The following is a 46,946-nucleotide window of genomic DNA, read 5'->3' as shown; positions in this document are numbered from 1 at the left end:
TTCGCCGTCGCGGTATTCCACTTTACCGCACATCTCGCCGCATCGTGTTTCTTTCAAACGCATTGCGGCCGAAGGCCGATTACTACGCTCATTTCATATTGCAAAAGACTCAAAATTGACAATCAATGGTTAAATAAGTAAAACTGAGATTGCCTGTGTCGCTTCACTTGGAGAGGATGGTATCTGTCGCGTAAAGTCAGTGGCAAATTTCAATGGGATATGCGCTCCTATATTCAAACAAAGGAGAGCTGTGTCAAAGGAGGTCACATGATAGAAGAAATAATTAAGCGAAACTTGGAACATTGCTTTCGACCAAATTCAAACGTTAATTTGAAACGGAGCCTAAATAAGGCAAATAATTCAACCGGTACATATCCGAGCTTTAAGTTCTTAACCCAATCTACTGGCTTTAGCCAGGGTTATTTGGCCTTTCTCTACCTCAAATGTCGCCATCCATCGCTACTTTTAGCAATGGCAGTATTGCTTCTTCTCAGTGGATGTAATGTTTGGGATGCCGAGATATCCTGTCTAAAGGTGTTCGTGCAGGGTGATATTCAGAGAGTTGCACAAATAAGAGAGCAGCGGTTTCTGGGAAAGGTTCCTGAGGGGAGGGCTCATTGTCTCGGCGGAGATCATGCTGTGACCTTTAGCCAGAGCCCGTGGCAGGATTGGCCAAATTACTGGGCTACTGGTGATAGCTCGTCACTATCTCCTCATACTCTGTTAGATAAAACATTTTTTGGTCCCAACGCGCGTGGTCTTAACGGCGCCCTCTATGAATTGGAGTTGCAACGGATTGAGCTTATCAAATTCAACCTTTTCGACAATAGCGGAACCTACGAGGCCTATATCACAGGCCGTGATGGCACGGCGGGTCCAGTGCTGCAAGCCTGGCCAGAAATGCAGTTGCCTCCGAATCATCCTAATTATAAGGATATTGAGAGCAATCCGGAAAAGGTCTGTGGGGGTGAATTAATTCGTTTCCGTACCGTTACTGGAATCTGTAACGATATTTACAATCCATTGATGGGTTCAACTCATCAACTCTTTGCGCGTAACGTTCAGTTTGATACGACCTTTCCTGACCTGGATTTAAATGAAATAACTAAGAATCGCCATGGTAACCGATTAGGGCTATTGAAACCTGATCCACAGGTCATTAGTCGGAAACTGTTCACCCGCATGCAGTCTCAGCCTGACAAATGTCAAAGGGGCTATGGCTTGCCTGACAGCACAGCAGAGGCCGAGTGTGATTACAAAAAGGCGCTGACCTTTAATGTACTGGCGGTTTTCTGGATTCAATTCATGACCCACGATTGGTTCTCTCATGTGGATGAAGAACGCAATCAGCCACAGTGGATGACCGCTGGCTGCGCGACACAACTTGTCGACAACATCGAACAGCCATTGACGAGTGAGGATATCGAGAAGCTGGGCTGTCGGCCAGATGACAGGATCAATATCGCGCCTGTCGCTGACAACACGCCCCCCAGGTCATTTACGCATGACGGCCAGCCCTATTTCACCCGGACACCGAAGACAACACGCAACAATGTGACGGCTTGGTGGGATGCCTCGCAACTCTACGGCTATGATGAGCGGTCTAGCCAGCGAGTTAAGAGAGACCCCAAAGATTCAGCCAAATTGTTGTTGATGTCCGATAATGAAAGTGCGGGCGAAGTCGATAAATTAGGGTACTTGCCGACTTTTGAGTCAACCGATCCGATCAATCCGGAATGGTCAGGTCAAGAAGCTACCGCTTTTCCTGACAACTGGTCCATCGGACTGAGTTTCTTTCACAACGTCTTCGCGAGAGAGCACAATGCTTTTGTCGATGAATTTCGCAAGCTTGTCACCCAAACACCTGATGTAGACAGTGGCTTGAGAAATCCGGCAAAACCTGAGGTTGTTATCCGCTATCAAGATGTGACACCGGACGAGTTATTCAATGTCGCTCGATTGGTTATTTCTGCTGAGATCGCCAAGATCCACACCATCGAATGGACCACGCAACTGCTTTATAACGAACCGCTGTACCGGGGGATGAATGCCAACTGGCACGGTCTTTTCCACGAACATGCAGCTGTATCCGAGGTGCTGAGAGAAATTATTCGTCAACTCGACAACACGGATGATGTCAGGAAAGCAAATAGTTTCTACGCAGCTTTCTCTGGCGGGGCTGGCATTTTTGGGTTAGGCAATCATCGCTATGAAGGAACGCCATTCTATTCTTTGGTCGATCGCGGCAGGAAGGATATCTGGACACTCACCAGCAATGACGACATCAATGGGGGAGTCAATCATTTTGGTTCTCCCTTTAATTTTCCCGAAGAATTTGTCACGGTATACCGGTTGCATCCTTTGCTGCCGGACTTGATCGAGTACCGTGAGTGGAATAAGGATCCAAACGTCATCAAGCAAAAAATACCCATAATGGAGACCTTCAGGGGGAAAGCAACCGAGGTGATGCGACGGAAGGGCCTGGCAAATTGGGCGCTCAGTATGGGCCGCCAGCGAGCAGGAGAGTTGACGCTCCAGAACCATCCACAATTCTTGCAAAACCTGAAGATGCCGCACTTGCAGTCACCCACTCAGCAGGTCGATATCGCTGCGCTTGATCTCATTCGGGATCGGGAACGAGGCATTCCACGTTATAACGAGTTTCGCCGGCAGTATGGGCTGAAACAATTGACCAGCTTCGAAGATTTCATTGATTCGCATTTACCCAAGAACTCGTCCGTTCGGCGCGAGCAGGGACAGCTCGTGCAGACGCTGCGTGAGGTCTACGGGCAACATCAGTGCGATGAATCCAAGGTAATCACACAGGCTCAACTGAACGATGACAAATCGCCTATCAACGATTGCCTGGGGCATCCAGATGGCAGCTTCATTGACAACATCGAGGACGTCGATACAGTAGTCGGATGGTTAGCGGAGTTCAAACGGCCGCATGGTTTTGCTATTTCTGAAACCCAGTTTGTCGTGTTCATTCTCAATGCTTCGCGCAGGCTCTTTAGCGACCGGTTCCTCACCTCGAGTTTTCGCCCAGAATTCTATACCACCCTTGGGGTAGAGTGGGTGATGCACAATGGACCAGGCTCGGAAATAATAGAGCAGGGGATGTCCAATGGTCACAAACAACCAGTCTCTCCCATGAAGCGTGTTCTGTTGAGAGCATTACCGGAACTAGCAGGCGAACTCCAGGGTGTGGTCAATGTATTCGATCCCTGGGCGCGAGATCGTGGAGAATATTACAGTACCCAATGGAAAGCCAGATCAGATATGGTGGGGGACAAGGCGTTCGCTAAGTAAAGGTGGAGTAATGGCAGCACCGGCCACAGTTGAGCCGGTCAAGTTTTTGTAGATGAATTATGAAGCGCTTTTTCTCGCGTCCTCAATAATTGCCTCGCTTGCTTTCTCGCTGATCATGTAGATCGATGATACGATAAAGAAACCGGGTATCTTGGGGAAAATCGAAGCATCTACGATGCGCAAATTTCTCGTACCATAAACACGAAACCGGTTATCTACAACTGCCATCTGGTCGCTAGCAGGCCCCATCTGGCAGGTACAGGAAGCGTGATGTCCCCATGCTTGATCTTTAATGAATTGGCGGATATCTTCACGGCTCTTAACTTTCTGTCCTGGAAGAATTTCCTCGTCAATTAGATCTCCACAATGCCCGATAATGTTACGCACAGTTTCTACCCCGTCCACCACTGATTCCAGATCTTCTCCATTATCTGAACCTTCGAAAAAATAATGGAAATTAATTTTCGGAACATCGCGTGCATCGTTAGATCTCAATGTGACACAACCTTTTGTGTTATTAGTGTGAGCTTTAAGAATGGTCCAGGTAAAGATATTTTCTTCCTTGCCAATGTCTTGAGAGTACCCCGGATAGTAACCACAAAAATCACCGAGTAATCCAAAAATCAATAAATCTGGATCATCATCCGAATGTCTGGAAGAAGAGCGTTTGATTAGTGCAATCGTGGCACCATTAGTTGTATAGGGACCTTTGTCCTGAAGCCACAGGGCGTATTGCGGATCGGGTTCCTCTCCAAATTCAGGGGGGCGTAATTTCATGCCCTCAATTAAGGGAATATTCTCTTTGAGCCTCGTTACCACACCCACTTCATATCGATCCTGCAGATTTTTCCCTACGCCCGGTAGTTCCACTTTTACCGCTATCTTATGTTTTTCCAACTCTTCCCGAGGACCAATTCCGGAGAGCATGAGTAACTGCGGCGTATTGAAAGCGCCTGCTGAGATAATCACTTCTCGTTCTACATAAACTGTTTTCGTTTCGGAAGTAACCGCCTTTTCATGCTGGGGATCAGCTCGATATTGATGAGCACCCACGCGATATTCCACACCATAAGCTTTGTTATGCTCGTCGAGCAGCACGCGCTGCGCTAATGAGTGGGTTCTTAGTACCAAATTGTCAGGACATTGCTCATGAACCCGTAATAGATACTCCCTGGTTCCCATTCTCTTGCCGTATTGGGTAGTAATCGGAATGATGTATAGCCCTTCCGGGCTTCTGGAAATTAAACGCCAGTTGTTAGGATCAAAGCGGGTTCTAAGTTTCAGAATAGTTTGAATAATTCTTTTAAGAGGATTAGTGATGGTACGCCGGGATTCTTTCAATGCGGCTAACGTCAATTTTTTTAGCACCTTATCATTCCACAGCATTTCAGAATGAGCTTGGTTGACTGGCAACCAGCCTTCGAACCCATGGTGACTCCAAATTTTCCACCGAGGGACGTATTCGCAGCGCTCCAAGCGCTTGAAATACTTTTGCATATTCTCGCTATACCAGCTTGGATCATCCATCAGTTTTGCAATATAATCCCAGTCGCTATTGTGGGGATACATCAGAACCATGGCGTTATGCGCGGTACATCCGCCGAGCGTACCCGAGCGAGGGTAAAGTACCCCATCTTTTTCAGGGTCAGAGAGAAACTTACAATCTCGTTCCTGCTGGTTTTTGTTTTCATAATGACGTACGAAGTAGTCCCACCGGAGGGCTTCATTTTCAGAAGCACGCGCATGAAATGCCGGGACCTTATAATCACAAGGTTCGTCATCTCCTCCAGCTTCCAACAGCAGCACACGGAAACCTTCCAGAGCTAGGTTGCAGGCAAGCGGCCCTCCACCCGCACCGGAACCTATTACGACATAGTCAAATTTTTCGTAATCGTTACTATCAATCTGATTACACTCTAAAGAGTCAGGCTTAATCACAAATTATCTCCAGCAAAATTATCTCAAAAATCTTTGACGGATTTCCGAGGGGTAGCGTAACTGTGTCGATAAGCACCAAAATCTACTTCCTCCCAGTTAAAAGAGGAACTTTATTTGTAATATCCTGCAGACTTAATTCTCCATGCCTGAGGAGAGAAAACTGGTTAAAAAACCAAAGCAAGCCGAAGAACACGGTAAGTGCCCCCGCTCCAAGCAGGGGCACTTTTATTCACGAAAAATTACATGGTTTTAAGAAACTCAATTAAAGCCCGCTTGTCGCTCTCATTGAGTACTGCTCTACCTTCTTCTGCAGGCAGGTAATCTGTGCCGAAATAATGCCCCCGATTTACAACGAAGTCTGGGCATTTATTAACTTTTAATAAAGGATCAACTATACCGCTCAAAATTTCACGCAGTTCTTGGTCTGTAGTGCTCTCAGGATGTTCCTGTGCTTTCCACAAATCAAAGATATCCCATCCAATGGTCTTTACAAGATCCCACGAAAGAGAGAGTCGCTGGCCCCAGCTCATTTCCATATTGATATTGGAAACCAGATTCACCGGGATACCTTCAGGAAATGGGCCAAGCTCCAGTCCGTCGCCAATAGGAAGAATTCTTACATACCAAGGCAGATAACCTTTGGGTATCTTTAATTCGCTCCTTTCTGTGGTTCGATCGATAATGCCCGGTATTTCTTTGCCTGATCGAGTGCGATACGTTTTCCCCTCACAACTGTTTGCCGTTTTCGAGCCATAAACTTTCGAACCTTTTTCCTCATCATATGAATATAAGTCTTTTTGATCACAGTAGCGTTTTTCAGGCCAAAGCAACTGCTCTATGCTGATATCGAAGGATTCCATACGATCCTCTACTGAGCCTGAAGGATAAAACTTACCCAATGTGTTATTCAGAAGGAATGGTGCTGTAGACCAAATACTGGTCAGAGAAGGCGGCCGGATGTAACCGAGCCCTCCGGCTGGCATGACATAGTCCTTAGGTTCACGGGTAACCGGGTGATGAATTATGGTATTCCCTACTGGAGGCAGTTTTTTGTAGGAAGTAGACGAAAAATTATCCCAGGTATCTCCCTTGATTGCGTTAGTGGCTATGGAAGCGCAGATATTGGTTTCTAGCAGTGTAACCGGAACGCGCAAATCAGTAGAAAGGAAATTTTCATTGAGAAAATCTTCCTCCAATACGATCTTTGTCATTTTTTCTTTGAATTCGGAAGAGTTGGTCCAACTCCAATATTGATTCCAACAATTCAAGTAATTAGGGCCGACACATCCATTGTTTGGAAAAAACTTGAATGCTTCCTCCGGGAGCTTGCTCGAATGACAAGCGGCGCAGTTCTCAGCAAATACTTTCTTGCCGTGTTCCAGGATTTCTTCATCATCGGTCAAGTAGCGCTCGCCCTCAGGCGCTTTCTTTAGATAGTCTGGAGGAGTTGCAGCTAGAAAAAACAAAGCAGTGTCCAGCGTCTGTTGCTCTGTAGCCCGCCAATAGCTGGAATTTTGTTCTGCTGCTTTGATTGGGAAGGGAGTAAATGGCTTTCCTCCTACCAAAGGATTAATATGCTGTAGCCATTCCTCGCTGAATAAACCGATATTAACGAAGACACGATTCAATGCGCCTAGCGCACCCACTGAGTCTGAACCATCCTTGAGAACGCGCGGTGTCAGCACTTTACTAGGCTCTTTAAAAAATGCTCTGAGAGGGCTGTTAGGAGGCACTGCTTCAAAATGATTGAATTGTTTATTGTCTCTTTCACCACCGGTGATCTCTTCTTCACCCCAGCGTAAGGCATTCAGCATACGTGCAGGAAGATTATAAACAGCGTTCATAGTACGTGGATTATTGATATAGTCGGTGGAGATGAGCGAGGTATCCAATGCGCCTGGCCGATTAGTGTGAAGATGTTGGTAGGCGTAACTGGTTTTATCCGCTTCATAAGCGAATACCCGATCAAACCAGAAATATTGCGCGCCCGGATTGGAGTTGAGATTAGCCCACTCTGGATTTTCCGGGTCTTTGGGTGGGTTGGTTGGATTGGGTCCAACGTGACAGAATCCACAAGACATGCCCACCCGATAAGGTTTGACTAATTTGGGATCATTGTAGTATTCAGGATCAGAGTAGTATTTTTCTGGATTCCAGCGCTTCTTTGCTGTCTCATCGAAATCAGGATTTGGAAACAAACGAAGGCCTACAATACCCGTAGCATAGCCATAATAAGATCCTACAGGCACGGTTTTACCACGTGCGCCGATTTGGATGCCTGGATATTTCTGTTCGTTCTCGAAAGGATCAGGAGAACAATTCCGGTCACGTATATCCAGATACAAACCAAAGCGGTCAGGGCGTCCGACCAGTTTGCCCTGCGCATCGGTATTTTTCATAAAACACGGCTCATTGACCAGACCAAACCAATTCCACCGGTTGTCACGGCTATATCCCGGGTTTTTCTGGAGCTCAGGATGATTCGACAATACTTTCAATAGATCGAAGCTACCAAAGCTTTTAGCATTCATATAATCCCAGAACTTATCATTGCCGCCAGTCCAAACAATCCAATTGTTTCGACCTCTGATCACAGATTTGACGGCCTCATCCGGCGCTTGGGAGATACCAGGTACAAAAGGCTCTAGAGCGGCAACGACCTTATCAGCGTTCTGACTGATGCCATAATCCATATCCTTGAAATAATCTTCATCCGCCCCAGGAATGGTTTCTTCCGATCGATTCACACATTGTGCTTCATCCATAATTGATCCCGTCTTCGCATGACCACCTTTGATACATTCGGTTGCGATCCTTAAGGACTGTTCGTCAGAGCACCCGGAGAGAGATAAAGCTAGACCAAGTCCAAAGAAAAAGAGTATTTGGTTATATTTCTTCATAGGAACCTCCGAAAAAACCATTATTAAGAAGATTTGTACTGACTTATTCCTTTTGCAAATATCACTTGATTTGCTGCTCAACTAATAACAATTCCCTATCTTTGCTCTCTGTTTCAGTTCTTCATTGTCCTATAAAGTACTGAGTTATTGAAAAGCCAGTTTATACCTTGATGCTAATCGAACACCTCATCTCCGGTTGGTTCGAGGTGTGTAGTTTGATTCATTTCTTGACGGAATTTGGATAGCTCGTAATACATTCTAAATCGCGCCCTGTTCAGATTGCCTAATGGCCGATGCTCAGGGAGACAATGCCAAGGATTCATTTTCAGCCGCTTAGCAAACTCAAACTGCGCATCCGAATCAAATTTCTGCTTCGGGATATGCACTGTGGCAGCGGGAATAAACGGGGAAAGGTTTTCTGGCCAGCGTACCGAGCCGTCTTCAATTGGCATTAAATGAGGGTCAGTCTGTATTTGAATCATAAGATCAAACTCAACATCTTTCTCATTCAAAGTCTTGATCATATTCTCCCGTAGATAATTGAACGGAGGCGTACCAAAAGGCAGGCCGGGAATATACCTTTCAACGTCCTTTGTTTTTGGCACGAATGAATACATCATCGCCTGTCCTTCACCCAGCAGATAAGGCGTGCAACTCCAGTAACGCTGTCCTAATGGGTTATACTGAGTGGCAGTCCACAGGCTTTGCATAAAGAAGTCAAGCAAATGGGAGTCCTTCGGATTGAGGAAGTAATAAAGTGTCATATCTACCAGACTCCAGTATTGCAATTTGGCATTTTCTCGGGTGTTGGGTGTGACAAACGTCGCGCCACCGCTGGTGGTGATAAAATCCTGGGTAAATTTCTCCTCACTCATGAGTTTTTCACCCGGAACACCCATGAGCTTCACCGCCATACTCATAAAACCGACATCGTTAATATCAGCCGGCACATTTGGCCCAGGTCCGGAGTAGCGTATATAGGCCGGATAACTGCGTGGGTTGGCAAAAATGCCTTTGCGGCAATGTTCTGGCAGGTCATCTCGTATGGTCACCGTGGCACGCACAATGCCGTGTGTTTTGGTATTACCACCCCGCTCATATCCCCCCGGTTTGAAACGTCCGCGCATCTGATCCATCATAAGGTCGACAATTTTATTTAAGCTCTTTTCTTCATCTGGGTCGAATTTTTCCTCAGCCAGTTGCAAACCTTCGTTCTTGCGTCGTCGATTAATTAGAAACTGGATAAATCTTGAACTGGGTTCGCGAAAGAGATAGTCCCACTGCGGGCGGAACCAAGGCTCTAACCGGCGCTCAATACGGAGCAGCAGAATCAGCAAATGGTGAATAGCTTTGAGTATTCGGTTCTTGATCGTCGTCATGATGAGTGATCGCTCCCGTTAGCAGGTAAGGCTGAAATGTACTTTAGCGCACGCAGCCCAGGCATAAAGAAATATCCGCCGCCATGTACAGTAATAAACTGTGGCAAATTACAGGTTTTTTGCATCGGTCCGGATGGCTCGGGATGATTAAAATGATCGGTGCTTTCACCGCTCATTAGCGGTTCGCGATTCCCCAGCAAGGGATCTCTTTCCTGCTGCAGTCCACTAAATTTACTACTCATGGTCCAGGCATTCTGAACAAATTCAAATTGCCGCGATATGTTGGCGACCAGACAGATAAACTGCAGACCATGCTCGGCGACAGGGGCGTCCAGTTTGACGGCGTCTTCCGGCGCAAGGATGGGACCATAACTGCGGCCACGCCGCAACAAACGATGAAAACGAGAGGAAGCAACCAGGTCCTCCTCCGGCTTTTGCCCAAACCCCAGGATTTTAATCAGCCGGCTGATAAAGCCGGTTACACCTGGCGGTAAATCACCGGTACGTGGATTAGACCTGCGAATATGCGCGCTAATCGGACAATGATTTCCTGTTGGGTCCAAGTCATAGGTAAAATGGTTACCGTGATCCTTGCGTGAGATTCCTGGAATGTGCTCCGCAATCAATGGTGTGCCATTACGTTCTCTACCCACCATCGATGCGGCAAGTTGTTCGCGTTTTTCCGGCACGGATCCCGATACCTTGTCAAGAAACTGCCAAAAACCGGGAACATTCTGATCCAGTTGCCGAAGCACTAGATATGTTCCATTACGACTAAAATCCTTCAGCGTGGGATCATCTTCGGCATTAGGCAGACCCGTTGCGTACCTGTCTTTTCTGGGATCAATGAGCGGTCGTGCAGTATATTGTCCATATTCATTACGGTAGCCAAGCACCATCTCTCCAACCGCCAATAAATTAGAGTAACGATCGCGTTCATGTAAGTCCGTGCTTTGTCGGCATGTCCAGTCAATCGTTGGTTGACTGATGCCGTCTTCGAACCCGAAAGGTTCAATCCGTCCCATATCCGAGGTGGGCAAATGTCTTAATAACTGAAATGCCTGTGAGAAATGCTCATCTTCAACTGTTCTCCGCCAAGCTTCGAGGCCTCCCTTTTTGGCATAAAGTAGCAGCAAAATATGCGGCATCTCTGCTGAATTATTACCCCACTTCCAGTACTTTGGAGCATTGCGCCCGATATCCCCAAGACGGCGAGAACAATTTTCATTTCTGGTCATACCGTAGATGAACTCATCGGAAAAACCATTAATAATCGATTCACTCACTCCCAGTTTCTTTAAACCTTGCACAGAAAAAGCAATCTGCAGCGCCGTATCAGGTGGCGGATTTGTTTTGATGGCCCTGCTGACTGGCGCCATATCCAACCATCGCTTAGCCGCATCGACATTGGCAATACTCAGCAGCATGAAACAGGTATCGGTTAATTTTCCATACCCAAAGCGTAGCAACCCTTGCAGATCATCAAATTCAAAATCGCTTGATTTTTTCATTTTTATACTCCCTGCTAGATCAGACTGAGCCATTCACGGATTTCCGCATCATTCGATTGACGAATTTCCATACCTTGCCGGATACGACTGTTACGCGCTAAATCAACAGCTGTTAACCCTGGATAAGCCTTATACCAGACCTCTGTAGGTATTTGATGTCGCCTTTGCGTATATTTGAAGGCATGCTCACGCTGCGCACCTTCTTTAATAATCCATTTCGTAGTAGGGTAGCCTACAGCATTACTAAAGACGAGATTGAGACCCCAGCCCACCTTATTAATAAAATCGTCCATATAGCTTTCATGACTGCCATCGTAATTACTGGCAAAAAAAACTCTATGGTTATTATCCATGAACACCCAGCGCGCAAAATGGATGGTTTTTATTCGCGTGAGAAAACCCCGATTGTAAACGTGCCTGGCAAACCAGTCGGTCAGCAGGAGTATGAACTTGAAGGTCAACAAGCGAAACAGACCCGGTTTCACATCACCAAACACGCTATATTGATTACTGACATCCCAATCTTCCTGTGCTGAAAGTTCTTCTATATGCTTGTAGTCAGGCCGAATGAAGAGTTCGGGGTCAGAACGCTCCAGCATTCTTAAACGTAATGCAAAGAAAGGCGCGATAACCAATAGCAATGGGGATAAGAGAAGTAGGGTTAACGGGACTCCAATCTTATGCAGCAGATTGCGGACTTTCCACTCAGTGAGTGTCGGTTCTGGCGGGGATAGCGTAAGTCTGCCTTGATATTTTTCCATTTCGACATAAGACAAAAGCTTCTGCCGTAAGGTACGGATATTCTCCCGGCCAACATCATCAACAATTTTCTGTAAATAGGCAGACAAACTTTGATGTAACGCTGCCTCTTCATGTATTTGTTTGACAGTTCGACCGATCCAGTTAACATAATTAGCCTTGGGATTGATATTGTGTTCGTTCATCCATCCCAGCAGATTCTGATTTTCCTCAGAAAAATCTTCGCAATGAGAGAAGATTTTTCTTAAACCTGAGTCCGCATGGTCTGCGAGTTCGGCTAAAAAAGTATGTGTATCCCCATCAATGTCACCAAGAAAGGCAAGGGTGGGTCGCCACGGTCTTGGTCTTACGCCAAATTCTTTAATTTCGTGTGTCGTATTGGCTTCTATGATCACAAAGCGCGCAAAATGCAACCGATCAAACCTGCTGAATGGAATCAAGCTATTACCAGGGTCAGCATGACCCGGCACTTTGTTCATCGAGGCCAACAAGGCGCGCAGGTTTTTCAGCTGCCCAACACGCACCGTCGCAGCAATCATGAAAGTAGATTGAGGTGTCATGGTTTTCTATCTCAAGTAAACATTTAACGACTTCTTATTTAATATCGCTTCGTGTCAAGGCGAAATCCAGGACACGTGTTTTACCCCACCACACTTTCCCAAGATAAACACCGGGTTCGACTTCACGAATCTCATCGCGGATCACTTTGGCAATGAATGAAGTTTTAGAATAATCAATGACGATGGTATCTTTCCCATCAAGCCAGCTTTTGTCGCGATATACTTTTGCGACAATAAATGTCAGACCAAACGGTGTAATTTTGTTGACAAGAACACCTGCCTGGCCACCCGGGCAAAATAGATCAAACACTTTGCCTTGCCAAGCAAAGAGGTGTGCAAAGGCGGCTACGATTTTTGAGAAGATCGACCCTGCCAGAATTGCTGTGCCACGGGTATCACCCGCTGGAATATTTCCTGGTGTGGCATTGCGATAGATTTCATCTAATTCCTCGCGTGACTTACTCAACCAGGCTCTTACCGTATTATTCATTTCAGTTACTCCTTATAACTCTTACAGAATTGATCAAAGTCACAAAGTCAATAATATGAGTAACACTGCAATAGTTGCTGACTACAAATAACACTTGATTAGACCAGAAATTACGCTTCCTTGAAGAAAGCTAAAATAAGCAAAAACCTTAATTTGGTCTCAGGATAATGCTTAAAAAACAAGAGCAAGAAAGTTTGTAAATCGATGAAGTCGAACTTTGAAGTATCTCCTGTAACACTTCACACAGAACTTGCTTGGCTTGCATGATAATGCTAAGACATAACAAAGAGGCAGGCAATAATGCAATAGCATACAATTTCTATTTCTCAGTGCACGCTTTTGCAAGCACATGGCTGCGCTGCAATGCCTTGGTATGGAATATTCGGGTTAATGTGACCGAAGGCATTATCTGATTTTCATGGATTCGCTGAGTGTAGGGATGCAAAGTTCTATGAAACAATAGGCATAATCGCGTAAATAGTGATTCTGGCGAATCGAGATATGGGTCGTATTCTTTTCAAATAGATGCGAACCATCGAGTCTGACGAGCATAGCGTCCCGTTCTGGCACAAATGCTACCGATGCGATGATGCCTACACCCAGCCCAAGTGCGACATAAGTTTTAATTACATCGGCATCCAGAGCAGACATGGCGATATCGGGCACTACGCCCGCTTGGGAAAATGCATGATCAATCCGTGACCGTCCGGTAAAGCCGTGGTGATAGGTAATAATCGGGTATTCTGCGATGGCTTCGAGCGTAAGGGGATGGGCCGATTGCAGGGGATGGCCAGCAGGCACGATGATGGCATGGTGCCATGTGTAATAGGGAAAAGAGACTAAATCGACGGTGTTTTCCAGCGCTTCCGTCGCAATGCCGATGTCTGCCTGGCCGCCAAGCAGCATGGATACGATTTCACCCGGGCTGGATTGATGAAGCGCCAAGTGTACCTTGGGAAATATTTTCTTAAACTTTTCTACTACGGTTGGCAAGGCATATTGAGCCTGCGTGTGGGTTGTGGCGACAGTTAACTGGCCTTGATCGTGCTGACTGAACTGTTCGGCCAGGCGCTTGATATTTCGGGTATCCAGCAAGATACGTTCAACAATCTTGACCAGTTCTTTGCCCGGCTCAGTCAGTCCGGTCAGTCGCTTGCCTTTGCGGATAAATAATTCAATACCTAGCTCGTCTTCCAGGTCCTTGATATGCTTGCTGACGCCGGATTGCGAGGTAAACAAGGCATTGGCTACCTCCGTCAGATTGTAGTGCTGGCGAACGGTCTCACTGATGATGCGAAGTTGCTGGAAATTCAATGGTTAATTCCTTTGCTGATATTTGATTATGCTATCTTAGCCCGAATATTTCATAAATTCGCGTTAGTGTAATTGATGAGGAAACAGATCGAGACGGCGCGGTTTGATAAAAACCCGATCACCCTTTGCTAACTGTAATTCACGGAAACGTTCTTTGCTGATCTCGGCTTGGACAAGATTTCTGTCCTGATGATCTTCACGGGTCAGTTCCAGTCTCACTACCGGCCCAACTGAAAGAATATGACTGACACGCGCAGGCAATGCCGAGTCACCATTAAGGAACCGGTCGACTTCGATATCGTGCGGCCGCACATAGGCGACTGCGGCCAGATCTTCCGCTTCGGCGTGTTCGGGCGCATCAATTTCGATATCGCCAATCCAGGCACGGCCTTGATGTATCCGGCCATGGAACAGATTGACATGCCCCAGAAATTCGTACACAAACGGGTTGGCTGGCTGCTCATAGACTGCATCGGGTGTTCCAGCCTGCTCGATCCGCCCCTCGTTCATGACCACAACCCGATCGGATACTTCCAGTGCTTCTTCCTGATCATGGGTGACAAAAACACTGGTGATAGGCATCTCATCATGCAGTCTTCGCAGCCAGGAGCGTAATTCCTTGCGCACTTTGGCGTCGAGCGCGCCGAATGGCTCATCCAGCAGCAGTACTTTGGGTTCCACCGCTAAGGCGCGGGCCAAGGCAATACGCTGGCGCTGGCCGCCAGAGAGCTGGTGGGGATAACGGTCTGCCAGCCAGTCGAGTTGCACCAGTTTCAGCAGATGAGTGACGCGCTCATGGATTTCCTGATCTTTCAGGCGGCTATGCCGGGGGCGAACGCGCAGTCCAAAAGCGACGTTCTCAAAAATCGTCATGTTACGGAACAGCGCATAATGCTGGAATACAAAACCCACCTGCCGGTCACGAATATGCTGACGGGTTGCATCTTCGTCATTAAACAGCACTTGACCCGTGTCGGCTGTTTCCAGTCCTGCAATGACGCGCAGTAAGGTGGTCTTGCCCGATCCTGAAGGCCCCAGTAACGCAAGCAGTTCGCCTGCATGGATTTTCAGGTTGATGTCGCGCAATGCGGCAAATGAGCCAAATTGCTTGTGGAGATGGCGTATTTCAATGCTCATGGCTTAATTTTCCTTTTTGTGGGGTTACTTTTGATTCGACGAAAGTTTTGATGGCAAGCGTAATTAAGGCGAGCAACGCCAGGAGCGATGCGACTGCAAATGATGCCGCATAGCTGTATTCGTTGTAGAGAATTTCAACATGCAGCGGTAAAGTATTGGTATTGCCGCGAATATGTCCGGACACCACCGAAACCGCGCCGAATTCACCCATTGCGCGCGCATTGCACAGGATGATGCCGTATAACAGACCCCATTTAATGTTAGGGAGTGTGATGCGCCATAACGTCTGCCAGCCACTTGCGCCGAGTACCACAGCGGCTTCTTCCTCCTCCGTTCCCTGCGCCTGCATCAATGGGATCAGCTCACGGGCAATGAATGGCACCGTTACAAAAATCGTTGCGAGCACAATGCCGGGCACTGCAAAGATGATTTTGAGGTCATGTTCAATCAGCCAGGGTCCTAGCCAGCCTTGCAGACCGAACACCAGTACATAGATCAATCCGGCAACGACAGGTGATACCGAGAAGGGTAGATCAATCAGCGTGATCAGGATGTTCTTGCCATGGAATTCGAATTTGGCGATCGCCCAGGCAGCCGCCACGCCAAATACCAGGTTAAGCGGCACGGCAATCGCCGCGGCAGTCAGGGTAAGTTGAATCGCTGCAAGGGCATCTGGCTCCGTGATCGCGGCAAAATAGACATCCATTCCTTTCTTGAGCGCTTCGTAAAATACCGAAATCAGGGGCACGAACAGAAACAGCGCCAGAAACGTGAGCGCCAGCCCGATCAGCATCCAGCGCACCCAAGCTGGTTCCTGGGTAATGATCGCCTGCTGTTGTATTTTGATTGGGTGAGAAAGGGTTATCGTGGTCATTGAGGGTCTCTCAGGCTAATGCGTTGCGACGGCGGCTCCACCATTGCAACAGGTTGATAATGAGTAACAGAACAAAAGAGATGAGCAGCATGACGACCGCAATGGCGGTTGCGCCAGCATAGTCATACTGTTCCAGTTTGGTAATGATCAGAAGCGGCGTGATTTCCGAAATCATGGGCATATTGCCAGCGATGAATATGACCGATCCGTATTCTCCGATAGCGCGCGCAAATGCCAGCGCAAAACCTGTCATGAGTGCCGGAAAAATAGTCGGAAAAATGATCCGCAAGAAAGTCTGTAGCCGGTTCGCACCCAGCATGGCTGCCGCTTCTTCCAGTTCGGTCTCGATATCTTCCAGCACCGGTTGCACCGTGCGCACCACGAACGGCAGGCCAATAAACGTCAGCGCTACGTAGACGCCAAGAGGGGTAAAAGCCACCTTGATGCCGAGCGGCTCGAGGAATTGACCGATCCAGCCATTGCCGGCATATAGGGCCGTAAGGGCAATGCCTGCCACAGCAGTGGGCAGGGCAAACGGCAAGTCTATCAGGGCATCAACGATCCGTTTGCCAGGAAATTGATAACGAACCAGCACCCAGGCCACCAGCAACCCGAATGCGGCGTTGGTCAGGGCAGCGGCAAATGAGGCGCCAAATGTCAGTTGATAGGAAGCCAGCACACGCGGCGAAGTCACTGTGGCCCAGAACTGCGGCCAGGGCAATTCAGTAGTACGGATGAACGCGGCCGAGAGCGGGATCAGGACGATCAGGCTCAGATAGAGTAACGTAAATCCCAACGCCAGATTAAATCCTGGTAACACGCTATGCTGCTTGAATGTACTCACCTTATCACTCCTAAAGAATTCAATTTTTCTTATCTACTTAGGGCATTTGTACTCAATCCTGGTGCGGAATTTCTTGGGTCAATCGGGCGAAATCGTATGGATGGCCCGTGCTGGTTTGCTCAGATAATTTCCTTGCAGATAATCTGCCCCAGCACGTCTGGCGGCGGTTAGCTGATCAAATGTTTCAATATTCCACACCAGGATACTTGCTCCGAAATGGTGTATTCTCTTGATGAGGGCATCAACTGCATTATGATGTAACAGATCGTATGCCTCGATCCGCACGATATCCGGATACAAACTGCCTAGCTCCGGCATCAAACTGCTACTTGAATCACCATAACTAGCCGCAATCTGGTAGCCGCGTGAGCGATAGTTATTAATGACCCTGCGCAGTAATTCCTTGTAACGATTGATGATGGGGGGAATTTCAATCGTGACTCGAGAAGTTCTCACGCCAATCAGATTAAGAAAATCTTCAAACGCACGACCATGATCAATTTTAACGTTCTCCAGAAGACGTGGATGCACGCTTACAAACAATTTGTCTGAACTGGAAGTTTTATTGAAATAATTGAGGGCGTGAATTGCTCGGCATAAACGATCCAGGTTAACCAGTTGCTCATCATTGGCGGCCTGGGCAAAAATTTGCCAAGGTGAAAGTACAATTTCTCGATTCGACTCCGAACGGATATAGGCGGTATGTCCAATGGTTTTATTTTGAATCGTATTGACAATGGGCTGAAAAGCGCTGGTTAGCTTGCAATGATAGAAATGACCGCTTATCCAATCGTCTTCGGCACGTTCCAGCGGATAGTCTGTAGCCGATTGAATCAACTCAAATTCATCTTTAACAATGAAAGTATTGGGTGAGGAGGTGTACATGGAAAAACTCCTGTTAAATAAGGCGTTGATCTGCGCGGCAAGAGTCGTCTCTTTGATGGGGATGAGCATTCCAGTTGCTATTTCTGAATGATCAGCAGGGCTTGATTCGTTAGTAACGATTCATCCATTCAAATAACTCACCGAGTCGAGAGAACTTCTCTGCCACTTAACCCGAATATTTCATAAATTGGCACGTGTCCTCACTTGCCTTTTGATTAATAAGAAAGATTTTGCTCAGTCGGGTGTATGAACCACTACACCACTCCTTCTCAAAACTTCCCTATTAATCGAAATCCTGCGTGATCATCACGCCAATTTATGAAATATTCGGGTTAATGTTAATTTCTCAAAAGCTGTAGCAATGACAGCAACCTTCATCGATTTTTTCCTTGTTCAATAATTTATGTTTGAGTTCATGTGCGGAATGACGGCAATAGATCAGGGGAATACCTTTACGGCTGGCCTTGTTCTTCAGCGAGTTCGCCAAACTATGACTGACGTAGTCACACACCATGACAATCAGCCGCGTGTTACTGGAGAGTGAACGTTTGAGAAATCCTTTTTTGCGGCCGCTCCAGTGTTCGACATGGGTATGCCCTTGCGCAATCACTTGGCGTTTAAGCGACTCAACTTGATCTCCGCCTACAATTAATACACTCATGTTTTTTCCTTACATTACGTTTATCGCTCATATTGGGGATGTGCTTGCACAATATCCCCTGTCTGGTTATTTCAGATAGATTTGGTCAAATGTCCCGCCGTCATCAAAATGAACTGTCTGTGCATTTTTCCAGCTGCCGAACGCATCATCGATTTTGAACAGTTTGATGGCCGGGAATTGCTTGGCATACTTTGCGGCAATTTTTTCATCCGTTGGCCGGTAGAAATGTTTGGCGGCAATTTCCTGGCCTTCCTCCGAATAGAGATACTGGAGATAAGCTTCAGCGATCTTGCGTGTGCCTTTCTTGTCGACGATCTTGTCGACCAGGGTAACAACGGGTTCTGCCAGGACGCTGAAGGAAGGCACGACGATTTCAAATTTATCCTGACCATATTCCTTGAGCGCCAGAAATGCTTCGTTCTCCCAGGAAATGAGCACATCGCCAATGCCACGCTCTATGAATGTGGTCGCTGAACCCCGTGCACCGGAATCCAGTACCGGCACGTTCTTGATAATATCTGCGACAAATTCTTTTGCTTTGGCTTCACCAAATTGCTGTCTGCCGTATTCCCAGGCAGCGAGATAATTCCAGCGTGCGCCGCCGGATGTTTTAGGGTTAGGCGTGATTACTGAAAGACCTGGTCTGGCGAGATCGTTCCAGTCTTTGATGCCTTTCGGGTTTCCTTTGCGTACCAAAAAAATGATGGTTGAGGTATAAGGCGCGCTGTTACGGGGCAAACGTGTTTGCCAATTTTCTGGGAGCAGCTTCCCATGCGCTGCAATCGCATCAATATCGCCCGCCAATGCGAGCGTGACCACATCGGCATCCAGTCCATCGATCACGGAGCGGGCTTGCTTGCCGGAGCCGCCATGAGATTGCCGGATGGTGACTTTTTCTCCGGTCTGTGCTTGCCAGTGTTTGGTGAATGCAGGATTGAATTCCTGATAGAACTCGCGCGTTGGATCATAGGAAACATTCAATAATGTCTTGTCTGCAGATGCATGACTTCCCATCAGTAAGCTTGTTACCAACAGAGTGATTTTTAGCCATTTGTTTGTTTTCATATTTTTTCCTTTAATAGATAAGGTATGGGTTATTTGAACGCTTTATTTAAATGCGCGAATCGATACTTCAACATAGAAAAAGTTTGAACTGTCTCTATGTTCTCCAAGTGCCGCCAATTGCCTGTTTTTGGTGAATTCACCGTTTATAAAGTGCGAATACCCTATGGTGGTGTCGACCAGCGGTGCCAATTTGTAATTGATGCGGGCATTGATCGATTGCCCGATAAAATCTCCACTCTCTCCGGTCTTGTCGCGATTGTTGGGATTGGGAGTTGAAATGTTCAAAAGATTGTTGAGCCGATCGGTGTCACTGGCTAGCCAGAACCAGCTATAGCCCCCGTCGATGGAAATATCCTTGTGCGGAGAAAACTCAAATACCAGCTTGGGCGCTTTGACGTTCTCCATGATGAGATAGTCATCGGGTGACCAGGGACGTGCAAACCCGAAGAATCGTTCGAAACGATTGTCGACACGGTCGTTAGGATCACGGTCACCACTGACAAAGCCATAAAAGGCGCTGAGCCGCGGCTTCCAGTCATGTTTGAAGCTGTAGCCAAATTCAAGCAGGTAAGACCAGGCAGACTTTTTCACACCATTATCGCGGCCAAACTGATAGATGGCACCCAGATCGAAATCGATGTTGGTATTCGGCAACACGCCGTAAGCACGTATGGCTGGTGAATAGATATCGCGTTCAGCCTGCTTGCCATCTCGGGCATCTTGCTTGAGGCCCATGAAATAGGGCTGCAGCGTGATCACATCGGACCACTTGCGCCAATTTCCCACTGCACCGTAAAACCATTGACTTTTATTGCGGCCATCAAAATCATCGATGTCGCGGAGGATCGGTTGCATTCCCCAGGTATCGAGTTCCCAGTCATTGGCTTCTTGTCCGAACGTGACGCGAAAGCCTTCAAAATTGTTGGTGGTGTTACGCCACTGGTTGTTACCGAGCAAACGTCGGTCTACTGCTTCCCAGGACATACGGCCACCGCGAATTCTGATTGGGCGCTGATTCCCCAGATCATCCTGTCCCAGGGCGCCTTTAAAATACAGTTCACCATAGGTCTGAATCAGCTCATAGGGATTCCAGTCACGATTATCCCTTGGAAACTCACTGTTATAGCCCCGCGAATCCTGAAATTCGATCGCCATGCGAAACGGATCCACAATATTTCTGATGCCTAGATACGCACGGGTCCGCATCAGGAATTGGTGATCGGTTAGGAGATTGTTGCGCCGGATATCGCCATCACGCAGCTCATAGCGTGTACGGTGATCCAATCCGAGATCCAGCCAGTCGAGATCCTTGAAAGCTTCGATATCTGTCTTGGCCAGGTTACGCACATACCGGGGAGGATCAGACTCTGGGTGTGTGCTATAGCTGCGCGCACGCTGAAAATAAGTCGTTTTCCGGGGTGCTTCGGGTTTGGCTGCTGCAGGTTGCGCAGTCGGTTGCGTAACTGGCTGCATTGCTGGTTGCTCTTTGGGTTTAGTCGCCCACTTGTAGGGATCCTCGCTGCCTGCTTGAGTGACTTGCAGGGCGACCTGCTGGGTAGCTCGAGTATCCTCAGGTAGTAAAGAGCGTTCATTTGCCTGGATTGAGGTAATAGGCAATATGTTGGCTGTAACAAGCAATAGGGTTCGCCAAGCGTATTTCATTCATCTCTCCCAAATGTCCTTCCGGTAATCCGGTCAGGCCATTGCTGTATATTTTCTTCTTTCTCCAGTTTTCTGGTCGAGGTGATGGTTGGCTTTAGATGAAACATGATTTGAATATATTAAATTTTTAATTCATTATTTAATTTTGTGAATAGAGCCAGCGTGATGGATGCGAATCTTTTCTCGGCACTCGATCTGCACGATCTGGCCGTCATGAATCACGATCTCGACTGAGCCGTATTGAATACTGGTAATGGCTCGCAGAATCTCCTGCTTGATGTTCTGGGAAACTGGCCGGCCGTTTTCTGGTGTCGTGCTGTTTGTCATTGCGCTGGAATAATGTGTTGACTCAATGGTTGGGCACTTTACCAGTCATTCTATATATATAAAAATAATATTAATTCATTTCTTTATCACTATTTCATATATGTAAAATTGGCTCTGCAAAAATTGATTTGCGGATCAATTCGTGAAAATGATTCCAGGCGGTTTTTTCACAAATTATGAGAACATGTCTAATAGCCCGAATATTTCATAAATTGGCACGTGCCCTCACTTGTCTTTTGATTAATAAGAAAGATTTTGCTCAGTCGGGTGTATGAATCACTACACCCATCCTTCTCAAAACTTCCCTATTAATCAAAATCCTGCGTGATCATCACGCGAATTTGTGAAATATTCGGGATAGACGCGATACGCTAGAGCGGTTGATTCAAAGTAGCTCATTATTTTCTCGCAGTTGTCGAGAAATGTATTTTGGGCAGTATGGTAGACTCTAACCATGGTTGCAGACATCATAAAATCTAGCTGAATTGTCACATGGAAGAACGGTAAGCACGCGATGAATGAAAGAAGCTGGGACCGTTTATTGAAGTCGATAGAAGACGGATTGGTTGTGCCTGTGCTGGGTCCGCAAACTCTGATTGCTGAGGGTCGCAATGATTCCTTTCAGGCACAGGTCGCGCGTCGACTTCTACAATTTTATGACAGTGATGCTGGCAGTAATCCGCTGCCGCCCTTTCACGAATTGAACGAAGCCGTCACGCGCCTCAAGCGCGATCATTCTATCCAGGATTTGTATGGCGATATTCATGATGCGATCGAGCAACTCACCCCTAGAAGCGAAGCGGCTATACCGGAGCCGGTCAAGCAAATTGCCGCCATTACGCACTTCCGGTTGTTTGTAACCCTGACGCCGGATGAGCTGCTTGCCCGCAGTCTGAGGACGCGGTGTGCAGTCAATGAGATCGTTCATTCTCCCTATTTGCCCACGAGCGAAGGCACGGATTTACCCACCGACTGGCTGTCGCGCCAGGGAGAAGTGTATCTGCTCTATTTGTTTGGCAAATCCAGGCCTGCTCCCATGTTCGCGATCCACGATGAAGACATTCTGGAATACGTGCATAACATCATCGCGCGCGGCAGTCATGTACCGGTCAAATTTTTTGCCGAATTGCAGCAGCGTAACTTGCTGCTGATCGGTTGCAATTTTCCTGAGTGGCTGAGCCGATTCTTCCTGCGTTTGACCAACCAGCGACGGCTCTCGGATACGCAAAGAAAACGCGAGTGGTTGATCGAAGCGTTGAAGCCTGAAGAGGAGCTGATTTATTTCTTGAAAAGCTACAGCGAAGGAACCGAAATGCTGTCTGATATCTCGCCGGCAGCATTTATTGCCGAATTGCATCAACGCTGGCTGGCACGCCATGGTGCGGTAGACGCGTCCGTATCCCCGCAAACCGAGGTGATTCCCCTCGATACCCTGTTTTTCATCAGCTATTGCCGTACGCCTGATTTTCCTGCAGCTGCTAAACTGGTGGAATCATTAAAATCGTTGGGTGTGGCAGACAATGAAATCTGGTTCGACAAATCAGCGATCGAGCCGGGGCAGGATTTCCGCGAACGTATTCTGAAGGGAATCCGCACATGCCGCTATTTCGTACCGCTGATCTCCAGTTCGGCTGATAAACTGGATGAAAAGTTTTTCCGGCGTGAGTGGAACGAAGCCCTGGACCGGAGTAAATCGATTCAAGGCAGAACATTCGTCATTCCCATGATCGTTGATCAAGCTTATGATCCCGAGCAATATCAGCGTGTACCGCGCGAGTGGAAGGATGCTCTGGATTTTGGCCATGCGCCGGGCGGTGTTCCCAATGAACAGACGAATGCGTTATTAAAAAAACTCATCCGGTCCGAGCGACAACGCGATATTTAAGCGATGAATAACCTTCCTACACCGCTAGCGACAGGCATTCCTGATTCAATTCCCACTCATAGCGATACGAGAACGGGAGTTACGCTGACGGCGCAATCGCCATGGCCAGGGCTGGCGGCTTACGATGAGAACGCGAGCGATTTCTTTTTTGGCCGTAAAGAGGAAGCTGCCGAGCTCGCGCGGATGATTCGTCCGGCGCCCCTGACTGTGCTGTATGGTAAATCCGGGCTTGGCAAGACATCATTGTTACAGGCAGGACTTTATCCGCTCTTGCGTGCTGAACATTATTTTCCTGTGCACCTGCGGCTTGATTTTGCTCCATCGGCATTACTGTCTCCACTCGAGCAGGCGGTGCAGAAACTGCAGGAAGCGCTTATAGCAGCGGGTGCGGAATTTCCGGAGCCAGCAAAAAACGAAAGCTTGTGGGGCTATCTGCATCGACGCGGGCTGGAAATCTGGAGTCAAGACAATTATCTGCTGACACCGGTGCTGGTTTTCGATCAATTCGAAGAAATTTTCTCTCAAGGCGAGCGGGCGCCTGATCAGGTGCAGCTTACGCTGAATGCGCTGGCTGATCTGATCGAGAACCGCATTCCCAGTGAATTCACCGCCGGGGAAACCAGCCGGCGTGTCCTCTCTGAATTGGATTTACAGGCGCAACGCTATCGTGTTGTGCTGTCCTTCCGCGAAGATTTTCTACCCGAGATTGAAGGCTGGCAGAGGCAAGTGCCTTCCTTGTTGCGTAACCGTTTGCGTTTGCTGCCCATGTCTCGCGAGCGGGCCATTGAGGCTATCACGGCGGCGGGGGTTGCCGTGCTGGCAGCAGGGGTCGCCGGACCGCTGGTCGATTTCGTCGGTAATCTCGATTCAGCCACAGCGAGTGCGTTGCCGGTGATCGAGCCTGTGCTGCTGAGTCTCTGTTGCTACCAACTTAATCAGCGCCGCCCACCCGATGGCAAGATTGATATTGAGTTATTGCGTCAGGCTGGCCAGGATATTCTTCAGGATTTTTATGACGAAGCGCTGGCAGGGATGCCCGCATCTGTTTCAGAGTTTATCGAAACCCATTTGATCCAGGGTGATCGTTATCGCAGCAGCTATCCTGTCGATCAGGCATTACAGGATGGATTCTTGACAAAGGTGCAGCTTTCGCTGCTGGCAAGTAAGCACCGGTTGCTACGTATCGATCCGCAATTAGGCGTCAACCGCATCGAGTTGATTCACGATCGGCTGGTCAGTGTCGTCAGCAAAGCCCGTGATGAGCGTTTACGACAGCTGGAGCTGCAGCGTCTCCGGGCGGAGGAAGAAGAGCGCCGTCGCCGGATGGCGCTCGAGACCGCGCTGGAAAAACAGGCTACGGCAGAAGCGCTGGCAGCGGAACGGCTGAAAGCAACAGAAAGGGCGCAAGCGGATGCAGCACGGTTACGTAAGCAGGCGCGGCAACTGCAGGCTGCGCTAGGGGGCGTTATCATTCTGGCAATGGTGGCAGGCTATGGCTTTTACAATGCCAATACTGAAAAAAAAGAAAGAAAACTGGCGCAGCGCGAGATCATCAGTTTGCGGCTGGTAGCCGAAAGTCTGGATATCTCGCATGGCATCCGGCCCGGAGGCGATGAACGCGCTATGCTGCAATTGCTGGCAGCGCAACAAATTGCGCCCGGTAATAAAAAGGTCGATGGAGCGCTGATCACGGTATTGAATAAAAAATACAATACGCGAAAAATCTGGACGGCAGGCACTCAGATTAATGCCATTGCTTTTAGTCCAGATGATAGGCGCCTGGTTTCGGTTAGCGATGACGGGGTGTTGCATTGGTGGGAAGCGCAAACAGGGCAATCGCTTGGCGAGCCAATACACATTGCCGAAAAAGGGATCACCAGTATCGCTATTTCTCCTGATGGTAAGCAGTTGGCAACGGGGAATGCTGACAGGATGCTGCGTTTATGGGACACCAAGACGGGGCGGCCTGCCGGTGATGGCTTGCCAAGCGATCAACCTATCGATAGCATGGCTTTTTCACCCGATGGCAGGCAGTTGGTCACGACGGGCGAGAGCATGCTCCAGTTGTGGAATCTGGCAACCGGCGAACCGATGGGTGCGCCTTGGCAAGGGCATGATGGCGCCATCCGCAGCGTCGCCTTTTCCCCTGACGGTAGCCGGCTTGTTTCAGGGAGCGAGGATAAAACGCTGCGGCTATGGGATATGCATACCCGGCAGCCGTTAGGTGAAACATGGCGTGGACATAACGGAATCATTACCAGCGTTGCTTTTTCTCCGGACGGCACCCGTATCGTTTCAGCTAGCGAGGATAAAACACTACGGCTATGGGATAGCCGGACCGGGCAGCTCGTCGGCCAACCTCTGCGCGGACATGAAGGCGCTGTGATCAGTACTGCATTTTCACGTGACGGCAGGCTGATTGCATCAGTCAGTCGTGATGCCACGCTGCGGTTATGGGATGCCGGCAATATTCAATTCATCGATGTGCCGCTGCAAGGGCACGAAGATATGGTGACGAGCGTCGTGTTCAGTCCGGATGGCAGTCGCATGCTCTCGGCCAGTGACGACAAAACGCTGCGCCTGTGGGATGCCCATACCGGCGAGCCGATCGGCGAACCGATGCGAGGGCATGAAGGAACGCTCAATGGCGCCGTGTTCAGTCCCGATGGCAGCCGCATTGTGTCAGGTGCAAGCGACAAGACGCTGCGGCTATGGGATGCCGCTAATGGCCAGCCGGTTGGTAACCCGTGGCATGGGCATGAAGACGGCGTGGAGACTGTCGCCTTTAGTCCTGATGGCAGCCTGATTGCGTCGGGTGGTAAGGACAATACCGTACGTCTGTGGGATGCCCACACCGGCCAGCAAATCGGCGCACCGATGCGGGGGCATGAGAAAATGGTCAGGAGCGTGGCTTTTAGCCCGAACAGCGCCTTCATTGTTTCCGGGAGTTACGATCAGACTTTGCAGCGCTGGGATGTGAGGACAGGTCAAGCTGTCGGCGCGCCCATGCGCGGGCACGAACGGGATGTGGTTAGCGTCGCTTATAGTCCGGATGGGCAGTATATTGCTTCCGGCAGCAAAGATAAAACGGTGCGGCTGTGGAATGCGCATACCGGCCAATCTGTTGGTGAGCCGTTAGTGGGTCATGAGGATCGCGTCAATAGCGTCGCTTTCAGCCCTGATAGCCACCGTATTATTTCAGGCAGTCACGATAGCATGCTGCGGTTATGGGATGTAAACAGCGGTCTGCCGATAGGTAATCCCATGCCCGGGCACCTGGGATCGGTCTCGAGCGCGGTGTTCAGTCCCGATGGTTTGCGTATCGCCTCCGGCAGCGCCGACATGACCGTGCGCCTGTGGCCGGCTACCACGGCATGGAGCAATGCGCTCTGTAGCAAGCTGACGCGTAATATGAGTCAGATGGAATGGCATGAGTGGATATCGCCAGATACCAAATATCGGATACAGTGTCCTGACTTGCTCGTTCCTGCCGATGCCGCTTCGCTCCGTAAAGCGCCCCAACCGTGATATGTTGTCTACTATACTCATCGTACTTCAAAATTCAGCACGAAAGATCTCTTCCTGTGGGGAGAAGGCAGGATGAGGGGCTATGAAAACCGAATTTTAACGTGTGAAAAGTATAACGGCATATATTACTTTATCCCACTTCAAAAGCAGGCTCATTCTTGGTTCCCTAATAGATTTTTGGCATGATAGTTTCTCCTGGTGTTAAAAAAGGGCTCAATTGATTGGATGAATGTCCTGTCATCCTTTTTCTCCGCACGCCCAGCGTTGTGCGGGGGTCAGCGCCTGGGTTGAAGCTTGATTTAGAGGATCAAAAAGGCCTAGCTGCTGACGTTCAGATTTGCGCAACGGGCAGAGCTTCTCGGCTCGCGCTGCCAATTCTCTGAGGGGCAGCATAAAAATACTGGCATCCCACAGGCGCACGGTCTTGTCCGAGCTGCCTGAGACGATGCGGCGGCCGTCCGGGGAAAAAGCGACACTTATAACGGCATCCTGATGTCCCTGCAGGGGGTGGCCGATGGGTTGACCGGACTCAGCATCCCACAGGCGCACGGTCTTGTCCGAGCTGCCTGAGACGATGCGGCGGCCGTCCGGGGAAAAAGCGACACTTATAACGGCATCCTGATGTCCCTGCAGGGGTTGGCCGATGGGTTGACCGGACTCAGCATCCCACAGGCGCACGGTTTGATCCCTGCTGCCTGAGACGATGCGGCGGCCGTCCGGGGAAAAAGCGACACTCATAACCAAATTCTGATGTCCCTGCAGGGGTTGGCCGATGGGTTGACCGGACTCGGCATCCCACAGGCGCACGGTGCTGTCCAAGCTGCCTGAGACGATGCGGCGGCCGTCCGGGGAAAAAGCGACACTCATAACAAAATTCTGATGTCCCTGCAGGGGTTGGCCGATGGGTTGACCGGACTCAGCATCCCACAGGCGCGCGGTGCTGTCCCTGCTGCCTGAGACGATGCGGCGGCCGTCCGGGGAAAAAGCGACACTCATAACGGCATCCTGATGTCCCTGCAGGGGTTGGCCGATGGGTTGACCGGACTCGGCATCCCACAGGCGCACGGTGCTGTCCCTGCTGCCTGACACGATGCGGCGGCCGTCCGGGGAAAAAGCGACACTCATAACGGCATCCTGATGTCCCTGCAGGGGTTGGCCGATGGGTTGACCGGACTCAGCATCCCACAGGCGCACGGTTTGATCCCTGCTGCCTGAGACGATGCGGCGGCCGTCCGGGGAAAAAGCGACACTTATAACGGCATCCTGATGTCCCTGCAGGGGGTGGCCGATGGGTTGACCGGACTCAGCATCCCACAGGCGCACGGTCTTGTCCAAGCTGCCTGAGACGATGCGGCGGCCGTCCGGGGAAAAAGCGACACTTACAACGGCAGCCTGATGTCCCTGCAGGGGTTGGCCGATGGGTTGACCGGACTCAGCATCCCACAGGCGCACGGTCTGGTCCGAGCTGCCTGAGACGATGCGGCGGCCATCCGGGGAAAAAGCGACACTCACAACGGCAGCCTGATGTCCCTGCAGGGGTTGGCCGATGGGTTGACCGGACTCAGTATCCCACAGGCGCACGGTCTGATCCCAGCTGCCTGAGACGATGCGGCGGCCGTCCGGGGAAAAAGCGACACTTACAACGGCATCCTGATGTCCCTGCAGGGGTTGGCCGATGGGTTGACCGGACTCGGCATCCCACAGGCGCACGGTCTTGTCCCGGCTGCTCGACACGATGCGGCGGCCGTCCGGGGAAAAAGCGATACTGTAAACAGCATTATCATGATAGCGGCGCATGATCTCAATGGGACGAGTCAGCGCATTGGCTAATGCCACATCAATTTCATGCACGTAGCGATGATCATCAGTGCGCCGACTTTCCGGTGTGACGCTCAGCGCGATCAACGCGCCGACTCGAGCATTGCCATCATTGGCGTAGCTGCGTGATAAGCTCGCAGCTGCCAAAGCGCCAGCGCGTGCCTGATGCAGGGTTTCTGCTTGCTGGCGTTGGATTTCAGCCTGTTGCATTTGATTCTCTCGATGCAAAGAAAGGCCCTTGCCCGCAAGCATCAGAACCACGAGTAGAAAGGCACTGGCTTTTATGCTATTGAAGATGAAATTTTTATGGCGGAATTGCTCGATAGTTTGCCAGGCGTTACCATAGCGTTGACACCAGTGAGGACCAATTTTATTCTGTCTGATCCAGCGGCGAATTTGCCAGCTATCGCGTAAGGAAAGGTAGCGGTTTTTTTCTGCGCGCCGTACCAGATCCCACCATTGCCGCCCATCATCACGCTCTTCAAACAGCCAACCTTGTTTGAAATCGCATTTTTTTCCGCATAGTTTGTGCCAGCTGCGAATCAGCGCTTCATGACCGATATCGATTTCAGGATCTTCGCCACTGCCTTGCTGGATGAAACTCGCTTGCTCACTGCTGAGTTGTGCCAATACTCGATCGAGCGAAGCTTTGGCGCGATCAGGTTCACCATTCAATCTTTCCGTGATCAGATCGAGCAAGGCGCCATATTGTTGGGGACGGCGCGTGGCGCGATCCTGTTCATCCAGTTGCGTGATGGCTTTCATCAAGCGTTCCAGCGTCGTGAAATCATCGGGATGGGATTGTGCCAGTAAATCGGTTAATTGCTCTGCTTTGACATGGATGGAGTCTTTGATGCCGCCTATCGTTTGATAATCTTCATCCCGCAGCTGCTTGGGTTTTCCCGGCGCAACTTCCCATAAGCGCCGCAATGTGTGTTGCAAGGTAGGCAGCAGATCGGTTTCTTCCTCGATATCCAGCAATAGCCGTTGCACCAGCAGGTTATCGATCTGGCCGTCCGCATCATCGATCGGCCCGCGAATGATCGCTTCCAGTTGATCCCGGCCAGGCAGCGGTACCAGATACTGCGAGATACTGACTGCTTCAGCCAGACCAGTATAGGCCGCGCAATTGCCAAAAAAATCCGAGCGCATGGTAATGACCACATGCAGGCGGCGGTGGTTGGACTGCTTCACCGCGGTCAGCAGGAGTTCGACAAATGCGCGGCTTTCTTCTGCCATCGCGGCTTTTTGCAGCCCCTGCGCCTCTTCGCCATAGCGGAACAGTTCCTCGAACTGATCGACGACTAACAGCAGCTTAGGGGCATCAGGTGCTAATTTGTCAGTAATCTCGCTCAGACCATAAGCGGATTGGCGCAGCGTCATGTCGTAACGGTAAGTGCGGGCGTTGGCCAGCGGATCGCTTTCTTCCTCGCGCGCTTTTTCTGAAAGGGCTAACGCAAGTTTTGCAATCGGTGCTGAGCCCGGTTTGGTGATGATCGTTTGCCAACCCTCATCCGTGAGCCGGGGCAGAATACCCGCGCGCACCAGTGATGATTTTCCCGAACCTGAGGCGCCGACCACTGCCGTGAAGCGGTTGCTGCTGCCGACTTTGCGCAGTAGCGTGGCAATTTCCTGGTCACGACCACGGAACCAGTGGTGATCAGCCATTTCAAACGGCCGTAATCCGACAAAAGGAGGCTGGGTGGATGAGGTTGTCATGATTCGCTCCCGTGTGGGGGTAGAATTTCCAGCGATGCCAGAAGATCCTGGCATTTCTGAGCATTATCTGGCAATGCTTCGATTTTTCGACAGATAATCCCTTTCTGAAAAAATCGCCGTTTTTCAGCATCATTTCCGCCAGGCAGCCGCAGACAAACTGTTTTGGCGGGCGCCGGTGATAATTTGGTTAAAAGGGCTTGCAGATTTTCTTGACTGGCCATACCCCAAGGGATTAAAACAGCGGCGGTCTCCGGTGTGAGCTCAGCGTAAGTTTCAGGATCGAACAACTGAACGTTAAGTTTGCATTCCTGGATGGCATTGGCCAGTTCAGCTGCCAGTTCTTCATCGTCAGGATGCGCTGCCGCGACCAGTAGCTGGTTAAATTTGGTCCACGGGGAATGTTTCCCGGCCTGTGAGGCTGGCTTGAGCCGCTCGCGCAACAATTGCGATAAATCAGTCACTTCTTTACCAAATATTTCTTCATTTTGCTGCAGCGCGCCAAAATGTTCCGTGACGACATCGACAGGATTTCGTTTATCACCTGTTTCCGTACGATGCCAGCGGGGCACCCACAGAATACGTTGGTATGGCATTGCGCGCGCCAGCCGCAATTGGAGCGGAACAATCGGCTCGGTAGCGCCTTCTGGCGTAATGCCAAGATTATCGCCAAGTAGATGCACAGCAAATGTTGCTTGAGATAGTCCTTCTCTGATCATGCTTTCAAATGCTTCGGCCGTATCAAGCGGCGTATCCACTTCCGGCACGACTTTGATGCCATTTTTTTCCAGGTCATTGACCAGCCTCTGCCGTGCATCGCGCAGATCACTGGCCGCAAGCGCAATAAATACAATCTGACCCGTTGCGGTCACAGAGGAAGCCATAGCGGCTGGCCGAACGATGCCGAGCTTGTCAGAAATGGCCTCTGCAATTGTTTTGACGAGATCATAGTAGGCCGTTTCGTCTTTTAATCCGCGCCAATAAAATTCGCGTGTTTTACCCGTGAGATCGATTTCAAAGAATTGATAGCCTGTGCGTGCATTGTTGCCTTGCATGAATGGCGGTAATAATTTCCTTTCAAGCCGGTGCTTGAAAACAGGGATATAACGTTCACTGCCATCTGCATGCAGCTCAACGAACAGTTGCAATTCGCGCTGGCACCAGTCTCGCTGTATCCAGTTTTTTGAAAGAATCGGGAGCAAAAGCTTTGCTTGTTTCAAAGCTTGTTCAATCTTGGGGGTGAAGGCTTCATGCGGTTCAATCTCATAGCGATCAAGCCACAGTTTGGCTTCCGCGGCACCGCGATCCGTTAATTCAAATCGCAACTCATTCCAGAAAAATGAGACCCATCCCTCCGCTTTTTTATCGGGTGGCTGTTCGTTGTCCGCGCGGGCATAGCTGATAAAAACAGCGTTCTCAGAAGTTGGCCGAGTAGCCTCTGTCATGATTTATTCCCCATAACAATAGTGTGCAATAGTGTGGATTGTTCAATCCCATCAATATTTTCAGAACCTAAGATTCCATCCATAAACCCATCCAGGCGCTGTTTTCTGCGGCCAGTACTGTTTCGCATTCTTTTACCCAATCGGTTGGTGTTGCTTTATCGATCTGTATTTTTAACTTGATGTTCTCAAGCCGATTGGCTGTGGCACGGTAGATCGGAATCAGCTTGCCAAAGCGGGTTGCTTCCAGATGTGATACCACAACACCACCTAGCGTGGTTAGCACAGCGGTAATCGCTGCCAGATCAATATTGAGAAGAGGGGATGCGGCGAGTGCGGCAATAATGGCGGCGACGAGCGAAAGCAGCCATTCCAGAGTGTGTAATCGTTGGGAGTAGGTGTCATATCGCTTCGATCGATCGCGGTAATACTTGATCTGCTTATCGATCCGTTGCTCCATATACTCATTTAGACTCAGGTCTTGCCTGGGACAACTTCCCAAGCCCTTGGCTGCCCGCTCAAAAAGAAGCAGATCATTTACCCTATTTTCAATCTCGGATTTTTGATTCAGCAGAATTTTGTCGCGTGTTTGAGGATCATGGTATGGGCCAGCCTGGGTAGCGTAGAGAAAAGCCTCTCTTTTTAATGCTTCCGACGCGATGCGTGCACGCAAGTGGCGGTCGAGGACATCTTTGTTCAGCCATCTTGCAGTAATAAACGTGACGAATGCCAGACTGATCGCACTGAGTACAGCAAGGTAAATGGCAATGTTGGGGTTAATTTGCTGGACTGCGAATGCGGCAAACAGAGCACCGAGGAATGAAGCGATAAAGGTTGAATAACGTGCGCGATCAGTAGCTGACTTTAAGGCATTCGCTGTTTCTGACCAGGCCACCTGGCGGTCGGCGACGGATTCTAAGATGGACATCATGAGGTCTCTCCTGTCGATCAGTTGCAAACAGACACATCGCTGCCCTATGAGCTTATGGCTGTTCAATTGTAATACTGAAATGTGGTGTATTGTAAAGTTGTTCTGAAGTGAGTTTTCTTACAATGCCTAAATTACTGCAAAACAATCTGACATCGAATTTATGAATAGTGATAAGGTTATCTCGACATTATCCATATGGTTGATCGATTTCATGAAAGGAATGAATGGTATGCATGATTGCTTTGGGAATAGCTCATGTTGAGTACTCGTGCATATCATGCATGGATTAACCGTCTGCAAACCCTGCTGTTGATTTGTTTGCTGCTGGGTATTTTGATCCTCACGGGTTGGTTATTATTCGGCGAAGAGGGCCTGTGGTTAATCATTCTGGTCAGCGTGACCATCCTGCTGATAGGGCCCGCTGTGGCCTCGCGACTGACCCTGATACTCTACCGTGCTCGCCCTATTACACAGCATGAAGCGCCTGAGCTGTGGCGCATCATAGCGTTCCTCGCGGCACGGGCCGAATTAACCAGTGTGCCAACGTTGTACTATGTGGCGAGTCCCCTGGTCAATGCATTCACCGTTGGTCACCGGCGACATGCTGCCATTGCACTTACCGACGGTTTATTGCGTTACCTGTCGATACGTGAGCTTGCTGCTGTGCTGGCTCATGAGACTGCGCACGTCGCGAACGGTGACCTTTTTGTCATGAGTTTGGCAGCTTATATAAGCCGACTCATACGTGTACTTGCATTGGCTGGCCAGATCCTGTTGTTCTTCATGCTACCTTTCGTATTTTTCGGCTATGTGACAATTAACTGGATGGTTCTCCTTCTGCTATTTTTCTCACCTCATTTGGCTTTGCTGCTACAACTGGGGCTTTCGCGCGTGCGGGAATTTGACGCTGATCTCAAGGCTAGCCAACTCACTGGTGATCCTGAAGCGCTGGCATTGGCGCTTGCCAAGATCGAGCGAGTGAGCCGTTCTTGGCAAGCGTGGCTGTTTCCTGGCTGGAGCAATCCTCAATCTTCTTGGCTCAGAACACACCCTGCCACTGAGGAACGCATCCGGCGTTTACGATTACTTCGTGCTACCTCCAATATTCAGTAGCTGGCCTAGTTTATCTCCCATGCTGTCTGCTCGCCGGCGCATTCATCGTCACGCTGGTATCTTGGCGGTATTTGGCATTAACATCACCCAAAAAAACAGAAGGTTTTTTACGATAGGCAAAAACTTTAACCTGGATTGCAATTTGTTTCAGCAAATCGTCTGCTGGTTAATGCAAAATTCATACACCAGGCTGCAGAACCACTTCGATTTCCTGCGTTTGCCCATCGCGCATGACTGATAGTCGTACTGTATCGCCAACCTTGAAGTCATCGATACGCGCAAATAGCTTGGAGACGGAATTGATGCTTTTACCCTGAACAGCCACGATCACATCATTCGGAATAATGCGGCCGTCACGGGTCAAGATGGCTGCTTTTAAACCCGCTCTATCGGCTGCTGAACCAGGGGATATCCGTAGCACGACCACACCTTCGATGCCAAGCATAGCCGTGATTCGCTCATTGAGCCGCTCATCAACTTCAATACCCAGCGAGGGGCGGATGTATCGACCTTTGTCGATGAGTTGCGGTACTACGCGCATGACAGTATCGACCGGCACAGCGAAGCCGATACCCGCGGATGTGCCGCTTGGACTGTAGATGGCGGTGTTGATGCCAATCAGGCGCCCTGCTGAATCCAGCAGGGGGCCACCAGAATTACCAGGGTTGATTGCTGCATCGGTCTGAATCAAATGCTCGATGGTAGATCTGCCACTTTCGCTAGTGAGCGCACGATCCAGCGCAGAGACGATGCCGGTGGTCAACGTCCAGTCGAGTCCAAAGGGGTTGCCGATGGCGAAGACTTTCTGCCCAACTTTCAGGTCATGACTGATGCCTATTGGAACAGGGGGTGGGCGCTTGAAGCCAACGCCAATTTTCAATACTGCTATATCATGTGCCGGACTTACGCCCACCAGAGCGGCTTTGTAGTCACGCCCATCAGCCAGTTTGACCATTGCTTCACTGGCATCCTCAATCACATGGAAATTAGTCACGACGTGGCCTGCATCATCCCAAACAAAGCCTGAGCCTGTGCCTCTGGGAACGGAAAATACGTTGCGCGTCCAAATATCACGGACTAGCGTGGCCGTTGAGATAAATACCACCGAGTCGCGGGATTTCTCGAAAAGCTCGATGGTCGTGCGCTCATCTGCAGCCAAGTCACCACGCGCCGTCACCGTACGTACGCCACCCTCGTGAGGCGTGAAAAGTGATTCAATGAGAGGCAATGACCACCATAGCAGTATCAAAGCCGCAACGGCCCCTGTGAACATCATCAGCCGACGCAAAAAAGGATCAGGACTTGCGGGAGGGGAGGGGTACATAGCGGCTTCCTCTTGAATAATGTAAATTAACTGTGACTGGGATAAGGCATAAGAGACTTCATTCTAGTAAGAAAGCTTCTACCTGAACAGTAAAAAATCTCACCGTTTATCAAGGGTAAGCCTTCCTGAAAGGATTGGAAAAAACTGTTACTGGACGATTGGCTAAAAGTCCATGATCTCTGCTTTGTATTTTTTGATATATTGAGCATTGTAAAAATAAATTTTATAGACAGTGAATCATGACATATTCAATTATTACTTCATTACTCGCCATCCTGATATTCCCAGCAGCAGCTCATGCTGAGAGTAATGATGAGGTGACGGGCTTGTGGTTAACTAAAAAACAGGATGTTGCTGTGCAGATCGAGCACTGTGGAGACGAGGGTTTGTGCGGTCATATTGCCTGGCTCAGTCCTGAAGAAGATGCAGAAAATCCAGCTTTATGCGGAACAAAAGTGCTATGGAATATGCGATCCAAAAAAGGTGATCCCACCGAATGGGTAGGAGGGACGCTTTACAAAGCTGATGAGAAAAAGTATTACAGCGCCAACTTACGTTTGACAGATGCAAATACCTTGGCTCTGCGCGCGTATATCGGCGTTCCCATGCTCGGTAAGACTAAAAAGTTAACCCGTACAACAGAAAGCGCTCATCCACCTTGTCATATGCTGGATAAAGACTAGGATTTTTATCCGACGCTTTATCAAACAGATTTATGCCGATAGGATAGTAGGTTATATCATCATAAACTGCTGGGCAGGGATTTCCAGTGCGGCTGACAAGATGCTCCGTAATGATGGGATCAAGTCGTCGCTAGTTGAGGTGGTAAAAACGGGTAGCGGATAAAAGTATGATGATAGTGCACTAACCCGAATATTTCATAAATTGGCGCGTGCCCTCACTTGCCTTTTGATTAATAAGAAAGATTTTGCTCAGTCGGGTGTATGAGTCACTACACCACTCTTTCTCAAAACTTCCCTACTAATCAAAATCCTGCGTGATCATCACGCGAATTTATGAAATATTCGGGCTAATTCCGTATCAATCGCGCCATAACGGAAATTCAGGCAAGGTTCTGAAGAAAGTCATATCGTGATTGGGCCATAGCTGCGCATTCTCGGCGAGAGCAAGTGATTTCAGCTTGCGAATACTGGAGAGCGCTTGCTCCACGTTATCCTGCCAACAGCAGCCAGGTGCAATCTCATCAGATAAGTTCTCATTAAGATCGGCTGCATCGCCGCAGAGAATGACGGGGCGGCCTTTGGGCAAGCGAATGAACAGTGACATATGCCCTGCGGTATGTCCGGGAGTGGTGATGGCCTGGATACCGGGAGCCAGCTCATATTCACCGGCCTGCAAGCGCCATTGGTTCGAGTTGGCCAGTTCATCGGCAAATACCCCGCCATCCAATCCACTCCGGGCTGTTGCCAGCTCATCCTGGTGCACATGAACTTCACACCCGGGTAAATCATACAGACCGCCTGCGTGATCGAAATGCAGATGGCCAATAAATACTAAATCAATGTCGGAAGGCGTTAACCCTAATCGTTCAAGGTAGTGTGGAATACGCTGGTCTGCCTGCATCCTGGGTGCTTCGATAGTAGGATGCATGAAATCAAAATAACGTGTGCGCAAGGTGGGATCCGCCAGTTTGCGGTAGTCGCACCCCACGTCATACAGGATGCGACCATTGGGTGTTTCAATCAGATAAGCCAGTATGGGTGCTTCAATCCACTGTCCATGGCCACGGTTACGCGTTGAAATGATTTTTTCATAGCGTACGGTTCCGGTGAGCAATGTCCAGATTTTGAGTGCACTGGACATATTTTTGATCGCCGTAACCTGCTAATTAACGTGCGATTGGTTTATAGCGGATCCGTTTTGGCTTGGCGCCTTCTTCACCCAAACGCTGGCGTTTGTCGGCCTCATATTCCTGATAATTACCGGCATAGAAAGTAACTTGTGAATTGCCTTCAAACGCCAGGATATGCGTTGCAATCCTATCCAGAAACCAGCGATCGTGCGAGATAACCAGCACGCAACCTGCAAATTCCAGCAGCGCATCTTCCAATGCTCGCAGCGTTTCTACATCGAGGTCATTGGAGGGTTCGTCGAGCAGCAGGACGTTACCGCCGGAAATCAGCGTTTTAGCTAAGTGCAAACGCCCACGCTCCCCTCCGGAAAGCTGTCCCACCATTTTCTGCTGGTCTGGGCCCTTAAAGTTAAAACGGCCAATGTAAGCACGTGATGGCGTTTCATATTTTCCAACGGTGAGGATATCGTTCCCATCGGATACTGCTTCGAAAACGGTTTTGTCACTATCAAGGATATCGCGCGCTTGGTCGACATAGGCGATTTTAACCGTTTCCCCAATTTTGATTTCACCTGTATCAGGTTGTTCTCGACCCATGATCATGCGAAACAACGTTGATTTACCTGCGCCATTGGGCCCGATGATACCGACAATAGCACCGGGCGGTATTTTGAAGCTCAAATTGTCAATCAGTAATCGATCGCCAAAGGCTTTGGAAACATTGGTAAATTCAAAGACCTCGTTACCCAGCCTATCGGCCACTGGGATATAGATTTCCTGTGTTTCGTTACGTTTCTGATATTCCTGCGAATTGAGCTCTTCAAAACGAGCAATCCGAGCTTTGGATTTAGCTTGCCGCCCCTTGGGGTTTTGTCGTACCCACTCCAGTTCCTTTTTAAGTGCTTTCTGCCGGGCAGACTCGGAGGATTCTTCCTGTTTCAGACGAACTTGCTTCTGATCCAGCCAGCTTGAATAATTCCCTTTCCAGGGAATGCCGTGACCACGGTCAAGTTCTAAAATCCATTCGGCGGCATTATCGAGGAAGTAGCGATCATGCGTGACAGCCACCACCGTCCCAGGAAAACGTACCAGGAATTGCTCCAGCCACTCTACGGACTCGGCATCTAGATGGTTGGTGGGTTCATCGAGCAATAACATGTCCGGTTTCGACAACAGCAGCCTGCACAGCGCGACACGACGCTTTTCACCGCCTGAAAGATTCTTAATGATAGTCTCCCATTCAGGAAGACGCAAAGCATTAGCGGCTACTTCCATTTGTTGGGCAGTATCGCCACCGCTGGTTGCAATGATGGCTTCAAGGCGGGTCTGTTCTGTGGCAAGCGCATCAAAATCCGCATCTGGCTCAGCGTAAGCCGCGTAGATTTCTTCCAGCTTTTGCTGGGCACTGAATATATCACCCAATCCTTCCTGCACGGATTCGCGTACAGTCTGTTCCGGGTTAAGTTGGGGTTCCTGAGGCAAATGCCCAATCTTAAGATTGGGCATTGGCGTGACTTCACCTTCAAAATCCTTGTCTACACCGGCCATGATTTTTAATAACGTGGATTTGCCTGAGCCATTCAGACCAAGCAGCCCTATTTTTGCACCGGGAAAGAAACTGAGTGAAATATCTTTAAGAATCGCGCGCTTAGGTGGAATAACCTTGCTTACACGATTCATGATCAAAACATATTGAGCCATAAAGTAGGGGTAAAAATGTGGATTATTAGAAACTTAAATTTATATCGTTACCCTAAAATTGGGAGTTTTTTGTTGCTGATAGATTAAATACCAGAGACTTGGCCTCCAAAGCCATAGAGGGCAGTCATGCGTAAGCTGGTACATTTATTTGATTGATGGCGTTATTAACCCGAATATTTCATAAATTGACACGTGCCCTCACTTGTCTTTTGATTAATAAGAAAGATTTTGCTCAGTCGGGTGTATGAGTCACTACACCCCTCTTTCTCAAAACTTCCCTATTAATCAAAATCCTGCGTGATCATCACGTGAATTTATGAAATATTCGGGTTAAATCAGAATAACCATCTCATGCAAGCTTCAATCCTTCAGCACCTGCATTCAAGACGGTATTTGACTTAATTCATGTTACCATGAATTAAGTATTATAAAGCATGTAATATAAGAATGAATCTTTACGTGCTTGCACGTATTTAATCACTTCCTGTTTTAATATAGCCTATCGCTGGTATTTGGCAATTTATCTTGATGGAATCAGGTAGTTAGCTGTTTGAGCTACCTCATCGAATCTCACTGTTTTTTATAAGACAAAAAAATTGCCACCATTGATGAGGCATATTATGAACATGTAAAGTTGGTCGGCAGAGAGGGTATCGAGCTCGTTCGAGGTGAGTGACTATCCCCCCATTCTTTGCCAGAACAGGAAAAGAAATTGGATTGAACAAAAACGAGCTACCGGGAGGAACATCATGAGAGTTCTGGTTTATTTCAGATCAGGGGTTAGTCAAGTATTTATCATTCCCCAGGACATTCCTACGATTGAATTTCGACGCGTCGCGGAAGCTGTAGGAGGGTGCCTTCATCGAGTCGAATTTATACAAAAAGAAGTAAAATTACAAAAACTGAACAAGTCTTGTTAGAGAGAAATTCAATTTCTTCGGTTTTCTACTTAAAGAAAAATAACAGCCCAGTCTATAATGCTTCAAATACGCCGGCTGCTCCCATTCCGCTGCCCACGCACATTGTGACCATGCCATATTTCTGATGGTGCCGACGTAATCCGTGCAGCAATGTCGCTACGCGAATTGCGCCGGTTGCGCCAAGTGGATGGCCGAGTGCGATTGCCCCTCCCAGTGGATTCACTTTAGCGCGATCCAGGCCTAATTCATTGATAACAGCGAGACTCTGCGCAGCAAATGCTTCATTCAGCTCAATCCAGTCAAGATCATCCAGTTTCAAACCAACCTGCTTCAGTGCCTTGGGAATCGCCTTGATTGGACCAATGCCCATTATCTCTGGCGGGACGCCAGCAACCGTATATCCGATAAACCGTCCGATTGGCGTGAGATTGAAGCGCTGCAGTGCGGCTGCGCTCATGACTACTACCGCGCCTGCACCATCCGACATTTGTGAGCTGTTTCCTGCTGTGACCGAGCCATCTGCTGCAAAGACCGATCTTAATTTTGCAAGTACTTCCAGGCTGGTATCGGCGCGGGGTCCTTCATCCGTGTCCTTCACAGATTTCACAGTCATGACTTCGTGTGAAGTTAAATCCGGTCTTTTTTCTTCAATAGGGTAGGGAGCAATTTCCTGCTTGAATTCACCTGTTTCGATGGCTTTCAGAGCCCGTATGTGGCTCGTCATCGCAAACTCATCCTGCTGTTCACGATTGATCTTCCATTGCTGAGCCACTTTTTCGGCAGTCATCCCCATTCCATAGGCGATGGCCACATTTTCATCATGTGTGAACATAACTGGGTTCATAGCGACCTTGTTACCCATCATCGGTATCATGCTCATGCTTTCGGTGCCGGCGGCAATGATCACGTCCGCTTCACCCAGGCGGATACGGTCCGCAGCCAATGCAACTGCCTGCAACCCAGATGCGCAGAACCGGTTGATGGTCATACCTGACACGCTATTGGGCAATCCAGCCAGTAACAATGCCACGCGTGCTACATTGATTCCTTGTTCTGCCTCCGGCATGGCGCAACCGGCGATCACATCATCAATCGCTGCGGGATCAAGTCCCTCGCATTGTTTCATGACTGCTTGCAGAACGTGAACAAGCATATCATCGGGGCGAACATTTTTAAACATTCCGCGCGGGGCCTTACCGACAGGTGTGCGTAAGGCAGCAACTATGTAAGCTTCTTGAGTTTGCTTGGCCATGGGTTTCTCCATCAATCTTTAAATATCGTATAGGGTCAGTATGACTAGTTTCTGAGTGGTTTACCTGTTTTCAGGGTATGCGCGATGCGTGCCTGTGTTTTCTCTGTTGCCAGCAATTCAATAAACGCAGTTCTTTCCAACCTTAGAAACCATTCTTCATCGACCAGGCTGCCTGGCGTCAAATCGCCTCCACACATGACGTGAGCAATTTTGCTGCCAATCAGATAATCATGCTCGGAAATAAAGTGTCCCTCCAGCATATTGACAAGCGTTCCTTTGATCGTTGCAATCCCTGTTGATCCAGCTACTGGAATTCCGCGTGGCATCAAAGGGGGGCGATAACCTGATTCTGCCAAGGCAAGTGCTTGCATCTTTGCTGCATGGAGAAGCTCAAAACGGTTCATGATGATCGGATCAGCCGGGCGTAAATAGCCCAGTTCTTTTGCTTGCTCAGCACTTTTAGCGAGTTGCGCCATCGCGACGGTCTGGAAATAATGCTTCAATTGCGGAAAAGGATCGCCATCAATCGCATTCCGTCCTGCTCTTAACGCCAGCTCCTTACAGCCACCGCCAGCGGGTAATAATCCCACTCCTGCCTCAACCAGGCCGATATAACTTTCCAGGGTAGCCACAGCGCGATCGCAATGCATTGCAAATTCACAGCCTCCTCCCAGAGCGAGCCCATCTACTGCAGCGACGGTTGGAATCATGGAGTATCGGAGATGTTGCGATAGCTGCTGGAAGCGTGTGATCAGCGTTTCTACTTCTGCGAGTTTGCTGGCCATCAGGGCATCCGCCAGATCCAGGCTGCGCGCGGCTTGTAAAATAGTTGATTGTGCCGTTCTCTTGATTTTCTTCATGAACTGATCGAAAGCAGAAGGCGGCTCTTCACTTTTGGGCTTCTCTGTCTTAGGTTTCTCTGTGGCTTTTTGCAGATTGGCGCCTGCCGAGAAAGGAGGCTCGGTTTGCCAAATGACGAGGGCACGCCAGTGATGCTCTGCTTCCTCGATTGCCCGTTGCAGCCCATTGAGTACTTCGATATCGATCGTGTGCATCTTACTTTTGAAGCTGACAATGGCAATCTCATCGCCAGTGTGCCACATCCGTACTGCATCGGTTTCGAGGATACTTTCACCGTAAACGGTCTCTTCGCCAAACAAACGATCAGGAAACGATTGTTTGCGATACACCGGCAATGTTGATCGGGGTTGCATTGCATGCGCTACCGGTGCGTAGGAGCCTTGGGCTGTATGCACACCTTGCACGCCATTTTGTCCTGCTTCCTGTACCCAGGCAGGTAAGGGGATGTTACTCATGCTTTTGCCAGCAGCAATATCTTCATTGATCCAGCCAGTGACCTGATTCCATCCGACGGTTTGCCAGATTTCAAAGGGTCCCTGATTCCAGCCAAACCCCCAGCGGATAGCGAGATCGAGATCACGTGCATTCTCTGCAATCGCAGTTAAATGGACCGCGCAGTAATGAAACAGATCGCGGTGGATCGCCCACAAAAATTGTGCTTGTGGATGCGCGCTGGCGCGCAGGGCTGAGAACTTTTCAACTGGATTTTTCAGCTTGAGTAGCGATGTAACATCGTCATCCAAGGTATCTACAGAAAGCCGATAGGCATTCGTAGTGAGATCGAGCACATGAATTTCTCGGCCCACTTTTTGGTAGATTCCTTTTCCAGCTTTCTGTCCGAGTGCGCCTTGATCGATCAAGGCTTGGAGCCAGGCGGGGGGCGTGTAATAAGCATGCCATGGATCATTGGTCAGTGTGCTCTGCATGGTATTGATGACGTGCGCTAGAATATCCAGGCCTACCACATCCGCAGTCCGAAAAGTAGCGCTCTTAGGGCGGCCAATGAGTGAGCCAGTCAGCTTATCAACCAGATCAAAGCCTAAACCAAATGCTCTTGCATGATGGATGGTCGCCAGCATGGAAAATATACCTACCCGATTAGCGATAAAGTTGGGCGTATCTTTCGTGCGAATGACGCCCTTGCCGAGATAAGTGACCAAAAATGCTTCCAGATCATCGAGTATTCTGGCATCGCTCTCCTTGCAAGGAATCATCTCGACCAAATGCATATAACGCGGCGGATTGAAAAAATGGATGCCACAAAAGTGATGACGTAATTCCTCAGGGAATGCTTGCGCCAATTGATTGATCGATAGCCCGGAGGTGTTGCTGGCAAAAATGGTATGCTGGCCAAGATGCGGTGCAACTTTAGTATACAGATCGGTTTTCCAGTCCATGCGTTCGGCAATCGCCTCGATGACAAGATCACAGTCCGTGAGCATGCCGAGATGCTGGTCATAATTGGCGGGTTGAATGCAAGCGGCTTTGGAAGTTACAGAGAGCGGAGCGGGCTCAAGTTTTTTTAGTTTCTCGATTGCTTTCGTGGCGGGCGTACTCGGATCACCCGATTCAGCGGGGAGTTCAAACAACAGTGTTTCGATATTAGCATTTACCAAATGTGCAGCAATCTGCGCGCCCATGACTCCTGCTCCCAGTACTGCAGCTTTGCGCACAATAAAGCGATGGTTACTCAATTTTCCTCCCGCTTGATCTGATTATTGGATAACGCTGCCAATGCAGCCAATTCCCGCTTGTTTTTCATCCTGTTCAGATGACAATTTCACGCCTATTGATTAAGAGATTACAAGCATGAGCACCAAAGAGCAAGTGGGAATCGCTTCATCTTTCTGCAGAATGTATGCAGTCCTATTTTTTTATTCTTTTCGGCTTATTCAGCTTGTGTTTATTTTCTTCAGTATAAAGTAGTCGCCAATGGAAGAAATTCTGATCAAAAAAAACAACCAAGGAGGGGTACCATGAAAACGAGAACTGAAATGATCACGTCAGTAAAATTATTAACAGGAATGTTGTTGAGCGTCGCGCTAGCGGTTCCTATGGTAGTTGAAGCTGGAAGAGGCCATCACCACCACCATCATCATGACCATCACGATCACCATGACCATCATTATTACAGCCCTGGGCCGGGGTATGGTGGCTATGGATACGGCAGACCGCAGCATCACAAACATCGTCATGTACAGCATAATCATTACAACACGCGAAATATCTATTACAACCAACCTTATTATCCGCCGGCTTATGGCAGCGGCTATTATGGTGCAGCGCCAGGTAACTTTTTCCTGGGCATTAGCACGGGAGATGCCCGTTTTATGTTAGGCTATTAAGAATCATACCCAATGGCAGAACGATCCTCGTTCTGCCATTGGGCGGCTTATAGCTTTTAGAGAATGATGACATATCGACATTGCTTGCTGATTACTGTTTTTATCGCGGGTTTCATTTCTGAAGTCACTGCCGCACAGGAAACATTCCTTCATTCCCAAACGAGCAATCAACACGCAGAAATTTCCCAGCAACAAGCAGTCACAATCGCCCGCCAACACATTCCAGGACGCCTTCTATCTGTCCAGCATACGGCCAACAGTTATCGTGTCAAGATACTAAGTAGTAAGGGGACTGTGCGTATTGTGACAATAGACGCGAATAGTGGTGCAGTGATTGCTACTCATTAAATGAAGCAGGTAATGTCAGCCTTGTAAATTTCTACCGCATGACGTTTGGTGCAAAATTTATTTATCAAAATGACTCAATGACACTATGCGTATCTTGATTATTGAAGATGAAATCAAGCTGCAAAAGCAAATTCGTCAGCAACTGGAAATAGATGGATACATGGTCGATGCTTGTGATAATGGTGAGGAAGGTTTGTATATTGCCAGTGAATATCCATTGGATGCGGTGATCGTTGATATTGGTTTGCCTGGTTTGTCTGGCCTGGAAGTGATCGCTGCTTTACGAAAGCGAGGAAGTTTACTACCCATACTCATTCTCACAGCGCGTAATAGCTGGCAAGACAAGGTTAAAGGCTTGGAAACCGGTGCGGATGATTATCTCGCCAAGCCATTCCAGATGGAAGAATTACAAGCCAGACTTAAGGCGCTCTTGCGCCGTGCAACCGCTGTTCCAAGTACGGTATTGAAATCTGGACCCATCATGCTGGATATGGCCGGACAAACGGTCAAGTTAAACGATGATATCGTCGATCTGACAGCATTTGAATATCGCTTGTTAGAGCAATTATTGCGTCATCAAGGTGAGGTAATTTCCAAACAGACACTTACCGATTATCTTTATCCTCACGACAATAATCATGAGAGTAACGTCTTGGAGGTCATGATTGGACGTCTGCGCCGCAAACTTGACCCTGACGGGAAACTCAATCCAATAGAAACGCTACGGGGACGTGGCTATCGCTTTGTCATTAAAGCTCCCTCATCATGAAATCACTCAATCAGCGTATCCTGCTCAGCGCATCATTCGTGCTGCTGATCTTTATTGTTGGAACTGCCCTGACTTTGGATCGCGCCTTTTACGATAGCGCTCAGACGGCGCTGCAAGATCGCATGCTCGGCAAGCTTTTTTTACTGATGGGAGAGGTTGAAGTCGATGACGATGGCAATTTATCCATGCCTGAAGAACTCCCCGCCCTGACTGAATTCAAGCAACTCAATTCGGGTGTTTATGCATTCGTTACAGATCGAACAAACACACCCGTCTGGAAATCGTTTTCTACCTTGAGCATCCCGCTACCATCACGCGCTATTCTATTAGAGGGAGAGAGAAAGTTCGAGCAGATCCTGCTTAATGATGAACCTCATTTTATCTATAGTTTTGCTGTGGCCTGGGAAACAGATGGAGGTGACTATCCGTTTACGTTTCATGTGATCATGGATAGCACCTCGCTAGAAGCGCAAATAGACAGCTATCGCAGAGACTTATGGGGCTGGCTGAGTGTGATGGGATTATTATTACTGATTATGCAGATGCTGGTATTGGGCTGGGGGCTGCGGCCGGTGCGGCAGGTTTCAACTGAACTGAATGCGGTCGAAGCCGGCTTGCAAGAAAGCGTGCAGGGGGTCTATCCAGTCGAGTTAAAACGCCTTACCGACAATATCAATTCGCTGATCCATCACGAACGGGAGCATCAGCAACGTTACCGCAATGCACTGGCCGATCTGGCGCACAGCCTTAAAACCCCCTTGGCTATCCTGCGAGGTGCAATCAGAACAGAAAATCTTTCACCAACAATCAAAACCGTGCTCGATGAGCAGATTGACCGGATGGATAACATCATTCAATATCAGTTGCGCCGAGCCGCCACTGCTGGCAGCTCGCCTGGCACGCGGCTGATTGCGTTACGCCCCGTCGTTGAAAAAATTGTGAATACAGTCAATCGCGCCCACTACGAGAAAGATCCACAGATTGCCATTGAAATTGCGCCTGAGCTTTGCTTGAGAATGGATGAAGGGGACCTGATGGAGTTACTCGGGAACCTGATTGATAATGCTTTCAAATGGTGCCGGCAGGCGGTTGCCATTTGCGCTCAATACGAACATGACGATGTCGTGCTTAAAGTAGCAGACGACGGCCCCGGGATTAAGCATGAGGAAATAGGCAGGATCATCGAACGGGGGGTGAGAGCCGATCAATCGATGCCGGGTCATGGCATTGGTCTGGCCGTTGTTCGTGATATTGCCCAGGCATATGAGGGGGCTTTATCTGTTGATCCAAACAGAAACAGCGGCGCATCTTTTATCGTCAGATTAAAACGTTAAGAGTAAAAGGCTGTTTTGAAATAATTCAATGATTTGTCATGTGGTTGTGGTTCCGACAATGCTCTCAACTGTTTTATGATTCCATTGTACCAAAGTGATTTATCGGACGAGGAATGAGGGTCTCTTCCAATATGAAATGAGCGTAGTAATCGGCCTTCGGCCGCAATGCGTTTGAAAGAAACACGATGCGGCGAGATGTGCGGTAAAGTGGAATACCGCGACGGCGAA

Annotated in this window: 33 protein-coding genes; 9 read left to right on the top strand and 24 right to left on the bottom strand. The window is 49.0% G+C overall.

All coding sequences use genetic code 11. The annotated features are described in order from the left end of the window. The first annotated feature begins 639 nt into the window (after nt 1-639). Entirely contained in the window at nt 640-3,312 is a 2,673-nt protein-coding gene (locus tag BLW34_RS09935) for a peroxidase family protein (protein ID WP_256203730.1), read from the top strand. A gap of 57 nt (nt 3,313-3,369) precedes the next feature. On the opposite strand, the gene BLW34_RS09930 is transcribed toward BLW34_RS09935, so the two are convergent. From BLW34_RS09930 to BLW34_RS09860, 15 genes are all read right to left on the bottom strand, one after another. Then, a complete protein-coding gene (locus tag BLW34_RS09930; RefSeq protein WP_218138826.1) occupies nt 3,370-5,250 on the bottom strand; it encodes a GMC family oxidoreductase in 1,881 nt (626 codons plus the stop codon). A gap of 239 nt (nt 5,251-5,489) precedes the next feature. Continuing rightward, nucleotides 5,490-8,150, bottom strand: coding sequence for a c-type cytochrome (locus BLW34_RS09925; RefSeq protein ID WP_090578944.1), 2,661 nt, complete (start codon nt 8,148-8,150; stop codon nt 5,490-5,492). Nucleotides 8,151-8,323: 173 nt separating this feature from the next. Continuing rightward, entirely contained in the window at nt 8,324-9,529 is a 1,206-nt protein-coding gene (locus BLW34_RS09920; RefSeq protein WP_090541851.1) for a catalase family protein, read from the bottom strand. Then, entirely contained in the window at nt 9,526-11,040 is a 1,515-nt protein-coding gene (locus BLW34_RS09915) for a Dyp-type peroxidase (protein ID WP_090578941.1), read from the bottom strand. The genes BLW34_RS09920 and BLW34_RS09915 overlap by 4 nt, the downstream gene beginning before the upstream one ends. 14 nt (nt 11,041-11,054) lie before the next feature. Next, nucleotides 11,055-12,359 (bottom strand): hypothetical protein, encoded by a 1,305-nt coding sequence (locus BLW34_RS09910; RefSeq protein WP_090578937.1) that lies wholly within the window; start codon nt 12,357-12,359, stop codon nt 11,055-11,057. Nucleotides 12,360-12,393: 34 nt separating this feature from the next. Then, on the bottom strand, nt 12,394-12,849 hold the full coding sequence (locus BLW34_RS09905; RefSeq protein ID WP_090578933.1) for a hypothetical protein: 456 nt from the start codon (nt 12,847-12,849) through the stop codon (nt 12,394-12,396). A 405-nt stretch (nt 12,850-13,254) separates the two neighbouring features. Further along, nucleotides 13,255-14,163 (bottom strand): CysB family HTH-type transcriptional regulator, encoded by a 909-nt coding sequence (locus BLW34_RS09900; protein WP_090578931.1) that lies wholly within the window; start codon nt 14,161-14,163, stop codon nt 13,255-13,257. 63 nt (nt 14,164-14,226) lie between these two features. Further along, complete coding sequence (locus BLW34_RS09895; protein WP_090578928.1) at nt 14,227-15,300, bottom strand: sulfate/molybdate ABC transporter ATP-binding protein; 1,074 nt, start codon at nt 15,298-15,300, stop codon at nt 14,227-14,229. Further along, a complete protein-coding gene (gene cysW / locus BLW34_RS09890; RefSeq protein ID WP_090578925.1) occupies nt 15,290-16,174 on the bottom strand; it encodes a sulfate ABC transporter permease subunit CysW in 885 nt (294 codons plus the stop codon). Before cysW ends, BLW34_RS09895 begins: the two co-directional genes overlap by 11 nt. Before the next feature lie 10 nt (nt 16,175-16,184). Further along, entirely contained in the window at nt 16,185-17,018 is an 834-nt protein-coding gene (gene cysT / locus BLW34_RS09885; RefSeq protein ID WP_090578922.1) for a sulfate ABC transporter permease subunit CysT, read from the bottom strand. A 78-nt stretch (nt 17,019-17,096) separates the two neighbouring features. Continuing rightward, a complete protein-coding gene (locus BLW34_RS09880; RefSeq protein ID WP_256203729.1) occupies nt 17,097-17,972 on the bottom strand; it encodes an EAL domain-containing protein in 876 nt (291 codons plus the stop codon). Nucleotides 17,973-18,249: 277 nt separating this feature from the next. Then, complete coding sequence (locus BLW34_RS09875) at nt 18,250-18,564, bottom strand: DUF2325 domain-containing protein (protein ID WP_090578916.1); 315 nt, start codon at nt 18,562-18,564, stop codon at nt 18,250-18,252. A gap of 66 nt (nt 18,565-18,630) precedes the next feature. Further along, nucleotides 18,631-19,629 carry a sulfate ABC transporter substrate-binding protein gene (locus BLW34_RS09870; protein ID WP_090578913.1) on the bottom strand — a complete coding sequence of 333 codons (999 nt, stop codon included), beginning with the start codon at nt 19,627-19,629 and terminating at the stop codon, nt 18,631-18,633. Between the two features lie 42 nt (nt 19,630-19,671). Then, nucleotides 19,672-21,291 carry an alginate export family protein gene (locus BLW34_RS09865; RefSeq protein ID WP_218120406.1) on the bottom strand — a complete coding sequence of 540 codons (1,620 nt, stop codon included), beginning with the start codon at nt 21,289-21,291 and terminating at the stop codon, nt 19,672-19,674. 135 nt (nt 21,292-21,426) lie between these two features. Continuing rightward, nucleotides 21,427-21,618, bottom strand: coding sequence for a YezD family protein (locus BLW34_RS09860; RefSeq protein WP_090541869.1), 192 nt, complete (start codon nt 21,616-21,618; stop codon nt 21,427-21,429). A 514-nt stretch (nt 21,619-22,132) separates the two neighbouring features. On the opposite strand from BLW34_RS09860, the gene BLW34_RS09855 reads away from it, so the two are divergent. Together BLW34_RS09855 and BLW34_RS09850 are read left to right on the top strand one after the other, a co-directional pair. Continuing rightward, a complete protein-coding gene (locus BLW34_RS09855) occupies nt 22,133-23,503 on the top strand; it encodes a toll/interleukin-1 receptor domain-containing protein (protein WP_090578910.1) in 1,371 nt (456 codons plus the stop codon). A 3-nt stretch (nt 23,504-23,506) separates the two neighbouring features. Further along, the gene (locus BLW34_RS09850; protein ID WP_090578907.1) at nt 23,507-27,031 is read left to right on the top strand and encodes an nSTAND1 domain-containing NTPase; all 3,525 of its coding nucleotides are present in this window, start codon (nt 23,507-23,509) and stop codon (nt 27,029-27,031) included. A gap of 237 nt (nt 27,032-27,268) precedes the next feature. Here the strand turns inward: BLW34_RS09850 and BLW34_RS09845 are convergent, their stop codons facing one another. The 3 genes from BLW34_RS09845 to BLW34_RS09835 all read right to left on the bottom strand — a co-directional run bounded on the left by BLW34_RS09845 (nt 27,269) and on the right by BLW34_RS09835 (nt 32,938). After that, complete coding sequence (locus tag BLW34_RS09845; RefSeq protein WP_218138825.1) at nt 27,269-30,568, bottom strand: nSTAND1 domain-containing NTPase; 3,300 nt, start codon at nt 30,566-30,568, stop codon at nt 27,269-27,271. Beyond that, nucleotides 30,565-32,010 carry a toll/interleukin-1 receptor domain-containing protein gene (locus BLW34_RS09840; RefSeq protein WP_090578901.1) on the bottom strand — a complete coding sequence of 482 codons (1,446 nt, stop codon included), beginning with the start codon at nt 32,008-32,010 and terminating at the stop codon, nt 30,565-30,567. Before BLW34_RS09840 ends, BLW34_RS09845 begins: the two co-directional genes overlap by 4 nt. A gap of 67 nt (nt 32,011-32,077) precedes the next feature. Then, the gene (locus tag BLW34_RS09835; RefSeq protein ID WP_090578898.1) at nt 32,078-32,938 is read right to left on the bottom strand and encodes a DUF4231 domain-containing protein; all 861 of its coding nucleotides are present in this window, start codon (nt 32,936-32,938) and stop codon (nt 32,078-32,080) included. Between the two features lie 255 nt (nt 32,939-33,193). On the opposite strand from BLW34_RS09835, the gene BLW34_RS09830 reads away from it, so the two are divergent. Further along, nucleotides 33,194-34,051 carry a zinc metalloprotease HtpX gene (locus BLW34_RS09830; protein ID WP_090578895.1) on the top strand — a complete coding sequence of 286 codons (858 nt, stop codon included), beginning with the start codon at nt 33,194-33,196 and terminating at the stop codon, nt 34,049-34,051. Between the two features lie 10 nt (nt 34,052-34,061). Here the strand turns inward: BLW34_RS09830 and BLW34_RS16130 are convergent, their stop codons facing one another. Beyond that, entirely contained in the window at nt 34,062-34,205 is a 144-nt protein-coding gene (locus tag BLW34_RS16130; protein ID WP_177166008.1) for a hypothetical protein, read from the bottom strand. Nucleotides 34,206-34,229: 24 nt separating this feature from the next. Next, a complete protein-coding gene (locus tag BLW34_RS09825) occupies nt 34,230-35,375 on the bottom strand; it encodes a S1C family serine protease (RefSeq protein WP_090578892.1) in 1,146 nt (381 codons plus the stop codon). A gap of 239 nt (nt 35,376-35,614) precedes the next feature. On the opposite strand from BLW34_RS09825, the gene BLW34_RS09820 reads away from it, so the two are divergent. Then, complete coding sequence (locus BLW34_RS09820) at nt 35,615-36,058, top strand: DUF2147 domain-containing protein (RefSeq protein WP_090578889.1); 444 nt, start codon at nt 35,615-35,617, stop codon at nt 36,056-36,058. 358 nt (nt 36,059-36,416) lie between these two features. Here the strand turns inward: BLW34_RS09820 and BLW34_RS09815 are convergent, their stop codons facing one another. From BLW34_RS09815 to BLW34_RS09800, 4 genes are all read right to left on the bottom strand, one after another. Next, on the bottom strand, nt 36,417-37,199 hold the full coding sequence (locus tag BLW34_RS09815) for an N-acyl homoserine lactonase family protein (protein ID WP_090578885.1): 783 nt from the start codon (nt 37,197-37,199) through the stop codon (nt 36,417-36,419). A 25-nt stretch (nt 37,200-37,224) separates the two neighbouring features. Then, on the bottom strand, nt 37,225-38,889 hold the full coding sequence (gene ettA, locus BLW34_RS09810) for an energy-dependent translational throttle protein EttA (protein WP_090541885.1): 1,665 nt from the start codon (nt 38,887-38,889) through the stop codon (nt 37,225-37,227). Nucleotides 38,890-39,861: 972 nt separating this feature from the next. Beyond that, a complete protein-coding gene (locus tag BLW34_RS09805) occupies nt 39,862-41,061 on the bottom strand; it encodes an acetyl-CoA C-acyltransferase (RefSeq protein ID WP_090578881.1) in 1,200 nt (399 codons plus the stop codon). A gap of 44 nt (nt 41,062-41,105) precedes the next feature. Beyond that, nucleotides 41,106-43,616 (bottom strand): 3-hydroxyacyl-CoA dehydrogenase/enoyl-CoA hydratase family protein, encoded by a 2,511-nt coding sequence (locus BLW34_RS09800; protein ID WP_090578877.1) that lies wholly within the window; start codon nt 43,614-43,616, stop codon nt 41,106-41,108. Between the two features lie 282 nt (nt 43,617-43,898). Between BLW34_RS09800 and BLW34_RS09795 the strand changes: the two genes are divergently transcribed. The 4 genes from BLW34_RS09795 (at nt 43,899) to BLW34_RS09780 (ending at nt 46,718) form a co-directional block, all read left to right on the top strand. Then, nucleotides 43,899-44,267, top strand: coding sequence for a hypothetical protein (locus BLW34_RS09795; protein ID WP_090578874.1), 369 nt, complete (start codon nt 43,899-43,901; stop codon nt 44,265-44,267). A 63-nt stretch (nt 44,268-44,330) separates the two neighbouring features. Then, entirely contained in the window at nt 44,331-44,615 is a 285-nt protein-coding gene (locus BLW34_RS09790) for a PepSY domain-containing protein (RefSeq protein WP_090541891.1), read from the top strand. An 85-nt stretch (nt 44,616-44,700) separates the two neighbouring features. Further along, nucleotides 44,701-45,384, top strand: coding sequence for a response regulator transcription factor (locus tag BLW34_RS09785; protein ID WP_090578871.1), 684 nt, complete (start codon nt 44,701-44,703; stop codon nt 45,382-45,384). Beyond that, nucleotides 45,381-46,718 carry an ATP-binding protein gene (locus tag BLW34_RS09780; RefSeq protein ID WP_090578869.1) on the top strand — a complete coding sequence of 446 codons (1,338 nt, stop codon included), beginning with the start codon at nt 45,381-45,383 and terminating at the stop codon, nt 46,716-46,718. The genes BLW34_RS09785 and BLW34_RS09780 overlap by 4 nt, the downstream gene beginning before the upstream one ends. Nucleotides 46,719-46,946: the final 228 nt, after the last annotated feature.

This window comes from Nitrosomonas sp. Nm58 (assembly GCF_900107335.1).
Taxonomy (GTDB): domain Bacteria; phylum Pseudomonadota; class Gammaproteobacteria; order Burkholderiales; family Nitrosomonadaceae; genus Nitrosomonas.
This window is presented reverse-complemented; position numbering and strand designations above follow the sequence as displayed.

Coding starts and splice junctions, on each gene's coding strand:
- BLW34_RS09925 (WP_090578944.1), bottom strand. CDS start 8,150: ATGAAGAAATATAACCAAATACTCTTTTTCTTTGGACTTGGTCTAGCT.
- BLW34_RS09920 (WP_090541851.1), bottom strand. CDS start 9,529: ATGACGACGATCAAGAACCGAATACTCAAAGCTATTCACCATTTGCTG.
- BLW34_RS09915 (WP_090578941.1), bottom strand. CDS start 11,040: ATGAAAAAATCAAGCGATTTTGAATTTGATGATCTGCAAGGGTTGCTA.
- BLW34_RS09910 (WP_090578937.1), bottom strand. CDS start 12,359: ATGACACCTCAATCTACTTTCATGATTGCTGCGACGGTGCGTGTTGGG.
- BLW34_RS09905 (WP_090578933.1), bottom strand. CDS start 12,849: ATGAATAATACGGTAAGAGCCTGGTTGAGTAAGTCACGCGAGGAATTA.
- BLW34_RS09895 (WP_090578928.1), bottom strand. CDS start 15,300: ATGAGCATTGAAATACGCCATCTCCACAAGCAATTTGGCTCATTTGCC.
- cysW (WP_090578925.1), bottom strand. CDS start 16,174: ATGACCACGATAACCCTTTCTCACCCAATCAAAATACAACAGCAGGCG.
- BLW34_RS09880 (WP_256203729.1), bottom strand. CDS start 17,972: ATGCTCATCCCCATCAAAGAGACGACTCTTGCCGCGCAGATCAACGCC.
- BLW34_RS09875 (WP_090578916.1), bottom strand. CDS start 18,564: ATGAGTGTATTAATTGTAGGCGGAGATCAAGTTGAGTCGCTTAAACGC.
- BLW34_RS09870 (WP_090578913.1), bottom strand. CDS start 19,629: ATGAAAACAAACAAATGGCTAAAAATCACTCTGTTGGTAACAAGCTTA.
- BLW34_RS09865 (WP_218120406.1), bottom strand. CDS start 21,291: ATGAAATACGCTTGGCGAACCCTATTGCTTGTTACAGCCAACATATTG.
- BLW34_RS09860 (WP_090541869.1), bottom strand. CDS start 21,618: ATGACAAACAGCACGACACCAGAAAACGGCCGGCCAGTTTCCCAGAAC.
- BLW34_RS09855 (WP_090578910.1), top strand. CDS start 22,133: ATGAATGAAAGAAGCTGGGACCGTTTATTGAAGTCGATAGAAGACGGA.
- BLW34_RS09850 (WP_090578907.1), top strand. CDS start 23,507: ATGAATAACCTTCCTACACCGCTAGCGACAGGCATTCCTGATTCAATT.
- BLW34_RS09845 (WP_218138825.1), bottom strand. CDS start 30,568: ATGACAACCTCATCCACCCAGCCTCCTTTTGTCGGATTACGGCCGTTT.
- BLW34_RS09840 (WP_090578901.1), bottom strand. CDS start 32,010: ATGACAGAGGCTACTCGGCCAACTTCTGAGAACGCTGTTTTTATCAGC.
- BLW34_RS09835 (WP_090578898.1), bottom strand. CDS start 32,938: ATGATGTCCATCTTAGAATCCGTCGCCGACCGCCAGGTGGCCTGGTCA.
- BLW34_RS09830 (WP_090578895.1), top strand. CDS start 33,194: ATGTTGAGTACTCGTGCATATCATGCATGGATTAACCGTCTGCAAACC.
- BLW34_RS09825 (WP_090578892.1), bottom strand. CDS start 35,375: ATGTACCCCTCCCCTCCCGCAAGTCCTGATCCTTTTTTGCGTCGGCTG.
- BLW34_RS09820 (WP_090578889.1), top strand. CDS start 35,615: ATGACATATTCAATTATTACTTCATTACTCGCCATCCTGATATTCCCA.
- BLW34_RS09815 (WP_090578885.1), bottom strand. CDS start 37,199: ATGTCCAGTGCACTCAAAATCTGGACATTGCTCACCGGAACCGTACGC.
- ettA (WP_090541885.1), bottom strand. CDS start 38,889: ATGGCTCAATATGTTTTGATCATGAATCGTGTAAGCAAGGTTATTCCA.
- BLW34_RS09805 (WP_090578881.1), bottom strand. CDS start 41,061: ATGGCCAAGCAAACTCAAGAAGCTTACATAGTTGCTGCCTTACGCACA.
- BLW34_RS09795 (WP_090578874.1), top strand. CDS start 43,899: ATGAAAACGAGAACTGAAATGATCACGTCAGTAAAATTATTAACAGGA.
- BLW34_RS09790 (WP_090541891.1), top strand. CDS start 44,331: ATGATGACATATCGACATTGCTTGCTGATTACTGTTTTTATCGCGGGT.
- BLW34_RS09785 (WP_090578871.1), top strand. CDS start 44,701: ATGCGTATCTTGATTATTGAAGATGAAATCAAGCTGCAAAAGCAAATT.
- BLW34_RS09780 (WP_090578869.1), top strand. CDS start 45,381: ATGAAATCACTCAATCAGCGTATCCTGCTCAGCGCATCATTCGTGCTG.